59 protein-coding genes (2 of these 59 running past the window's edge) are annotated in these 54,893 nt (G+C 61.9%); 35 read left to right on the forward strand and 24 right to left on the reverse strand.

Annotated features, from left to right (window positions below; genetic code table 11):
* Positions 1 to 62, forward strand: the 3' end of a protein-coding gene (gene aroE, locus OIU19_RS06180; protein ID WP_264234184.1) for a shikimate dehydrogenase. It extends 763 nt beyond the left edge of the window; only the last 62 of its 825 coding nucleotides appear in the window; its start codon lies beyond the left edge, outside the window; the stop codon is at positions 60 to 62.
* A gap of 104 nt (positions 63 to 166) precedes the next feature.
* Here the strand turns inward: aroE and OIU19_RS06185 are convergent, their stop codons facing one another.
* The 3 genes from OIU19_RS06185 to betC all read right to left on the reverse strand — a co-directional run bounded on the left by OIU19_RS06185 (position 167) and on the right by betC (position 4,316).
* The gene (locus OIU19_RS06185) at positions 167 to 1,732 is read right to left on the reverse strand and encodes a SulP family inorganic anion transporter (protein WP_264234186.1); all 1,566 of its coding nucleotides are present in this window, start codon (positions 1,730 to 1,732) and stop codon (positions 167 to 169) included.
* A gap of 125 nt (positions 1,733 to 1,857) precedes the next feature.
* A complete protein-coding gene (choX, locus tag OIU19_RS06190) occupies positions 1,858 to 2,784 on the reverse strand; it encodes a choline ABC transporter substrate-binding protein (protein WP_264234189.1) in 927 nt (308 codons plus the stop codon).
* A 14-nt stretch (positions 2,785 to 2,798) separates the two neighbouring features.
* Positions 2,799 to 4,316 carry a choline-sulfatase gene (gene betC, locus OIU19_RS06195; RefSeq protein ID WP_264234190.1) on the reverse strand — a complete coding sequence of 506 codons (1,518 nt, stop codon included), beginning with the start codon at positions 4,314 to 4,316 and terminating at the stop codon, positions 2,799 to 2,801.
* 108 nt (positions 4,317 to 4,424) lie between these two features.
* Here betC and OIU19_RS06200 point away from each other — a divergent pair, with 108 nt between their 5' ends.
* Positions 4,425 to 5,324, forward strand: coding sequence for a LysR family transcriptional regulator (locus tag OIU19_RS06200; protein ID WP_264234192.1), 900 nt, complete (start codon positions 4,425 to 4,427; stop codon positions 5,322 to 5,324).
* A gap of 94 nt (positions 5,325 to 5,418) precedes the next feature.
* Here OIU19_RS06200 and OIU19_RS06205 read toward each other — a convergent pair whose 3' ends face one another.
* On the reverse strand, positions 5,419 to 6,024 hold the full coding sequence (locus tag OIU19_RS06205; protein WP_264234194.1) for an NAD(P)-dependent oxidoreductase: 606 nt from the start codon (positions 6,022 to 6,024) through the stop codon (positions 5,419 to 5,421).
* A 55-nt stretch (positions 6,025 to 6,079) separates the two neighbouring features.
* Here OIU19_RS06205 and OIU19_RS06210 point away from each other — a divergent pair, with 55 nt between their 5' ends.
* Positions 6,080 to 6,412, forward strand: a complete 333-nt coding sequence (locus tag OIU19_RS06210; RefSeq protein WP_264234196.1) for a DOPA 4,5-dioxygenase family protein — start codon at positions 6,080 to 6,082, stop codon at positions 6,410 to 6,412.
* 122 nt (positions 6,413 to 6,534) lie between these two features.
* Here OIU19_RS06210 and trpA read toward each other — a convergent pair whose 3' ends face one another.
* Together trpA and trpB are read right to left on the reverse strand one after the other, a co-directional pair.
* On the reverse strand, positions 6,535 to 7,344 hold the full coding sequence (trpA, locus tag OIU19_RS06215; RefSeq protein ID WP_264234198.1) for a tryptophan synthase subunit alpha: 810 nt from the start codon (positions 7,342 to 7,344) through the stop codon (positions 6,535 to 6,537).
* Positions 7,341 to 8,558, reverse strand: coding sequence for a tryptophan synthase subunit beta (gene trpB, locus OIU19_RS06220; protein ID WP_264234201.1), 1,218 nt, complete (start codon positions 8,556 to 8,558; stop codon positions 7,341 to 7,343). Before trpB ends, trpA begins: the two co-directional genes overlap by 4 nt.
* A gap of 110 nt (positions 8,559 to 8,668) precedes the next feature.
* On the opposite strand from trpB, the gene OIU19_RS06225 reads away from it, so the two are divergent.
* Positions 8,669 to 9,565 carry a LysR family transcriptional regulator gene (locus tag OIU19_RS06225; protein ID WP_264234202.1) on the forward strand — a complete coding sequence of 299 codons (897 nt, stop codon included), beginning with the start codon at positions 8,669 to 8,671 and terminating at the stop codon, positions 9,563 to 9,565.
* On the opposite strand, the gene OIU19_RS06230 is transcribed toward OIU19_RS06225, so the two are convergent.
* Positions 9,562 to 9,885, reverse strand: a complete 324-nt coding sequence (locus OIU19_RS06230) for a YqjD family protein (protein WP_186553163.1) — start codon at positions 9,883 to 9,885, stop codon at positions 9,562 to 9,564. The two genes, OIU19_RS06225 and OIU19_RS06230, sit on opposite strands and share 4 nt — an antisense overlap.
* Before the next feature lie 153 nt (positions 9,886 to 10,038).
* Between OIU19_RS06230 and OIU19_RS06235 the strand changes: the two genes are divergently transcribed.
* Entirely contained in the window at positions 10,039 to 10,254 is a 216-nt protein-coding gene (locus tag OIU19_RS06235) for a dodecin (protein WP_186553164.1), read from the forward strand.
* Between the two features lie 102 nt (positions 10,255 to 10,356).
* Positions 10,357 to 10,578 (forward strand): DUF1161 domain-containing protein, encoded by a 222-nt coding sequence (locus OIU19_RS06240; RefSeq protein WP_264234205.1) that lies wholly within the window; start codon positions 10,357 to 10,359, stop codon positions 10,576 to 10,578.
* A 40-nt stretch (positions 10,579 to 10,618) separates the two neighbouring features.
* Here the strand turns inward: OIU19_RS06240 and OIU19_RS06245 are convergent, their stop codons facing one another.
* Complete coding sequence (locus OIU19_RS06245; RefSeq protein WP_264234208.1) at positions 10,619 to 11,623, reverse strand: LLM class flavin-dependent oxidoreductase; 1,005 nt, start codon at positions 11,621 to 11,623, stop codon at positions 10,619 to 10,621.
* 153 nt (positions 11,624 to 11,776) lie between these two features.
* Between OIU19_RS06245 and OIU19_RS06250 the strand changes: the two genes are divergently transcribed.
* Together OIU19_RS06250 and OIU19_RS06255 are read left to right on the forward strand one after the other, a co-directional pair.
* Positions 11,777 to 12,202 carry an OsmC family protein gene (locus OIU19_RS06250; RefSeq protein ID WP_264234210.1) on the forward strand — a complete coding sequence of 142 codons (426 nt, stop codon included), beginning with the start codon at positions 11,777 to 11,779 and terminating at the stop codon, positions 12,200 to 12,202.
* A 73-nt stretch (positions 12,203 to 12,275) separates the two neighbouring features.
* Entirely contained in the window at positions 12,276 to 12,509 is a 234-nt protein-coding gene (locus OIU19_RS06255; RefSeq protein WP_264234212.1) for a DUF1161 domain-containing protein, read from the forward strand.
* A gap of 72 nt (positions 12,510 to 12,581) precedes the next feature.
* Here the strand turns inward: OIU19_RS06255 and OIU19_RS06260 are convergent, their stop codons facing one another.
* Positions 12,582 to 12,995: a hypothetical protein gene (locus tag OIU19_RS06260; RefSeq protein WP_186553169.1), complete on the reverse strand. Its 414-nt coding sequence runs from the start codon at positions 12,993 to 12,995 to the stop codon at positions 12,582 to 12,584.
* Between the two features lie 56 nt (positions 12,996 to 13,051).
* Positions 13,052 to 13,465, reverse strand: coding sequence for a hypothetical protein (locus OIU19_RS06265; protein WP_264234215.1), 414 nt, complete (start codon positions 13,463 to 13,465; stop codon positions 13,052 to 13,054).
* 67 nt (positions 13,466 to 13,532) lie between these two features.
* Between OIU19_RS06265 and OIU19_RS06270 the strand changes: the two genes are divergently transcribed.
* Positions 13,533 to 14,654 (forward strand): aminopeptidase, encoded by a 1,122-nt coding sequence (locus OIU19_RS06270; protein WP_264234217.1) that lies wholly within the window; start codon positions 13,533 to 13,535, stop codon positions 14,652 to 14,654.
* A 55-nt stretch (positions 14,655 to 14,709) separates the two neighbouring features.
* On the opposite strand, the gene OIU19_RS06275 is transcribed toward OIU19_RS06270, so the two are convergent.
* Both OIU19_RS06275 and OIU19_RS06280 read right to left on the reverse strand, forming a co-directional pair.
* Positions 14,710 to 15,360, reverse strand: coding sequence for an HAD family hydrolase (locus OIU19_RS06275; protein ID WP_264234219.1), 651 nt, complete (start codon positions 15,358 to 15,360; stop codon positions 14,710 to 14,712).
* Positions 15,361 to 15,492: 132 nt separating this feature from the next.
* Entirely contained in the window at positions 15,493 to 16,041 is a 549-nt protein-coding gene (locus OIU19_RS06280; RefSeq protein ID WP_264234222.1) for a gamma carbonic anhydrase family protein, read from the reverse strand.
* 102 nt (positions 16,042 to 16,143) lie between these two features.
* On the opposite strand from OIU19_RS06280, the gene prlC reads away from it, so the two are divergent.
* The 7 genes from prlC (at position 16,144) to OIU19_RS06315 (ending at position 24,596) form a co-directional block, all read left to right on the forward strand.
* Positions 16,144 to 18,195, forward strand: a complete 2,052-nt coding sequence (prlC, locus tag OIU19_RS06285; RefSeq protein ID WP_264234224.1) for an oligopeptidase A — start codon at positions 16,144 to 16,146, stop codon at positions 18,193 to 18,195.
* Entirely contained in the window at positions 18,192 to 18,473 is a 282-nt protein-coding gene (locus OIU19_RS06290) for a YheV family putative zinc ribbon protein (protein ID WP_372353288.1), read from the forward strand. Before prlC ends, OIU19_RS06290 begins: the two co-directional genes overlap by 4 nt.
* Before the next feature lie 114 nt (positions 18,474 to 18,587).
* A complete protein-coding gene (locus tag OIU19_RS06295; RefSeq protein WP_264234226.1) occupies positions 18,588 to 19,616 on the forward strand; it encodes a M3 family metallopeptidase in 1,029 nt (342 codons plus the stop codon).
* Positions 19,505 to 20,623, forward strand: coding sequence for a M3 family metallopeptidase (locus tag OIU19_RS06300; protein ID WP_264234228.1), 1,119 nt, complete (start codon positions 19,505 to 19,507; stop codon positions 20,621 to 20,623). The genes OIU19_RS06295 and OIU19_RS06300 overlap by 112 nt, the downstream gene beginning before the upstream one ends.
* A gap of 69 nt (positions 20,624 to 20,692) precedes the next feature.
* Positions 20,693 to 21,751: a PA0069 family radical SAM protein gene (locus tag OIU19_RS06305; protein ID WP_264234230.1), complete on the forward strand. Its 1,059-nt coding sequence runs from the start codon at positions 20,693 to 20,695 to the stop codon at positions 21,749 to 21,751.
* A 398-nt stretch (positions 21,752 to 22,149) separates the two neighbouring features.
* The gene (locus tag OIU19_RS06310) at positions 22,150 to 22,872 is read left to right on the forward strand and encodes a carbonic anhydrase (RefSeq protein ID WP_186553176.1); all 723 of its coding nucleotides are present in this window, start codon (positions 22,150 to 22,152) and stop codon (positions 22,870 to 22,872) included.
* A 191-nt stretch (positions 22,873 to 23,063) separates the two neighbouring features.
* Entirely contained in the window at positions 23,064 to 24,596 is a 1,533-nt protein-coding gene (locus OIU19_RS06315; RefSeq protein ID WP_264234232.1) for a SulP family inorganic anion transporter, read from the forward strand.
* A 103-nt stretch (positions 24,597 to 24,699) separates the two neighbouring features.
* On the opposite strand, the gene OIU19_RS06320 is transcribed toward OIU19_RS06315, so the two are convergent.
* Complete coding sequence (locus OIU19_RS06320; RefSeq protein ID WP_264234234.1) at positions 24,700 to 25,341, reverse strand: hypothetical protein; 642 nt, start codon at positions 25,339 to 25,341, stop codon at positions 24,700 to 24,702.
* A gap of 387 nt (positions 25,342 to 25,728) precedes the next feature.
* Between OIU19_RS06320 and coxB the strand changes: the two genes are divergently transcribed.
* Genes coxB through OIU19_RS06340 form a run of 4 tightly spaced genes read left to right on the forward strand, consistent with a single transcriptional unit; the run spans position 25,729 to position 29,970 of the window.
* Positions 25,729 to 26,856: a cytochrome c oxidase subunit II gene (gene coxB, locus OIU19_RS06325; RefSeq protein ID WP_264234236.1), complete on the forward strand. Its 1,128-nt coding sequence runs from the start codon at positions 25,729 to 25,731 to the stop codon at positions 26,854 to 26,856.
* 43 nt (positions 26,857 to 26,899) lie between these two features.
* Positions 26,900 to 28,489: a cytochrome c oxidase subunit I gene (gene ctaD, locus OIU19_RS06330; protein WP_186553180.1), complete on the forward strand. Its 1,590-nt coding sequence runs from the start codon at positions 26,900 to 26,902 to the stop codon at positions 28,487 to 28,489.
* A 10-nt stretch (positions 28,490 to 28,499) separates the two neighbouring features.
* Positions 28,500 to 29,066: a cytochrome c oxidase assembly protein gene (locus tag OIU19_RS06335; RefSeq protein WP_264234237.1), complete on the forward strand. Its 567-nt coding sequence runs from the start codon at positions 28,500 to 28,502 to the stop codon at positions 29,064 to 29,066.
* Positions 29,067 to 29,082: 16 nt separating this feature from the next.
* Complete coding sequence (locus OIU19_RS06340; RefSeq protein WP_186553182.1) at positions 29,083 to 29,970, forward strand: cytochrome c oxidase subunit 3; 888 nt, start codon at positions 29,083 to 29,085, stop codon at positions 29,968 to 29,970.
* Positions 29,971 to 30,072: 102 nt separating this feature from the next.
* On the opposite strand, the gene OIU19_RS06345 is transcribed toward OIU19_RS06340, so the two are convergent.
* A complete protein-coding gene (locus OIU19_RS06345; RefSeq protein WP_186553183.1) occupies positions 30,073 to 30,276 on the reverse strand; it encodes a twin transmembrane helix small protein in 204 nt (67 codons plus the stop codon).
* A gap of 62 nt (positions 30,277 to 30,338) precedes the next feature.
* On the opposite strand from OIU19_RS06345, the gene OIU19_RS06350 reads away from it, so the two are divergent.
* The 5 genes from OIU19_RS06350 to OIU19_RS06370 are packed head-to-tail and all read left to right on the forward strand — an operon-like array spanning position 30,339 to position 34,220.
* The gene (locus OIU19_RS06350) at positions 30,339 to 31,079 is read left to right on the forward strand and encodes an SURF1 family protein (protein WP_264234239.1); all 741 of its coding nucleotides are present in this window, start codon (positions 30,339 to 30,341) and stop codon (positions 31,077 to 31,079) included.
* Positions 31,045 to 31,629 carry a hypothetical protein gene (locus OIU19_RS06355; RefSeq protein WP_264234241.1) on the forward strand — a complete coding sequence of 195 codons (585 nt, stop codon included), beginning with the start codon at positions 31,045 to 31,047 and terminating at the stop codon, positions 31,627 to 31,629. The genes OIU19_RS06350 and OIU19_RS06355 overlap by 35 nt, the downstream gene beginning before the upstream one ends.
* A 10-nt stretch (positions 31,630 to 31,639) precedes the next feature.
* Complete coding sequence (locus tag OIU19_RS06360) at positions 31,640 to 32,707, forward strand: heme A synthase (RefSeq protein WP_264234243.1); 1,068 nt, start codon at positions 31,640 to 31,642, stop codon at positions 32,705 to 32,707.
* Entirely contained in the window at positions 32,692 to 33,591 is a 900-nt protein-coding gene (gene cyoE, locus OIU19_RS06365) for a heme o synthase (protein WP_264234245.1), read from the forward strand. Before OIU19_RS06360 ends, cyoE begins: the two co-directional genes overlap by 16 nt.
* Positions 33,588 to 34,220, forward strand: coding sequence for an SCO family protein (locus OIU19_RS06370; RefSeq protein ID WP_264234247.1), 633 nt, complete (start codon positions 33,588 to 33,590; stop codon positions 34,218 to 34,220). Before cyoE ends, OIU19_RS06370 begins: the two co-directional genes overlap by 4 nt.
* 102 nt (positions 34,221 to 34,322) lie before the next feature.
* Here OIU19_RS06370 and OIU19_RS06375 read toward each other — a convergent pair whose 3' ends face one another.
* From OIU19_RS06375 to OIU19_RS06385, 3 genes are all read right to left on the reverse strand, one after another.
* Positions 34,323 to 35,093 (reverse strand): MetQ/NlpA family ABC transporter substrate-binding protein, encoded by a 771-nt coding sequence (locus OIU19_RS06375; RefSeq protein WP_264234249.1) that lies wholly within the window; start codon positions 35,091 to 35,093, stop codon positions 34,323 to 34,325.
* 64 nt (positions 35,094 to 35,157) lie between these two features.
* Positions 35,158 to 35,829, reverse strand: coding sequence for a methionine ABC transporter permease (locus OIU19_RS06380; RefSeq protein WP_264234252.1), 672 nt, complete (start codon positions 35,827 to 35,829; stop codon positions 35,158 to 35,160).
* Positions 35,829 to 36,836: a methionine ABC transporter ATP-binding protein gene (locus OIU19_RS06385; RefSeq protein WP_186553191.1), complete on the reverse strand. Its 1,008-nt coding sequence runs from the start codon at positions 36,834 to 36,836 to the stop codon at positions 35,829 to 35,831. The genes OIU19_RS06380 and OIU19_RS06385 overlap by 1 nt, the downstream gene beginning before the upstream one ends.
* Positions 36,837 to 37,058: 222 nt before the next feature.
* Here OIU19_RS06385 and katE point away from each other — a divergent pair, with 222 nt between their 5' ends.
* Positions 37,059 to 39,203 carry a catalase HPII gene (gene katE, locus OIU19_RS06390; protein WP_264234254.1) on the forward strand — a complete coding sequence of 715 codons (2,145 nt, stop codon included), beginning with the start codon at positions 37,059 to 37,061 and terminating at the stop codon, positions 39,201 to 39,203.
* 33 nt (positions 39,204 to 39,236) lie between these two features.
* On the opposite strand, the gene OIU19_RS06395 is transcribed toward katE, so the two are convergent.
* The 4 genes from OIU19_RS06395 to zur all read right to left on the reverse strand — a co-directional run bounded on the left by OIU19_RS06395 (position 39,237) and on the right by zur (position 42,102).
* Positions 39,237 to 39,944 carry a PA5502 family lipoprotein gene (locus OIU19_RS06395; protein WP_186553193.1) on the reverse strand — a complete coding sequence of 236 codons (708 nt, stop codon included), beginning with the start codon at positions 39,942 to 39,944 and terminating at the stop codon, positions 39,237 to 39,239.
* A 127-nt stretch (positions 39,945 to 40,071) separates the two neighbouring features.
* A complete protein-coding gene (znuB, locus tag OIU19_RS06400) occupies positions 40,072 to 40,854 on the reverse strand; it encodes a zinc ABC transporter permease subunit ZnuB (protein ID WP_186553194.1) in 783 nt (260 codons plus the stop codon).
* On the reverse strand, positions 40,847 to 41,620 hold the full coding sequence (znuC, locus tag OIU19_RS06405; RefSeq protein ID WP_186553195.1) for a zinc ABC transporter ATP-binding protein ZnuC: 774 nt from the start codon (positions 41,618 to 41,620) through the stop codon (positions 40,847 to 40,849). The genes znuB and znuC overlap by 8 nt, the downstream gene beginning before the upstream one ends.
* Positions 41,617 to 42,102, reverse strand: a complete 486-nt coding sequence (zur, locus tag OIU19_RS06410) for a zinc uptake transcriptional repressor Zur (RefSeq protein WP_264234258.1) — start codon at positions 42,100 to 42,102, stop codon at positions 41,617 to 41,619. Before zur ends, znuC begins: the two co-directional genes overlap by 4 nt.
* 18 nt (positions 42,103 to 42,120) lie before the next feature.
* Between zur and OIU19_RS06415 the strand changes: the two genes are divergently transcribed.
* Positions 42,121 to 43,086 (forward strand): zinc ABC transporter substrate-binding protein, encoded by a 966-nt coding sequence (locus OIU19_RS06415; protein ID WP_264234261.1) that lies wholly within the window; start codon positions 42,121 to 42,123, stop codon positions 43,084 to 43,086.
* A 77-nt stretch (positions 43,087 to 43,163) separates the two neighbouring features.
* On the opposite strand, the gene OIU19_RS06420 is transcribed toward OIU19_RS06415, so the two are convergent.
* Both OIU19_RS06420 and OIU19_RS06425 read right to left on the reverse strand, forming a co-directional pair.
* The gene (locus OIU19_RS06420) at positions 43,164 to 44,114 is read right to left on the reverse strand and encodes a homoserine kinase (RefSeq protein WP_264234262.1); all 951 of its coding nucleotides are present in this window, start codon (positions 44,112 to 44,114) and stop codon (positions 43,164 to 43,166) included.
* A gap of 69 nt (positions 44,115 to 44,183) precedes the next feature.
* Positions 44,184 to 44,471, reverse strand: coding sequence for a DUF2782 domain-containing protein (locus tag OIU19_RS06425; protein ID WP_186553199.1), 288 nt, complete (start codon positions 44,469 to 44,471; stop codon positions 44,184 to 44,186).
* Positions 44,472 to 44,546: 75 nt separating this feature from the next.
* Between OIU19_RS06425 and polA the strand changes: the two genes are divergently transcribed.
* Positions 44,547 to 47,312 carry a DNA polymerase I gene (gene polA / locus OIU19_RS06430; RefSeq protein ID WP_264234263.1) on the forward strand — a complete coding sequence of 922 codons (2,766 nt, stop codon included), beginning with the start codon at positions 44,547 to 44,549 and terminating at the stop codon, positions 47,310 to 47,312.
* 336 nt (positions 47,313 to 47,648) lie between these two features.
* Here polA and yihA read toward each other — a convergent pair whose 3' ends face one another.
* A complete protein-coding gene (gene yihA / locus OIU19_RS06435) occupies positions 47,649 to 48,281 on the reverse strand; it encodes a ribosome biogenesis GTP-binding protein YihA/YsxC (RefSeq protein WP_186553201.1) in 633 nt (210 codons plus the stop codon).
* A gap of 211 nt (positions 48,282 to 48,492) precedes the next feature.
* Between yihA and OIU19_RS06440 the strand changes: the two genes are divergently transcribed.
* From OIU19_RS06440 to OIU19_RS06470, 7 genes are all read left to right on the forward strand, one after another.
* A complete protein-coding gene (locus OIU19_RS06440; protein WP_225915747.1) occupies positions 48,493 to 48,768 on the forward strand; it encodes a cytochrome c5 family protein in 276 nt (91 codons plus the stop codon).
* 31 nt (positions 48,769 to 48,799) lie between these two features.
* The gene (locus OIU19_RS06445; protein WP_186553203.1) at positions 48,800 to 49,417 is read left to right on the forward strand and encodes a cytochrome c; all 618 of its coding nucleotides are present in this window, start codon (positions 48,800 to 48,802) and stop codon (positions 49,415 to 49,417) included.
* A 261-nt stretch (positions 49,418 to 49,678) separates the two neighbouring features.
* Positions 49,679 to 50,314 (forward strand): thiol:disulfide interchange protein DsbA, encoded by a 636-nt coding sequence (gene dsbA, locus OIU19_RS06450; RefSeq protein ID WP_264234266.1) that lies wholly within the window; start codon positions 49,679 to 49,681, stop codon positions 50,312 to 50,314.
* An 11-nt stretch (positions 50,315 to 50,325) separates the two neighbouring features.
* Positions 50,326 to 51,180 carry an endonuclease/exonuclease/phosphatase family protein gene (locus tag OIU19_RS06455; protein ID WP_264234268.1) on the forward strand — a complete coding sequence of 285 codons (855 nt, stop codon included), beginning with the start codon at positions 50,326 to 50,328 and terminating at the stop codon, positions 51,178 to 51,180.
* Positions 51,181 to 51,208: 28 nt separating this feature from the next.
* Positions 51,209 to 53,242, forward strand: coding sequence for a GGDEF domain-containing protein (locus OIU19_RS06460; RefSeq protein ID WP_264234270.1), 2,034 nt, complete (start codon positions 51,209 to 51,211; stop codon positions 53,240 to 53,242).
* 97 nt (positions 53,243 to 53,339) lie between these two features.
* Positions 53,340 to 54,116, forward strand: coding sequence for an N-acetylmuramoyl-L-alanine amidase (locus tag OIU19_RS06465; RefSeq protein ID WP_264234272.1), 777 nt, complete (start codon positions 53,340 to 53,342; stop codon positions 54,114 to 54,116).
* Positions 54,117 to 54,191: 75 nt separating this feature from the next.
* Positions 54,192 to 54,893, forward strand: partial view of an EAL domain-containing protein gene (locus tag OIU19_RS06470; protein WP_264234274.1) — the 5' portion only. 918 nt of this gene lie beyond the right edge of the window; 702 of the gene's 1,620 nt are visible here — the first part of the coding sequence; its start codon is at positions 54,192 to 54,194; its stop codon lies beyond the right edge, outside the window.

Here is a 54,893-nt window from a genome sequence, read left to right on the forward strand (position 1 = left end):
GGGTTCGTCCCGAGACCGCGCCGGTGCTCGACGAGCTGCGTCGGCAGTTGGCGCGCGGCTGAATTTGAGATTGTGGGGCCACTTTGCGGCCCTTCGCGGGGCAAGCCCGCTCCCACCTGGGTTCACGTTGTCCCTGTGGGAGCGGGCAAGCCCCGCGATGTGGGTCTCACTGTTCAAAGCGGATCGGACACAACTCAGCCCCTTCCAGCTTCTGCAACTCTTCAATCACCTGCGGGCGCGCCCTTTGCAGGGTCAGGCTGCCGCCATTGCGGCCTAATCTCCGCGCCTCGCGGTGCAGCATGTCGACCCCTGAGTAATCGATGAAGTTGACCTGCCGCGCATCGATCACCACGTGCGGCCCCTGGCAGCGCTGCAAACGCACCTGCAGGTAATGCGCGGCACCAAAGAAGATCGATCCGCCCACCCGCAGCACATCCGCCTGCCCTTCTCGACTCTGCTGCACCCGTGGCCGCGAGGTGCGCTTGAGGTAGAAGAACAGCGACGCCAGCACCCCTGCATAGATCGCTGTCTGCAATTCAAGGAGCAGCGTGGCGGCAGCCGTCAGCGCCATCACCAGGAACTCGGCGCGGCTGACCCGGAACAATGCACGAATGCCGCGATGATCCACCAAGCCCCAGCAGATCAACAAAATGCTCCCGGCCATGGCCGGAATCGGCAAATGCGCGATCAGCCCGGCGCCGGTCACTGCGAACAGCGCCACCCACAGTGCCGAGAACACCCCGGCCAAGGGCGAGCGGGCGCCGGCCTCGTAGCTCAGGCCGGAACGGGTGAAAGACCCGGACGACAGGTAGCCGGAGAACAACGCCCCGACCATGTTCGACAGGCCTTGGGCGCGGATCTCTTGGTTGGCGTCGATCAGTTGTTCGGAGCGCGCCGACAGCGAGCGGGCGATGGACAGGCTGGTCACCAGGCCGAGCATGCCGATCGCCACGGCGCTGGGGAGCAGGCGCAGGATTAGTTCCAGGTCGAGCAGTGGCAGCGGGCTCAGCGGCGGCAGTTGGCCAATGAACGCCGGCACCCGTGGCACGTGGCCGAACATGCTCGGCATCAGCCAAGCAGCCAGGCTGACCACGATCAGACTTATCAACAGGCCGGGCCAGCGCGGGCGCAACAGCTTGATCACGATGCCGATCAACAATGTGGCCAGGCCCAGGCCCAGCGATGGCAGGTCGACGTCCCCGGCATGGGCAAGCAGATCCTGGAGGGTTTTTAGCGCTGTAGCCTGGCTGGGCAGGTCCATGCCCAGCAAGTTTGGCAGTTGGCCCAGGGCGATGACGATAGCCGCGCCGAGGGTGAAGCCGAGGACCACCGAATGCGAGACGAAGTTGACCAGCGCACCGAAGCGCAGCAGTCCGAGTAATAGCTGAAAGGCGCCGCCCAGGAAGGTCAGCAGCAGGATCAGGGTGACGTAGTCGGCGCTGCCGCTGACGGCCAGGGGGCTGATGCTGGTGTAGAGGACGATCGAGATTGCCGCGGTGGGGCCGCAGATCAGGTGCCAGGACGAGCCCCACAGGCAGGCGATCAGCACCGGCACGATGGCCGCATACAAGCCGTATTCGGCGGGCAGGCCGGCGATCAGGGCGTAGGCGATCGATTGCGGCAGGGCCAGGATCGCGCCGCTGAGGCCGACCAGCAGGTCCTGGCGCAGGCTACGGCGCGATTGCCGGGGGAGCCAGGCGAGGAACGGCAGCAGGTGGGTCAGGCGGGGCATGGCGATCTATCCAAGGTTTGCAGTGTTTGAGCGGGCGCTATCGCGGGGCAAGCCCGCTCCCACGAATTACCCCTAGGTAAAAGGATGTTGCGTGGGAGCGGGCTTGCCCCGCGATGAAAGCGCCACTATAGCTTGGCTTGGACCGCCGTCAGCGCATCACCACCCTCTTTTGCCGTCACCCCAGCCAACCAACCCTGCAGCCGCTCGGGATGCGCCTTCAGCCATTCCTTGGCCGCCACATCGAAGCTCACTTTGTTATCCACAACCTGCGCCATGATGCTGTTCTCCATGTCCAGATCGAAGCTCAGGTTCGCCAGCAGCTTCGCTGCATTGGGGCAGGCTTGTGGATAACCCTTGCGCACCAGCGTGTACACCTCGCCTTTACTGCCAAACCACTGCTCGCCGCCGGTGAGGTAATGCATCTTCAACTTCACATTCATCGGATGCGGGGTCCAGCCGAGGAAGGTGATGAACTGGTGCTTCTTCACGGCCCGCTCAACCTGGGTGAGCATTGCCTGTTCACTGGACTCGACCAGTTTCCATTTGCCCAGGTCGAACTGGTTTTTATCGATGATTTCTTTGAGCGACAGGTTAGCCGGCGCGCCAGAGCCGATCCCATACACCTTGTTGTCGAACTGTGCGGCATGTTTTTGCAGGTCGGCGAAGTCCTTGACCCCGGCATCCCACACGTAATCAGGTACCGCCAGGGTGAACTCGGTGCCTTGCAGGTTGCGGCTGAGTTTCTGCACATCGCCGTTGGCGATGAACTTGTCATGAAAGCCTTGGTGCGCGGGCATCCAGTTGCCGAGGAAGGCATCGACCTTGCCGTCCTTGAGGCCGCCATAGATGATTGGCACCGCCAGGCTGTCGATCTTCACCTGATAACCCAGGCTTTCCAGGAGCAAGCGGGCGACGGCGTTGGTCGAGGCGATATCGCTCCAGCCAGGGTCGGCCAGTTTGACCGTGCTGCACTGTGCGTCGCTGTCGGCGTTGGCGGTGACCGCGCCCAGGCTCAGGGCCAGGCTGATCATGGCGGTGGAGAATGTGTTCATGGCGGCCTCTTTACTCAATCGATAGGTGCGGGCTGTGGATAACGTGCCTTGCGCTCGAGGTCGTCGAGATCGATGTGATTGCGCATGTACTGTTGGCTGGCGTCGACCATCGGTTGATGGTCCCAGCTGTTCAGCTTGCCGATGGCCAACGCTTGCGCCACCAAGCGGCGGCGGCGCTGACTGGCCAGCACCTGCTGGCGCAGGCTGGGGATATCCCAGCGTTGGCGGGCCTGATCGACAAATGCCTGCAGCAGCGCCTGGTGTTGCGGGCTGCTGGTGAGGTTCTCCCGCTCGTGCGGGTCGCGGCTCAGGTCATAGAGTAAACAGGGGTCGTCTTCGCTGTACACGAACTTGTACGGGCCGCGGCGAATCATCATCAGTGGGCCGATCGTGCCTTCGGCCATGTACTCACCGATCACTTCGTCATGGCCGCCCTGCCCTTGCAGATGGCCCAGCAGCGAGCGGCCGTCCAGGTGCAGATCGGCCTGCACCTGGCCACCGGCCAGTTCGACCAGGGTCGGCAACAGGTCACAGGTAGACACCGCGGCGCTGACCCGTCCGGCAGCGAACCGCTTGGGTGCATGTACCAGCAGGGGGACGCGCGCCGACATCTCGAACCAGTGCATCTTGTACCAAAGGCCACGCTCGCCAAGCATGTCGCCATGATCGCCGGAGAACACGATCAGGGTGTCATCGCTCAGCCCGCATTCCTCCAGGGTTTGCAGCAGCTTGCCGATGTTGTCGTCGATGTAGCTGCAAGCACCGAAGTAGGCACGGCGGGCGTCGCGGATCTTATCCACAGGCAGCGGTTTGTCCCACAGGTCGTAGACCTTGAGCAGACGTTGCGAATGCGGGTCGTGCTCGTGCTGCGCCAGCACCTCGCCCGGCATCGGGATATCCACAGCCTGGTATAGATCCCAATAGTGCTGGGGAATGGTGTACGGATCGTGCGGGTGGGTCATCGACACGGTCAGGCAGAACGGCTTGTCGTCGCCTGCACGGACATGGTCATAGAGGTATTGGCGGGCCTTGAACACCACCTCTTCATCGAAATCCAACTGGTTGGTGCGCACGCACGGCCCGGCTTGCAGCACCGAAGACATGTTGTGGTACCAGCTGGGGCGCTGCTCGGGTGCGTCCCAGTTCACTGCCCAGCCGTAGTCGGCCGGGTAGATGTCGCTGGTCAGGCGTTCTTCGTAGCCATGCAACTGATCCGGCCCACAGAAGTGCATCTTGCCTGACAGCGCCGTGCGGTAGCCGAGGCGGCGCAGGTAGTGGGCGTAGGTAGGCACGTCGGCAGGGAAATCGGCTGCGTTGTCGTAGGCGCCAATACGACTGGGCAGCTGGCCGCTGACCAAGGTGAAGCGCGAGGGCGCACACAGTGGGCTGTTGCAGTAGGCGGCGTCGAATACCACCGCCTGCTCTGCCAGGCGGCTGAGGTTCGGCATCTTGATCGGCGAAGGAACGTAGATCGGCAGCATGGGCGCGGCCATCTGGTCGGCCATGATGAACAGGATATGGGGTCGTTTCATGCTGGCTTCCATCGTCGAGAGTTATGCGAGCGGCTTGCGATCGAGGATGCGACTGTGGATAACATGGGTAAAGCCCATGGCGGGCAATGACTGGGATTAGCTGAGCTTATGTTTGAGCACCTTGCCGAGTTGTCGCTGGATACCTTGCGGGTGTTCGAGGCCGCTGCCCGTTTGCGCAGCTTCACTGCGGCGGCGCTGGAGCTGGGGACAACCCAGCCGGCGGTGAGCCAGCAGGTCAAGCGCCTCGAGGCGCAGCTAGGCGCGCGGCTGTTCGACCGGATCTACCGGGGCATTACCCTGACTGAAGCGGGGCAGCTTCTGTTCGAGCAGGTGCATCAAGGTTTGCAGGCGATGGATGAAGGTGTGGCCCAGGCCAGCGGCCACAGCCAGCGTGAAGTGCTGCAGGTGGCGACGGACTTTGCCTTCGCTGCTTTTTGGCTGATGCCACGTTTGCAGCGTTTTCATGAAGCTTATCCACAGGTGGATGTGAGCCTGGTGACCGGCGAGCGCAGCCAGGGCATGTTGCGCCCGGATATCGATGTGGCTGTGTTGTTTGGAGATGGGCGCTTTCATCAGGGCGAAAGTCGCTGGCTGTTCAATGAAGAGGTTTTCCCGGTTTGCAGCCCACGGCTGATTCATGGCAAACCCTTGTCAGCCGTGGCTTTGCAACGATTGCCATTGCTGCATTTGCGCGGTGAGCAGGCCAGCCGCTGGTTTGATTGGGCGGGGGTATTTCGTGGCTTGGGTTTGTCCAGCCCACCGCCAGCTGGGCAGCTGCGCTTCGACAATTACACCTTGCTGATCCAGGCTGCGATTGCTGGGCAGGGGGTGGCGATTGGTTGGGCGCATCTGGTCGACGGGCTGGTGGAACAGGGCTTGCTGTGTCGGCCATTGCTGGGCAGTTTGCGCTCGGAGCGTGGCTATTACGTGGTGCTGCCACCGCGTAAGCGGCGTGGGGCGTTGATCGAGCGGTTTGTCGATTGGTTGGAAAGTGAGCGTCGCATTTGAGGTTTTTTGGGGCTGCTGCGCAGCCCTTCGCGGGCAAGCCCGCTCCCACAGGTTATTGACGCCGAACCGCCGCGAAGGGCTGCAGCCCCAGAAGCTATGACACGAAGTTCACATGCTCGCCCCGATGCAGATCCAGCTCCAGGCAATCGACCATCCCCGCCGCGACCCCGGCCAACCGCCGCAAAGGCGCAGCCAGCCCCGGTTCCAGCGTTCCATCGGCGCTGCGAAAATGCTCGATGCCCAGCCCTGGCGCGTCTTGCGGTGCATTGATCAACGTCCAATGCAGTCCACTGCGTTGCAGCACATCGACGATCTGATTGGCCTCGTCGACCTGCTGCCCCGGCGTATCCAGCACAGCAAAATCGCCCACCAGCAACAGCCGGCGTATAGTCGTGCGCTCAAGCCCAGCCACCAGTGCCTGGCTCATCTGCCGCTGCGCCAGCCAATCGCCGGGTGCCAGCGCCGAGAGCAAGACGATCACCGCGGACCCTCCAGCCACGCTTTGTTGCGCCTGGTCAGCATTGCCCAGCCCGCCTATCTTGAAGTGCAGGCCTGGGCGCGGCGCCTGGCGGTTGAGGTCGTCAACCACTGCGGTAATCTCGTGCTGGCGCGACAGCAACTCGACCGCCAGTGCACTGCCAAGGCTGCTCTGGATCCCGAACAGGACCAGTTTGAAGACTGGGGTTTCGGCATTTTTCACCTGATCGCTCCCTGTGCCGGTGGGGATGATCGTTGGACCGCATTCAGGAGTTATCGTGCAAAGGATCAAGGGCTATCACGCCCATATTTACTACGATGCGCAGACCATGGAGCAGGCCCGGGCGCTGTGCGAGGAGGCTGCGCGGCTGTTTGGGGTGAGCATGGGGCGTATGCACCAGAAGCCGGTCGGGCCGCATCCGGACTGGAGCTGCCAGCTGGCCTTCGAGCCGGAACTGGTGGGGGTGGTGCTGCCGTGGCTGGCGCTGTATCGCAAGGGTCTGGTGGTGTTTCTGCATCCACTGACGGGGGATGAGTTGGCCGATCATCGCGATCATGCGATCTGGATGGGAGCGGTCAGGCCGCTGGATCTGTCCATCTTCGAAGATTAATCGTGGCCTTTTCGCCGGCAAGCGCGCCGCCACAGCAATAGCGCTAATTGTCACAGCTGCGCATTCCCTGTAGGAGCGGGCTTGCCCGCGAACGAGGGCGAAGCCCTCGCAAGACAGGCGACTCAGTTACGCGCCGAGCGCACCCCTTCAGCCAGCGCCGAACACAGGCTCAACACATCGCTGACGGCCTGATCGGCATCTTTGGCCTGGGCAATCTTGTCGACCAGCGCCGACCCTACCACCACCCCTTCCGCCAGGCGGGCGATCGCAGCCGCTTGTTCTGGAGTACGGATACCAAAACCAACGCTGACCGGCAGATCGGTATGCCGACGCAGACGCGCGATTGCCTCGCTGACGTGCTCGGTAGTCGCGGAACCTGCGCCGGTCACACCCGCTACCGAGACGTAGTAGACGAACCCGGAGCTACGCTCGAGCACGCGCGGCAGGCGCGCATCGTCGGTGGTCGGCGTGGTCAGGCGGATGAAGTCGATGCCCGCCGCCTGGGCCGGGGTGGCCAGCTCGGCATCGTGCTCTGGCGGCAGGTCGACGATGATCAGGCCATCGACGCCGGCTTCTTTCGCTTGGGTGACGAATTGCTCCACGCCGAAACGGTGGATCGGATTGTAGTAGCCCATCAGCACGATCGGCGTGGTCTGGTTGCCGACGCGGAACTCACGGACCATCTGCAGGGTTTTCGCCAGGGTCTGACCGGCTTCCAGGGCACGCAGGGTGGCGAGCTGGATGGCCACGCCATCGGCCATGGGATCGGTGAACGGCATGCCCAGCTCGATCACGTCGGCGCCAGCGCCAGGCAGGCCCTTGAGGATCGCCAGCGAGGCGTCGTAGCCGGGGTCGCCAGCGGTGATGAAGGTGACCAGCGCCGAGCGGCCTTCGGCCTTCAGGTCGGCGAAGCGTTGTTCAAGACGGCTCATGCCTGTTTCTCCTGGGCGGCCATGTGGTTCATCACGGTTTGCATGTCTTTGTCGCCACGGCCGGACAAGCACACGACCATCAGGTGGTCCTTGGGCAGGGTCGGCGCGCGCTTGATCGCTTCGGCCAGGGCGTGGGAGCTCTCCAGGGCCGGGATGATGCCTTCCAGGCGGCAGGTGGCGTGGAAGGCATCGAGGGCTTCGTCGTCGGTGATGCTGACGTACTCGACCCGTTTCACTTCATGCAGGTAGGCGTGCTCCGGGCCGATGCCTGGGTAGTCCAGGCCTGCCGAGATCGAGTGGGCGTCGGTGATCTGGCCATCGGCGTCCTGCAGCAGGTAGGTACGGTTGCCGTGCAGCACGCCGGGTACGCCGCCGTTGAGGCTGGCGGCGTGTTTGTCGGTGTCGACGCCGTGGCCACCGGCTTCAACGCCGATGATCTGTACGCTGGCGTCATCGAGGAAGTCGTGGAACAGGCCCATGGCGTTGGAGCCGCCGCCTACGCAGGCAATCAGGCTGTCGGGCAGACGACCTTCTTTTTCTTGCAGCTGGGCACGGGTTTCCTTGCCGATGATCGACTGGAAGTCGCGGACCATCGCTGGGTACGGGTGCGGGCCGGCAACGGTGCCGATCAGGTAGAAGGTGTCGTCGACGTTGGTCACCCAGTCGCGAAGCGCTTCGTTCATGGCGTCCTTGAGGGTACCGGTGCCGGCGGTGACCGGAACGATTTCGGCGCCGAGCAGCTTCATGCGGAACACGTTGGCTTGCTGGCGCTCGATGTCGGTGGCGCCCATGTAGATCACGCACGGCAGGCCGAAGCGTGCGGCGACGGTGGCGGTGGCCACGCCGTGCATGCCAGCGCCGGTTTCAGCGATCAGGCGTTTCTTGCCCATGCGCTTGGCCAGCAGCACTTGGCCGATGCAGTTGTTCACCTTGTGCGCGCCGGTGTGGTTGAGCTCTTCACGCTTGAAGAAGATCTTCGCGCCGCCGCAGTGCTCGGTCAGGCGCTCGGCGAAGTACAGGGGATTGGGGCGGCCGATGTAGTCGCGCTGGAAGTAGGCCAGCTCTTCGAGAAACTTCGGGTCGGCCTTGGCCGCTTCGTACTCGCGGGCCAGGTCCAGCACCAGCGGCATCAGGGTTTCTGCCACGTAGCGGCCACCGAACGAGCCGAACAGGCCGTTGGCGTCGGGGCCGGCGCGGAATTGGGTCTGGGTCATGGGGCGCTCCAGGGCGTTATGAATGAGTGATGGGCTTTACTCTAACCACGACAGGCTCGCCTGAAAACCGATAAGATTGCTATAACTTGTCAGGAAATCTCACACGTACCATGCGCCAGGATCTGCCTCCTCTCAATGCCTTGCGGGCCTTTGAAGCCACCGCCCGGCTCAACAGCGTCAGTCAGGCCGCCGAAGTGCTGCACGTGACTCATGGTGCCGTGAGTCGGCAGATCAAGGTGCTCGAGGAGCATCTAGGGGTGGCGCTTTTCGTCAAGGACGGGCGTGGCGTCAAACTCACAGATGCCGGCGTGCGTCTGCGCGATGCCAGCGTTGATGCGTTTGACCGGCTGCGTGGGGTTTGCGCTGAATTGAGCCGGGATGTCAGTGAGGCGCCGTTCGTCCTGGGTTGCTCGGGCAGCCTGCTGGCGCGCTGGTTCATCCCTCGCTTGGGGCGGCTCAAGGCCGATTTGCCGGAGTTGCGTTTGCACTTGTCGGCGGGTGAAGGCGACCTCGACCCGCGCCGTCCCGGGCTGGATGCCTTGCTGGTGTATGCCGAGCCGCCGTGGCCGGCAGATATGCAGGTGCATGTACTGGCCGAGGAGCGTATTGGACCTGTGCTCAGCCCGCACTTCGCTGGCTCCGAGCGTTTACGTAATGCGCCCCCGCAGGCGTTGCTCGGCGAGGCCTTGCTGCATACCACCTCGCGTCCGCAGGCATGGCCGGCATGGGCGACGCAGCACGGTCTGGACGCTGGCGCGTTGCACTTCGGCCAGGCCTTCGAGCATTTGTATTACTTGTTGGAGGCGGCAGTTGCTGGCTTGGGCGTGGCCATCGCGCCGCAACCGCTGGTAGCGGACGACCTGCGCGCCGGGCGTTTGATCGCCCCGTGGGGCTTCTCGCCCACCCAGGCTGCCTTGGCGCTGTGGGTGCCGCGGCGCGCCGCAGATGGGCGCGCCGAGCAGTTGGCGCAATGGCTGCGCCGTGAGTTGGACCAGCAGGCGGTTTAGTTGCGCTTGGTCAACAGGTAGGCGGCCAGCAGGCCCAGGGCGCCGACGGCAACGCCAGCGGCGGTCCAAGGGTGTTCCTGGGCATAGTCACGGGTGGCGATACCGGTCTGGCGCGTGCGCGTCTTGACCTCGTCATAAGCGTCGCTGAGCACGCTGCGCGAGTGCTTGAGTGCATTTTCCGCATTGCCGCGGATCGCCTTGATGGTCTTGTGCGATTCCTCGGATGCGTCGTGCTTGAGGGTCTCCAGGGTCTTGAGCAGGCTCTCGATCTCGGCTTCCATGTTTTCCAATGAGGTTTTACGCAGGGCGTTGCGGGCCATGTTGACTCTCCTTCGCAGTGGATTGGCTGTTAGGGTTGCGACTGCGCGGGGTGGCGAAAGTGCGATCGAACTTTCACAGGTGGCGATGGCTCGCAGGTAAACCAGGCCTGCGCTGCTAGGCTCAATCCGATACTTCACTCAAGGAGAGCGCTCATGTCCGATCATCACACCTACAAGAAGATCGAACTGGTCGGGTCGTCGCCCACCAGCATCGAAGACGCGATCAACAATGCCATTGCCGAAGCGGGCAAGAGCATCAAGCATCTGGAATGGTTCGAGGTAGTGGATACCCGTGGGCACATTCGCGATGGCAAGGCCGCGCATTTTCAGGTGACCCTGAAAGTCGGTTTCCGCATCGCTAATAGCTGAAACAGTGCCGGGCTAGCGTGTCCCGGCGCGATGGGGTAATACAGATACAGGGCGCCCAGCCGGCGCCCTTTTCGACTTTGATCTGAACAAGGAAAGCGATCGATGAAGAATCTGCTATTAGCGATGGGTTTGCTGGCGGTGGCAGGTGGCGCGATGGCGGCGGGTAAGCCGTGCGAGGAGCTCAAGGCTGAGATTGCGGCGAAGCTGGATGCCAAAGGGGTTACTGGCTACACGCTGGAGATCGTCGACAAGGATGAGGCTGCCGGCAAAGAGGTTGGTACCTGCGAGGGTGGAACCAAGAAAATCGTCTACCGGCGTGGTTGAAACCCACACATTTTGGGGCTGCAAAGCAGCCCCAAGATCTTCATGAATTCTGCAGAGCTTGAGCCAGCAGCTCATAAGACCTGACTCGGTCGGCATGTTCATACAAATCACAGGTAAAGATCAGTTCATCCGCCCCGGTCTGCTCCAGCAGCACCTCGACCTGGGCCCGCACCTTCTGCGGGCTACCTATCATCGCCAGCCCCAGGAAGCTCATGACCGATTCGCGCTCATGCGGCAGCCACAACCCCTCCATGCTCTCGACCGGTGGCCGCTGCATCAGGCTCTGGCCACGCATCAGGGCAAGAATGCGCTGATACACCGAGGTGGCGAGGTATTGAGCGTGTTCGTCGGTCTCGGCCACCACCATCGGCACGCCGAGCATCACGTAGGGCTTGTCGAGCACCGTCGAGGGCTTGAAGTGATCGCGGTAAATCCGAATCGCTTGATGCATCAGGCGTGGTGCGAAATGTGAGGCGAACGCGTAGGGTAAACCACGCATCCCCGCCAATTGTGCGCTGAACAGGCTGGAGCCCAAGAGCCAGATCGGCACTTCGGTGTCATGCCCTGGCACGGCAATTACACGCTGGTCCGGCGTGCGTGGACCCAAATAGCGCACCAGCTCCTCGACGTCATCTGGGAAATCATCAGCGCTGCCTGAGCGCTCACGGCGCAGCGCGCGGGCTGTCATCTGGTCGGAACCGGGGGCGCGGCCCAGGCCCAGGTCGATGCGGCCCGGATACAGGCTGGCCAGGGTGCCGAACTGTTCAGCGATGACCAGCGGCGCATGGTTGGGCAGCATCACCCCGCCTGCGCCCAGACGAATGGTCGAAGTGCCGCCGGCCAAATAGCCGATCAGCACCGACGTCGCAGAGCTGGCGATACCGTCCATGTTGTGGTGTTCGGCCACCCAGAAGCGGTTGTAGCCGAAACGCTCGACGTTGCGCGCCAGGTCCAGCGAGTTGCGCAGCGACTGGGCGGGGCCGGAATCAGCGCGCACCGGCACCAGGTCGAGGGTGGATATCTTCAGGTCACGCAGGTGCGTCATTGGAGCCTCCGCAGAAGTGGTTGGCCAAGTGCCTTTTAGACTCTGTATGGGCAGATTCGACGGATTCAATGCAAGGCCTGCGATTGTTCTGAACTTGCCGTAGGCACAGTCCTCTCAACCTTAGGCACACGAACCCATGTCCAGGAGGCAGCAATGAAGAAGACAGCATCGGCGGTTTGGCAAGGTGGTCTCAAGGATGGCAATGGCCTGCTGTCTACCGAGAGCGGCGCCCTCAAGCAAAACCCGTATGGCTTCAATACCCGCTTCGAAGGGACTCCGGGCACTAATCCGGAAGAGCTGATTGGCGCGGCCCATGCTGGCTGCTTTTCGATGGCGCTGTCGATGATGCTCGGTGAGGCGGGGCTGACCCCGGAGCGGATCGATACCATCGCTGAGGTGACCTTGGACAAGCAGCCAGACGGCTTCGCCATCACGGCTGTGCACCTGATTCTCAAGGCTAAGGTGCCCGGCGCCAACGACGCGCAGTTCCAGCAAATCGCCAACAAGGCCAAGGCCGGTTGCCCGGTATCCAAGGTACTCAACGCGCAGATCAGCCTGGACGCCACCTTGGTGCCGTAGGCGGCGCAACGGCGGACGTTTGCTGTAGTCTAAAGGGCGTTGGCAGTTTGCCTGCCCTTTCAGGAGCCGTTCCATGATCCGCGTTGCAATCGCCGTGCTGGCTTCCCTGCTCGCAACGTCCGCAGTGGCGGCGGTCAAGCCATGTGAGGAACTCAAGGCTGAGATCGAAGCGAAGATTCAAGCGCGAGGGGTAGCCTCATACACGCTGGAGATCGTCCCTAATAGCGAGGTCAAGGATCAGAACATGGTCGTTGGCAGCTGTGATGCTGGAACCAAAAAGATCATTTATCAGAAGAATGATCAGTAGCGTCTAAGCCAAGGGCCGCTTGGCGGCCCTTGGTGAGTAGGCTTGTCGTTCCAGCGGACTGCCTGAAAAGCGCTAGGGAATACAGAAGATGTCGCTAGGCTCATCGACCAACACCTTGCGGCTGTTGTCGTACAGGTACACCTGCGGCTGCATGGCTGGCGCCCGGGCTTCCAGGCGATAACGCTGGCCAGCCTCGAAATTGTCGAAGCGCACGGTCAGGTAGCAGGTGCGTTCGGTGGGGTCGGTGGTAAACAGCCCGCTGGTCACTTCGTAGTCAAAGCGCACGACCAGCTCGTGTTTGCCAGGGGTGACCTGGAAGTAGCGCCCATCGTTGAGTCGCTTGCCATCCAGGCGATCGGCCATGATCACTCGACCGGGCGTGATGGTGTACAGGTCGATCCAGGCTTGCTTGGGGTCGGCGGGGGGCAAGGGGCTGGCGCAAGCCCCCAGTGCACTGAGGGCGATCAGCATCATGGGCTGGCGCATGGTGAAACTCCCACTTGCATGTTCACAAGGCACAAGCATAGCGCCAATCAGCACGTTCAGGTGCGTTGGCAGCCTGCCGGTTCGCCCTGCCCGACCAGTTTTTGCTGCTGGTCATACAGCTTGATCCACGGACGGAAGCCAATGCTGCCTGCTTGCAGGCGATAGCGCTGGCCAGCGTTGAAGTCCTTGAAGCTGACATTGAGCTGGCAATCGCGCCACAGCGGCTCGGCGACGGGGCCGATATTGCTTGGGGCGACGGGAAACTGGTAGCGCACGGTCAGCTCATGGTTGCCGGGGGCGACTTCGAAATAGCGGTTATCGGCCCAGTCGCGCTCATCCACCTGCACGGCGTGCAATGAGGTGTCATCGTGCGGGGCCAGGTCGATCCAGGCCTGGTTCGGGTCTGGGTCTGGCAGGGTGGAGCAACCTGACAACAGCAGCAATGTGCCGATGGCTAACTGTGAACGCATGGCGATACTCCCCCTTGGCGAGATAATCTTTGACTTGCACCGGCCTTGAGCGAGATAGACAGCTGCAATGTTTCGAATTTTTCTTTTCCAGCGCTCAGGCCCTGGGGCACTCGACCGCGTTTTAACCGCTTTTGTTCCCGTAGTTGCCGCGCTTCTGCTGAGCGGTTGCAGCAGTGTCAGTTATTACAGCCAGCTGGCCGAGGGCCAATGGCAGTTGCTGCGCGCGCGTCAACCGGTGGAGCGCTTGCTGGCAGATCCGGCGACCGATCCGACGCTGCGCCAGCGCCTGTTGCACGCCGAGCAGGCGCGGGTGTTTGCCAGTGAGCAGTTGAAACTGCCCGATAACCGCAGCTACCGGGTCTACGCCGACCTGGGCCGGCCCTATGTGGTGTGGAACGTGTTCGCCACGCCGGAGCTATCGCTGCAACCGGTCACTCATTGTTTCCCCATCGCCGGTTGCGTGGCTTATCGCGGCTACTACCGCCAAGGCGCCGCACGCGGCGCGGCGGCGCTGATGCGCCAGCAAGGCATGGATGTCTACGTGGGCGGGGTGGAGGCCTACTCGACGTTGGGCTGGTTCGACGACCCGTTGCTGTCGTCGATGGTCGGCTGGGGTGATGAGCGCCTGGCCTCGCTGATCTTCCATGAGCTGGCACACCAGCGCTTCTACGTGCAGGACGACACTGAATTCAACGAGTCATTCGCCACCTTTGTCGAGCAGCAGGGAACGCGGCAATGGCGCGCCAGCCGTGGGCTTCCAGCGATTGTAGAGGGCGCTGGGCGCCAGCGCGAGCAGTTCATCGGGCTGGTGCTCGCCAGCCGTGAGCGCTTGCAGGGGATTTATGCCGGGCCGTTGAACGATGCAGGCAAACGGGCGGCGAAGCAGGCTGAATTCGAGCGCCTGCGCCGCGAGTATCGGCAGTTGCGCGATGGCGCTTGGGCGGGGGATGGGCGTTATGACGCGTGGATGTATGCGCCGATGAACAATGCCAAGTTGCTGCCGTTTGGGCTGTATGACCAGTGGGTGCCAGCGTTTGCGGCGTTGTTTGCCGAGGTGGACGGGGATTGGGCGCGGTTTTATCAGCGGGTTGAGCAATTGGGGCGGCTGCCGGTGGATCAGCGCAAGGCAGTGCTGGCGGCGCTCATCGCGGGGCAAGCCGGCTCCCACGCCATAGCTCTCACGCCATAGATGCGTTCGAAGGCCTGCGTGGGAACGGGCTTGCCCGGCGATGAGGGCGGACGGCTCAGCCGTTGATGAAGGCCTGATGCAACTCAGCCAGCGTCTCAAAGTGGAACGCCGGTTGCTCAGCCACCAACTCCTCGCGACTGCCAAACCCATAGCCCACGGCCACCGCCTGCAAGCCATTGCTGCGCGCGCCGATCAGGTCATGTTTGCGATCGCCGATCATCAGAGTCTGCGCCGGGTCCAGACCTTCCTGCTCCAGCAGGTGGCCAATCAACTCGACCTTGTTGGTGCGGGTGCCATCCAGCTCACTGCCGTAGATCACCTTGAAGTGATGGGCGAAGTCGAAATGCCGGGCGATCTCGCGGGCGAATTGCCACGGCTTGGAGGTCGCGACATACAAGGTCCGGCCCTGGCCGTTGAGCGCTTGGAGCAACGCCGGCACGCCGTCGAACACAAGGTTTTCGTACAGACCGGTGACTTTGAAACGTTCCCGGTAGAAATTCACCGCCTCCCAGGCCTTGGCCTCATCGAAGCGATAGAACTGCATGAACGCCTGCAACAGCGGCGGGCCGATGAAGTGTTCCAGGCGGGTCAGGTCGGGTTCGTCGATGCCCAGCTTGGCGAGCGCGTACTGGATCGAGCGGGTGATGCCCAGGCGTGGGTCGGTCAGGGTGCCGTCGAGGTCGAAGAGGATGTTCTGCTGGTGCATGCGGTGCGGTCCACTGGGGTTGTCTTGAGGGCCTCATCGCGGGCCAAGCTCGCTCCCACGATAGCCCAGTAGGTTGCTAAAACTTGTAGGGCTGTGGAACTCTCGTGGGAGCGGGCTTGCCCCGCGATAGCGTCATTCGGGTTGGTCGTAGCCTTCGGCCAGATGCTGGTCCTTGAGCTTGACGTAATTGCTGGCACTGTACGGGAAAAACGCCCGCTCTTTGTCAGTCAGTGCCCGCGCCTGCTTCACCGGGCTACCCACATACAAGTAACCACTCTCTAGGCGCTTGCCGGGCGGCACCAGGCTGCCGGCACCGATGATCACCTCATCCTCGACCACCGCGCCATCCATGATGGTGCTGCCCATGCCAACCAGAATCCGGCTACCCAGGGTACAGCCATGCAGCATGACCTTGTGACCGATGGTCACTTCGTCACCTATGATCAGTGGAAAGCCATCGGGGTTGAACGGCCCGGCATGGGTGATGTGCAGCACGCTGCCATCCTGCACGCTGGTGCGCGCGCCAATGCGGATGCGGTGCATGTCACCGCGGATCACCGTCAGTGGCCAGACCGAGCTGTCTTCACCGATCTCCACATCCCCCAGCACCACCGCCGAACGGTCGATAAACGCGCGTGGTCCAACTTTCGGAGTGTGTTGCTGGAAGTTTCGAATGGCCATGATAGCGCCTCTCTTGATTGCCAATAGGCGGGCTGCCTGCTGCGGACGGCGTCGATTGTAATTAAGATGGTCCCGTGTTTCTCCTGCCAAGGTATCTAAACCGTGAGTGCGAACAACCCACTTCTGCAGTCCTACGATCTGCCGCCCTTCTCGGCGATCCGTGCCGAACATGTGCTGCCGGCGATCGAACAGATCCTGGCCGACAACCGCCAAGCCATCGCCAAGATCCTCGCCGAGCAAGGCAAAGCCCCGACCTGGGCGGGCCTGGTGCTGGCGATGGACGAACTCAACGACCGCCTCGGCGCTGCCTGGAGCCCGGTCAGCCACCTCAATGCGGTGTGCAACAGCCAAGAGCTGCGCGAGGCTTATGAGTCCTGCCTGCCTGCGTTGAGCGCCTATTCCACCGAGCTTGGCCAGAACCGCGCGCTGTTCGAGGCCTACCAGGCCCTGGCCAACAGCCCGCAAGCGGCAGGTTTCGACGTGGCGCAAAAAACCATTCTCGAACACGCTCTGCGCGACTTCCGCCTGTCGGGTATCGACCTGCCGGCAGACCAGCAGCAGCGCTATGCCCAAGTGCAGAGCAAGCTCAGCGAACTGGGCAGCCGTTTCTCCAACCAATTGCTCGATGCCACCCAGGCCTGGACCAAGCACGTTACCGATGAAACCGCCCTGGCCGGCCTGACGGAGTCGGCCAAGGCACAGATGGCCGCCGCTGCCCAGGCCAAGGGCATCGACGGCTGGCTGATTACCCTCGAATTCCCCAGCTACTACGCGGTAATGACCTACGCCAGCGACCGCGCCCTGCGCGAAGAGCTGTACGCCGCCTACTGCACTCGCGCCTCGGATCAAGGCCCGAACGCTGGCCAGTTCGACAACGGCCCGGTAATGGGCGAGATCCTCGACCTGCGCCAAGAGCTGGCCCAACTGCTGGGTTACGCCAATTACGCCGAATTGAGCCTGGCGACCAAGATGGCCGAATCCAGCGACCAGGTATTGAGCTTCCTGCGTGACCTGGCCAAGCGCAGCAAGCCATTTGCCGCCCAGGACCTGGCCCAGCTCAAGGCCTACGCTGCCGAGCAGGGCTGCCCGGAGCTGGCCAGCTGGGATGCTGGCTACTTTGGCGAGAAGCTGCGTGAGCAGCGCTACAGCGTCTCGCAGGAAACCCTGCGCGCCTACTTCCCGATCGACAAGGTGCTGTCTGGCCTGTTCACCATCGTCCAGCGCCTGTACGGCATCGAAATTGCCGAACTCAAGGGCTTCGATGCCTGGCACCCTGACGTGCGTCTGTTCGAGATCAAAGAAAACGGCCAGCACGTCGGCCGCTTCTTCTTCGACCTGTATGCCCGTGCCAACAAGCGCGGCGGCGCCTGGATGGACGGCGCCCGCGACCGTCGTCGTACCGAGGCGGGTACTCTGCAGAGCCCAGTGGCCAACCTGGTATGCAACTTCACCCCGGCCGCCCCTGGCAAGCCTGCGCTGCTGACCCACGATGAAGTCACCACCCTGTTCCACGAGTTCGGCCACGGCCTGCACCACCTGCTGACCCGCATCGAGCACGCGGGTGTGTCGGGTATCAATGGTGTGGCCTGGGACGCGGTCGAGCTACCGAGCCAGTTCATGGAAAACTGGTGCTGGGAGCCGGAAGGGCTGGCGCTGATTTCCGGCCACTACGAGAGCGGCGAGCCACTGCCTCAGGACCTGCTGGACAAAATGCTGGCGGCGAAGAACTTCCAGTCCGGCATGATGATGGTGCGCCAGCTGGAGTTCTCGCTGTTCGACTTCGAGCTGCACGCCAGCCATGGCGATGGCCGCAGCGTGCTGCAAGTGCTCGAAGGCGTACGAGACGAGGTGTCGGTCATGCGTCCGCCGGCCTACAACCGCTTCCCCAACAGCTTCGCGCACATCTTTGCTGGTGGTTATGCGGCGGGCTACTACAGCTACAAGTGGGCCGAAGTGCTGTCGGCCGATGCCTTCTCGCGCTTCGAGGAAGAAGGCGTGCTCAACGCCGAGACCGGCCGCGCCTTCCGTGAGGCGATCCTGGCCCGTGGCGGTTCGCGTGAGCCTATGGTGCTGTTCGTCGACTTCCGCGGCCGTGAGCCTTCCATCGATGCCTTGCTGCGCCATTGTGGCCTGAGCGAGGACGCGGCGGCATGAGTGAGGTGTCTGTGATCAAGACCAAGAAGCGCTTCATCGCCGGGGCTGTCTGCCCGGCGTGCAGCGAGCCGGACCGGTTGATGATGTGGAACGAGGATGGCGTACCGCACCGCGAGTGCGTCGCCTGTGGCTTTACCGACACCCTCAATGAGCAGGGTTTGTCGGTGCCCAAAGAACTGGGCACCCGGGTCAACCAGCAGGCGGACAAAGCCGAGCCGGTCAAGGTGCAGACTGTGCAGTTCTTCCCCAATCCAAAGCTGAAGAAGCCTGCGGAGTAACTTGACCCACCGCCCAGGCATCTGCCTGGGCGGTGCGGTGTTAGCTATTTAGCACCTGTATTGCCGGTGGGTAGCCCACATTCGGACCTTTCTCCCAAGGTCCGAGGATGCCCCATGCCTAACCCAAACCCCTTGCTGCGTGGCGATCGGTTGATCGCCTACGACCAGGTCACCCTGGAACACCTGAAGTCGGCTGTAGAGCATGCCCTGGCAAGTACCGATGAAACGCTGCTTGAGCAGATCATCGAACGCCAGCAACAGCTGCCGACCTGGGATGACCTGGTGCTGGCCGTGGATCAATTGGAGGCACGCCTGCAGGGCGCTGCGTATAGCGTCATGCCTCTGCACACTCGTGGCCCTGATTGGTCTGATTTGGTGATTGAGCTGTTGGGCAAAGTGGACAGTTGGTTCAAGCAAAAGGACAGAAACCTGCGTTTGTACCAGCTGTATCAGCGCTTGGCTGAGAGCGAAATTGGCCGTGGCCTCTCTGCGGACAAGCAGCTGACCCTGCAGAAGCGTTTGCGCGAATTTCGTCTGGCAGGCGTACTGTTGGATGAGTCGGCACGGCAACGATTGGGTGAGCTAGACACGACGATTGCTCGTCTACAGCGTGAATTTGGCGACAATCTGGATCGCTCGGTCAGCGATCGAAAAATACATGTCCAAGATCAGCAGCGTCTGCGCGGCCTGCCGGCGCGCAACCTTGCAGAACTGGCCGCTCATGCCCACGCCGCAGGCCTTCAAGGCTGGTTGGTGCCCTGTGAAGATCAGCCCTGCAAGGCGGTCCTCAAGTACGCCCAGGATCGCTTGCTACGCGAGCAGGTGTATCGGGCCTACCACACCCGCGGCGCGCACGATGACCCCGCGCTCGATAACGGCCCAGTGCTACAGGCGTTGGCCCAGGTCAGGCAGGAACGCGCTGAGTTGCTTGGCTTTACAGATGCCGTGGCGCTCAGCCTGGAGGAGAAAAACCTGGGGCCTGGAGTGAAGTACAAGGTTTTCTCCAGGACCTGCAAGCAAGGGTCACCCCCGTGGTACAGGGGCACTGGCGCACATTGCTGGAACAGGCCAAGGAGCAAGGCCTTGATCAGCTCAAACCTTGGGATGTCGCCTACCTGCAGCACTCGCTGCAAGACCGGCTAACGGCACTTGATGAAGAACAGGTACGCGCGTTTTTCCCCTATGACAAGGTTATCGCGGCGCTTGTAGAGCTGACTCGAGAGCTGTTCGGTATCGCCTTGGTACCGGTGACCTCGGTGCAGGCTTGGCATCCTGAGGTGCTGACTTTCGAGCTGGTTGAACATCACGCAACCATCGGCCACCTCTATGTGGATGGCGTTGCCCGGGAGGGCAAGGAGCCTGGAAGTGTCTATACCAGCTATGCCTTCAATCGCCGGGTCGATACCGAGGGTGTCTACCACGGGCCTGTGGCAATGATCTTCTGTGATGTACCCGAGGCCGTCGACGGCGCCCCGCCACTGCTGGACCACTTGGCATTGCGCAAACTGTTCCATGAATTCGGCCATGCCCTGCAGCATCTTTTGCTGCGAACCCACAATCATTTGCTGTCCGATACCCGCCGGTTGGGCAGGGTAGGTAATGAGGTGTGCAGCAAGTTGCTCGAGCGTTGGGTCTGGTCGGCAGAGTTTCTGGCCAGCATTTCAGCGGATTACCAGACCGGGGGGAGACTGACCGTTTCGACGCTGCAACCTGTGCTCAAGCGCTTGCAGCGTGATGCTGTTGGTGAAGTTGCCAGGGGGTTGGCGCTGTCCCTGTTGGACCTGGATCTGCATCGCAATGTGAAGGACGGTCGAGCCCTACAGGTGCGTGTAGAGGACAGTTACCGCCAGGTATTCGGCAGGCCACTGGCCGAATTCGAGCGGCCAGCCCAGGCGTTCGAGCATCTGGTGGGTGGCTACGATGGGAGCTATTTTGCCTATCTGTGGTCGGACGCCCACGCCGTCGATCTATTTACCTGCTTCGAGCAAGTGGGCTTGCGCGACAGGGCAACGGGGCATGCGTTGCGCGAGAAATTCATTGCTCATGGAATATCGCGAAGCCTGGCGATGAGCGTTGCAGACTTCCTGGGTCGCCCATTGAACCTTGATGCGTACTTGCGCTGGAATGGGTTGGAGGCCGCGCCAGAATAATGCCCAACGGTGCTGGAGCAAATGCATGTACTCGGATACTGTATATAAAAACAGTATCAGGGCACAGCCATGCACACTCCAGCACCGGTTCGAGGTCGTGGTACGACCCACAACCCCGACAACCGCTTTGCCGCTAACCGTTCGGTGGCCGAGGACGATGGCTGGTACCAGGAAGTCCCGCCTACCCAAGGCACAGAGGTGCGGATCGAGACGGCCAAGACCATCATCACCCGCAACACCTCGCCCGACCTGCCCTTCGACCGTTCGATCAACCCTTATCGCGGCTGCGAGCATGGCTGCATCTACTGTTATGCCCGCCCCAGCCACGCCTATTGGGACCTGTCGCCAGGCCTGGACTTTGAAACCAAGCTGATCGCCAAGACCAACGCTGCCGAAGTGCTCGAGCAACAACTGAGCAAGCCTGGCTACATCTGCGCGCCGATCAATCTGGGCTCCAATACCGATCCCTACCAGCCCATCGAGCGTGAACAGCAGCTCACCCGACGCCTGCTGCAAGTGCTGTTGCGCTATCGCCATCCGGTGACCATCGTCACCAAGGGCTCGCTGATTCTGCGCGATCTCGACGTGCTTGCCGAGCTGGCGAGCCAGCGCCTGGCGCGGGTGATGATCAGCCTGACTACGCTGGACGATGAGCTCAAGCGTGTACTCGAGCCTCGGGCGGCCGCGCCAAAGGCGCGTTTGCGGGCGATTAAGGTGTTGCGCGAGGCAGGTGTGCCCGTGGGCGTGCTGTGCTCGCCGATGATTCCGATGATCAACGACAGTGAGCTTGAGCATCTGCTGGAGGCGGCCAAGGAGGCTGGCGCGCAAAGCGCGGCCTACATGATGCTGCGTCTGCCATTGGAGGTGGCGCCGTTGTTCGAGCAGTGGCTTCAGGATCACTACCCGCAGCGGGCGGCGCATGTACTGAGCTTGATTCGCCAAAGCCGAGGCGGCGAGTTGTATGACAGCCGTTTTGGTTCGCGAATGCGGGGTGAAGGCGTGTTTGCCGAGTTGCTGGCGCAGCGGTTTGCCCGGGCAATGCGTCGGTTGCAGTTCGAAGGGCGGGAGGCACAGGTGTTGGACTGCTCGGCATTTTGTCCACCGGGTGGGCAGATGGCGTTGTTCTGAACCTTTGAGCCTTGATCATACTGGCCTCTTCGCGGGCAAGCCCGCTCCCACAGGGACAGCGCCGTTCTGATGATCAACGCTACCCCTGTGGGAGCGGGCTTGCCCGCGAAGAAGTCACCGCCGAAACAACAAGTACAACTAATACTTCACACTATTTTTACTAATGGGTCTTGGCGTTTGATGTTTTTTTGCTATTATCAAAGTCCCGCCTCATGAAGCTGGAACGCCCGTTCTAGAGCCTTCAAATTCAGTTTCAATTAAGTTTTCTCCCGTAGCGTATGAAATCAGTCCACACCGACTGTGATTAATGGCCCCTGCGCGTCATCTAATTCCACGCATAGCCATGATCTTTAACCGGTAAAATGGAACTTACCTACACACCGTCAAGAGGATGAATCATGCCCATCAAGGACCCATCCAAGGCCACTCCGGCTGATGCTCCCGCCGAGAGCGCCGATGCCGCCCTCAAGCATATCGTCGACGGCTTCCTGCGCTTCCACCATGACGTGTTTCCGGAGCAGCAGGAGCTGTTCAAGAAGCTCGCCACCGCGCAGAAGCCGCGCGCCATGTTCATCACTTGCGCCGATTCGCGCATCGTCCCTGAGCTGATCACCCAGAGCTCGCCTGGCGATCTGTTCGTGACTCGTAACGTCGGTAACGTTGTGCCGCCGTACGGCCAGATGAACGGCGGCGTGTCCACCGCCATCGAATACGCCGTATTGGCCTTGGGCGTGCACCACATCATCGTATGTGGCCACTCTGACTGCGGCGCCATGCGTGCGGTACTCAACCCCAATTCGTTGGAGAAGATGCCAACGGTCAAAGCCTGGCTGCGCCATGCTGAGGTCGCGCGCACGGTGGTCGAGGACAACTGCTCGTGTGGCAGTGAGCACGAGACCATGCAAGTGGTCACCAAAGAGAACGTCATCGCCCAGCTGCATCACTTGCGCACTCACCCCTCTGTGGCCTCGCGCCTGGCTGCCGGTCAGCTGTATATCCATGGTTGGATCTACGACATCGAGACCAGCAAGATCGAAGCCTATGATGCCGCCAGCGACCGCTTCCTGCCGCTGACCGCAGGCGAGCCGATCCCTAGCGCCACTCCGAGAGGCCGCTACTAAGCGACCCTGACACCTTAAGACCTTGATAGCCGGCTACACCCCTAGGGGTGTGGTGCGGCCTTCGGCTGCCTTGAATTTCCCTGACTGCCTTGCCGGCATAGCTGCTGGCGGCCCGCGCCTGGGCGCGAGTCAGGGGTCCCACGTGCCCACGGCCAGCGGAATGGCCGTGTGATAGAGAAAGGAGAAGTAGGGTGAACAAGACACAGATCAAAGCGGCCCTGCCGCGTGAGTTGCTGGCGTCGGTAGTGGTCTTTCTGGTGGCCCTGCCCTTGTGCATGGGCATCGCGATTGCCTCGGGCATGCCGCCGGCCAAGGGCCTGATCACCGGCATCATCGGTGGCATCGTGGTGGGCTTTATCGCAGGCTCGCCGCTACAAGTCAGCGGCCCTGCCGCAGGCTTGGCAGTACTGGTGTTCGAGCTGGTGCGCCAGCATGGCATGGCCATGCTCGGGCCGATCCTGCTGTTGGCCGGTCTGCTGCAACTGCTGGCCGGGCGTTTTCGCCTGGGTTGCTGGTTCCGGGTCACCGCGCCTGCGGTGGTGTACGGCATGCTCGCCGGTATTGGTGTGCTGATCGTGCTGTCTCAGGTGCATGTGATGTTCGACACCGCACCGCAGCCTTCCGGGCTGCAAAACCTGCTGGAATTCCCTGCGACGTTAATGGCGGCGATGCCGCTGGAAAACGCGGGCAGTGGCTGGCAGGCGGGCGCATTAGGGCTGGGCACCATCGCCATGATGTGGGCCTGGGAGCGCTGGCGCCCACAGCGTCTGCGTTTCGTTCCCGGTGCGCTGTTGGGCGTGGCGACGATGACGATGATCAGCATGTGGTTGGCGTTGCCAGTCAACCGCGTGGTGGTGCCGGCGGATTTGTCCGAGGCGATCGACTGGCTACGGCCTGATGACTTGCTGAAACTGGCCGATCCGACCTTGCTGGTAGCCGCTTTTGCCCTGGCCTTCATCGCCAGTGCTGAAACCCTGCTGTCGGCTGCAGCGGTAGACCGCATGCACAGTGGCCAACGTTCGGACTTCGACAAGGAACTGTCGGCCCAAGGTATCGGCAACATGCTCTGCGGCATCCTTGGCGCACTGCCGATGACCGGGGTGATCGTGCGCAGCTCGGCCAACGTCCAGGCCGGTGCACAGACCCGCGCCTCGGCGATCCTGCATGGCCTCTGGCTGCTGGCGTTCGTGGTGGTGCTGAGCAGCGTGCTGCAACAGATTCCGGTGGCGAGCCTGGCCGGTGTGTTGGTTTACACCGGGGTCAAACTGGTCGATTTCAAGGCCTTCCGCGGGCTTGGCCGTTATGGGCGGATGCCGATGTTCACCTACGCGGCGACCGCGTTGGCGATTATCTTCACTGACCTGCTGACCGGGGTGCTGTTGGGCTTTGCCCTGACCCTGTTGAAGCTGGCGTTCAAAGCTGCACGGCTGAAGATCAATCTGGTCGCGCTGGACAAGCCTGGGCATATGGAGCTGCGTTTGAGCGGCGCGGCCACCTTCCTCAAGGTGCCGGCGCTGACCCAGGTACTCGAAGCGGTACCGGCCGGGACGACCTTGCATGTGCCGTTGGGTAATCTCAGCTATATCGACCACTCGTGCCTGGAATTGCTCGAGGACTGGGGACGCAGTAATGCCGCCAAGGGATCGAGGTTGAAGATCGAGCAGCGGCGGTTGAAGCGCAGGATCGAGGGCAGGATTCGGACTACGGCTGGCGTGGGGGTTTAAAACCCGGAAAACGCCATCGCGGGGCAAGCCCGCTCCCACGCAGCCTGCGTAATGCCTGGCGTGGGAGCGGGCTTGCCCCGCGATGGCGTTAGATCAAGACACTTCAGGCCGGCTGTCCTAGCTCGACACCGAGTTGGCGCGACAGGCACGGCCAACGCTTCCACGCTTCGCCCGTCTCAGGGCTGCTCAGCGTGGCCCGATAGGCTTCCACCGATTCCAGGGCAAAGCTCTCATCATTCAACATCTCATCCACCGAATGATGCACCACCTCATCCAGCTGATTGGCAAACGTCTCGCCGATCAGTTGATGGGCAATCAGGTTGGCCACGGTGGTATCCACCGGAATCAACGGCTGCTGGAAGTGGCGGATGTACAGGTCATTGACCTCCTCTACCAAACGATGAGCCAAGTACGCCTCATCCAGCAGGCAATCCAGGCCAACATGCCCGGCCATCACACTCGGTGGCTGCAGGAAGTAGGCCTCGGCGATCTTCAACACCGGTTTGATCTGCGATTCGATTCCGGCCTCACGCGCCACCTCATGGGCAGCCTCCAGCAATTCCGGAACCTCATCGATGTAGGCGCCGACGAAGCGCGCCATGGTGCCCTGGGCATCCTGCTCGGGGAGTTGGATCGAAGGATGCAGGTGAGGCAGCTGCGCCTCGAGTCGTTGTTTCAGTTGGCCGGTCAGGCTCTCATGTTGATGGGCTTGTTTGATCTGCTCGCGTACAGCAGCGATGTTCATGACAACTCCAGGGACAAGGGATGACAAACGGAAGACATATTTTACGGAAGACTCTAAGTTAGCTCGGTATACGGAATGCCTAAGACGCATTTGTTATAAAACAGGCAAACGTGTGCGCGCTGCGATATATCACGGTGCCACTATTGTGCCAGAGCCCAGCATTCATGCGGCTTTCAAGTGTTTTTGTCGATTCGTGACGATCATTTCATAGGCTGCATTGCGCGCCATTGGTCGCTGTCTATACTCGGGTTGAACGTGATTCGTTGATGAGGCCCGCCTGCAGTTTGCAGAGGAGCTCGGTCGTCGAAGTAGGCTGTCTTGACTGCCGCCCCCCCTTGCCCAAGGTCTACGCCTCCGGGACTACAAGAACGATAAGGGGAACCCGCAATGATGCGACATCCACATGTCTGGATGGGCCTTCTGTTGTGGTCGGTTTTCGGTCAGGCGCACGGCGCATGGACCGTCAACATGGCACCGGGGGCTACGGAAGTCTCCCACGCTGTGTTCGACCTACACATGACCATCTTCTGGATCTGCGTGGTCATCGGTATCGTGGTATTCGGCGCGATGTTCTGGTCGATGGTCATCCACCGCCGCTCCACCGGCCAGCAGCCGGCGCATTTCCACGAGCACACCTGGGTAGAAATTCTCTGGACCGTGGTCCCCTTCCTGATTCTGGTCGTGATGGCCATCCCGGCCACCAAGACCCTGATCGACATCTATGACGCCAGCGAGTCGGACATCGACATCCAGGTCACCGGCTACCAGTGGAAATGGCACTACAAGTACCTCGGTCAGGACGTCGAGTTCTTCAGCAACCTGGCCACCCCCGCCGAGCAAATCCAGAACAAGGCCCCCAAGGACGAGCATTACCTGCTCGAAGTCGATCAGCCGCTGGTACTGCCGGTGGGCGCCAAGGTGCGCTTCCTGGTCACTGCCGCCGATGTCATCCACTCCTGGTGGGTGCCGGCTTTCGCGGTCAAGCGTGACGCCATCCCTGGTTTTGTCAACGAGGCCTGGACCCGGATCGAGAAGCCCGGCATCTATCGCGGCCAGTGCACCGAGTTGTGCGGCAAAGACCACGGGTTCATGCCGGTGGTGGTCGAGGTCAAGTCCAAGGCCGACTACGACACCTGGCTTGGCGAGCGCAAGGCTGAAGCGGCCAAGCTCAAGGAGCTGACCAGCAAGGAATGGACCCTTGAAGAGCTGGTCGAGCGTGGCGACAAGGTCTACCACACCACTTGCGTGGCCTGTCACCAGGCTGAGGGCCAGGGCTTGCCGCCGATGTTCCCGGCGCTCAAGGGCTCGAAGATCGCCACCGGGCCGAAGGATGCGCACCTGGGGATTGTCTTCCACGGCAAGCCGGGCACCGCCATGGCGGCCTTCGGCAAGCAGCTTTCGGAAGTCGATATCGCCGCCGTGGTGACCTACGAGCGCAACGCCTGGGGCAACAACAAGGGCGACATGGTCACGCCGAAGGATGTACTGGCGCTCAAGCAGGCAGAAGGCCAATGAACCGCTATCCCCGCCGCAGCCAGTGGATTGCAGGAGACAGGACATGAGTGCAGTGATCGACGACCACGCCCACGGCCATGAGCACGCCCACGGTCCGGCCAAGGGCCTGATGCGCTGGGTGCTGACCACCAACCACAAGGACATCGGCACGATGTACCTGTGGTTCAGCTTCATCATGTTCCTGCTTGGCGGCTCGTTCGCCATGGTGATCCGCGCCGAGCTGTTCCAGCCGGGCTTGCAGATCGTGGAGCCAGCGTTCTTCAACCAGATGACCACCATGCATGGCCTGATCATGGTGTTCGGTGCGGTGATGCCGGCCTTCGTCGGCTTGGCCAACTGGATGATCCCGCTGATGATCGGCGCGCCCGACATGGCCCTGCCGCGGATGAACAACTTCAGCTTCTGGCTGTTGCCGGCGGCCTTCCTGCTGCTGGTCTCGACCCTGTTCAGCCCTGGCGGCGGGCCGAACTTCGGCTGGACGTTCTACGCGCCGTTGTCCACCACTTACGCGCCAGCCAGCGTGACCTTCTTCATCTTCGCCATTCACCTGATGGGGGTCAGTTCGATCATGGGCGCGATCAACGTGATCGCCACCATCCTCAACCTGCGCGCGCCCGGCATGACCTTGATGAAAATGCCGCTGTTCGTCTGGACCTGGCTGATCACCGCGTTCCTGCTGATCGCGGTGATGCCGGTGCTGGCGGGTGTGGTGACCATGATGCTGATGGACATCCACTTCGGCACCAGCTTCTTCAGCGCTGCCGGCGGCGGTGATCCGGTGTTGTTCCAGCATGTGTTCTGGTTCTTTGGCCATCCCGAGGTGTACATCATGATCCTGCCGGCATTCGGCGCGGTCAGCTCGATCATCCCAGCGTTCTCGCGCAAGCCGCTGTTCGGTTACACCTCGATGGTCTACGCCACTGGGGCGATCGCCTTCCTGTCGTTCATCGTCTGGGCCCACCATATGTTCGTGGTCGGCATCCCGGTGGTCGGTGAGTTGTTCTTCATGTACGCCACCATGCTCATCGCCGTGCCCACCGGGGTGAAGGTGTTCAACTGGGTCAGCACCATGTGGGAGGGCGCACTGACCTTCGAGACACCGATGCTGTTTGCCATCGCCTTCGTCATTCTGTTTACCATTGGTGGTTTCTCCGGGCTGATGCTGGCGATTGCCCCGGCGGACTTCCAGTACCACGACACCTACTTCGTGGTCGCGCATTTCCACTACGTGCTGGTGCCGGGGGCGATCTTTGGCATCTTCGCCTCGGCCTACTACTGGCTGCCGAAATGGACCGGCCACATGTACGACGAAACCCTCGGCAAGCTGCATTTCTGGCTGTCGTTCGTCGGTATGAACCTGGCCTTCTTCCCCATGCACTTCGTCGGTCTGGCCGGCATGCCGCGGCGGATTCCCGACTACAACCTGCAATTTGCCGACTTCAACATGGTCTCGTCGGTTGGCGCATTCATGTTTGGCGCCACGCAGATCTTCTTCCTGTTCATCGTCATCAAGTGCATTCGTGGCGGCGCCCCGGCACCGGCCAAGCCATGGGACGGTGCCGAGGGGCTGGAGTGGTCGGTGCCATCGCCGGCGCCGTACCACACCTTCCAGACCCCACCGCAAGTGAAGTAGGAGCGCCTCGATGAACAGCCTGCCGCTCAAGCGCCTGGTGCGACGCCTGCTGCTGCTGACGGTGGTGATGTTCGCCTTCGGCTTTGCCCTGGTGCCGATCTATGACGTGATGTGCAAGGCGTTCGGCATCAATGGCAAGACTGGCGGGCAGTACGCGGGCAGCCAGGTCAGCGACCCCTCGCGCACGGTGCGCGTGCAGTTCATGTCGACCAACGCCAGCGACATGGTCTGGGATTTCTACTCCACCGCGGACCAGATCGAGGTCAACCCGGGGGCGGTGAACCAGATGGTCTTCGTTGCCCACAACCCGACCGACAAACCCATGAGCGCCCAGGCCATCCCCAGCATCACCCCGGCCGAGGCGGCAGCGTATTTCCACAAGACCGAGTGCTTCTGCTTTACCCAGCAGGTGCTGCAGCCCGGTGAACGCATCGAGATGCCGGTGCGCTTCATTGTTGACCGCGACCTGCCGGGCAACGTGAAGCACCTGACACTGGCCTACACCTTGTTCGACATCACCGCTCGCCACCCGCCGGTTGCGCATGTCGCCGCCGAGGACGTCCAGCGCGCCCGCTGAGGGAAGGAGAACAGCAATGGCAAGTCATGATCACTACTACGTCCCGGCGCAGAGCAAATGGCCGATCATCGCCACGGTCGGCATGTTCATCACCGTGTTCGGCCTGGGAACCTGGTTCAATGATATGAAGGCTGGCCACCCGGATTCCCTCGGGCCGCTGATCTTCTTCGTTGGTGCCTTGTGCCTGGCTTACATGCTGTTCGGTTGGTTTGGCGCGGTGATCAAGGAGAGCAAGGCGGGGTTGTACAGCCCGCAGATGGACCGTTCGTTCCGTTGGGGCATGAGCTGGTTCATCTTCAGCGAGGTGATGTTTTTCCTGGCCTTCTTTGGCGCGCTGTTCTACGTGCGGGTGCTGGCCGGGCCATGGTTGGGCGGCGAGGGGGACAAGGGCGTGGCGCACATGCTCTGGCCGAGCTTCGAGTTTGCCTGGCCGCTGCTGCATACGCCGGACCCGAAACTATTCCCGCCGCCCAAGGACATCATCGACCCCTGGCACCTGCCATTGATCAACACCATCTTGCTGGTCAGCTCCAGCGTGACCATCACTATTGCCCACCATGCGTTGCGCAAGGATCACCGTGGCCCGCTGAAACTGTGGCTGGGGCTGACCATTGTCTTGGGGCTGTCGTTTTTGGCGTTGCAGGCCTATGAGTACTACGAGGCCTACACCCATCTGGGCCTGACCCTGGGGTCGGGGATCTACGGGGCGACGTTCTTCATGCTTACCGGTTTCCACGGCGCGCATGTGACCTTGGGTACCTTGATCTTGATCGTGATGTTCTGTCGGGTGTTGCGTGGGCATTTCAATGCCGACAAGCACTTTGGTTTTGAGGCGGCCAGTTGGTATTGGCACTTCGTCGATGTGGTTTGGGTGGGGCTGTTTATCTTCGTGTACGTCCTGTAGCAGATGACGGCGCCGTGGCAGCGGGCTTGCCCCGCGATTGCGCAGGTGAATTGAGCATGGCATCGCGGGGCAAGCCTGCTCCCAGGATTGTGCAATCGCTATCTAAAAGGGCGCGTGAGACACCAGCTGGCCGCTCATCAAGCCCCAGGTGACCAGCGCAAGCGTCAGGGCCGCCAGGGTGACCCGCACCGTCAGCGCCTTGAGCAAGCGGGTCGAGTTCTCATCGTCCTTGACCAGAAATACCAGGCCACTGAACAGGCTGGCGATGGTGGCCAACAGCAATAGGACAATCGCGGCCTTGAGCATGGCGGCACTCCGGGGGATGCAGTGATGACTTTGAGTATAGCGCTCGACCTGACGAGGCCCCGGTGAAGCCGTTTCGCCCAGGCCTGGTACCCACCTTGGTAGTGCTAGCGCTGCTGCCGGGCTTGATCGCGCTCGGCTGCTGGCAATTGCGCCGGGCCGATGAAAAACGCGTGCTGCTCGATACCTATGCCGAACGCCGCGTCGAGGCGCCACAGGCCATAGCGCAAATCGAGCAATTGCCCGATCCAGCGTTCTACCGGGTACACCTGCATGGCCGTTTCGACAGCGAGCACAGCCTGCTGCTGGATAACCGCCTGCGCGATGGCCGCGCGGGCGTCGAGTTGCTGCAACCGTTCCACGATCAGGCCAGCGGCCTGTGGTTGCTGGTCAATCGAGGCTGGTTGCCGTGGCCTGATCGGCGCGTGCCAGTGGTCTTCGACACCCCTGCACAAGCGCTGACCCTGCAAGCCTCGGTCTACGTGACGCCGGGCAGTGCCTTCCAATTACACGCCGACCCAGTCGGCGAGCAATGGCCGCAGCTGTTGACCGCCATCGACGCCGGCCAACTGTGGCAGCAGCTAGGCCGCGACGGCTTTGCCCATGAACTGCGCCTGGAGCCTGGCCCTGCCAGCTATCGGCTGGACTGGCCGATAGTCGCCATGGGCCCGGAAAAGCACTTGGGCTATGCCGTGCAGTGGTTCGCCCTGTCGGCGGCGCTGGTATTGCTCTACCTGTACTTCGGCTGGCACCACAAAAAGGAGAACGACCATGAGCACCGCCACGAGTCCACTGGACGTGCCTGAAGGCCGCAAACCTAGAGCCCGCGGGCGTTTGCAGCTGCTGCTGATTCTTTTGGTGGCGGTCGGCCCGATGATCCTGGCCACCAGCATGTACAAGTTCAAGTTCTGGGTGCCTGAGGGGCGCAGCTATCACGGCGCAATGATCGGCAACGGCCAGACCCGGGCCGATATCGGTATCGATGCGCAGGGTGAGCGCTGGCAGCTGTTGGTCAGCGCACCTGCCGCCTGTGCCGAGGACTGCCAGCAGCTGGTGTACCTGGCCCGGCAGATTCAGGTAGGCCTGGGTCGCGACGCCAGCCGTGCCAGCCATGCGTTGGCCAGTGCCCAGCCGTTGGCCGCTGATTACCAAGCGTTGCTCGGCCGCGAGTACCCGCAACTACAGCGTTATCCCCTCGACCTGCAGCGCTACGGCCACAAGGTCAGCGAGCCTGGCCCGCAGCTGTGGCTCGTCGATCCGCACGGCAACCTGGTGCTGCGCTACGACGCCAAGGTCAAGGGCAAGCACGTGCTGGACGATCTGCGTCACCTGCTCAAGCTGTCCAACATCGGATAGGAGCCAAACCATGGCCAGACCCGGATACCGCCTCGCCGTGTTCGCCACCCTGCTGGCACTTGTGGTCGTTCTGCTCGGTGCCTATACCCGCCTCACCCATGCAGGCCTGGGTTGCCCCGACTGGCCGGGCTGCTACGGTTTTATCAGCGTGCCCAAGTCCGACGCTCAGCTGGCCCACGCCGAGCTGCATTTCCCGGAACACCCGGTGGAAGCGGCCAAAGGCTGGGCGGAGATGGTCCACCGCTACTTTGCCGGGGCCCTGGCACTGGTGATTGCCCTGCTCGCTTTCCAAGCCGTGCGCCGTCACGCGCGTGACGGTCAGCCCTATCGCTTGCCGCTGTTGTTGCTAGGGGTGGTGCTGGCGCAAGCGGCGTTCGGAATGTGGACGGTAACCCTGAAACTCTGGCCGCAGGTGGTCACCGCGCACTTGCTTGGCGGCTTTACCACCTTGAGCCTGCTGTTCCTGTTATCCCTGCGTCTATCTCGGGCATTTGCGCCCTTGCCAAAACTGCCGCTGAGCGTGCGCCGGGTAGCGGCGTTGGCGCTGTTGGTGGTGATCGGCCAGATCGCGTTGGGCGGCTGGGTCAGCGCCAACTACGCCGCGGTCGCCTGCATCGATCTGCCGACCTGCCATGGCCAATGGTGGCCGGCGGCGGACTTCAGCAACGGCTTCCATCTGACCCAGCACGTCGGCCCAAACTACCTTGGCGGGCAGCTGGACAGTGACGCCCGCACCGCCATTCATATCAGCCACCGGCTTGGCGCCCTACTGGTGACGGCGGTGTTGCTGCTGCTCAGCTGGAAGCTCTATCGCAACGGCCTGGCCGGCCTGGCGCGCTTGGTGTTGCTGGCCTTGGCGGTACAGATCGGCCTGGGTATCAGCAATGTGCTGCTGCACCTGCCGCTGGCGGTGGCCGTGGCACACAACGCTGGCGGCGCCGCGTTGCTGTTGACGATGATGCTGGTGAACTACCGCATTCGGGTCGTCGACAAGGTTCGCCTGGGCCATGGCTGGCGATTCACCCGCGTGGCGGGTGCGCATGTACCGATGAGGAATGACACGTGGCGACGGTTCTGAGTGAACGCCGGCAGCAGGCCGGCTGGCGCGATTACCTGGAGCTGACCAAGCCCAAGGTGGTGGTGCTGATGCTGATCACCTCGCTGGCGGGGATGTTCCTCGCCACCCGCGCGGGCGTGCCGTGGGCCGTGCTGGTGTTCGGCAACCTGGGGATTGGCTTGTGTGCGGGCGCTGCGGCAGTGGTCAATCATGTGGTCGATCGGCGTATCGATGCCTTGATGGCGCGTACCCATAAGCGGCCATTGGCTGAGGGGCGAATCGCGCCGGTGCTGGCGCTGAGCTTTGCCCTGGTCTTGGCGCTGCTGGGCATGGCCCTGCTACTGACCTTTACCAATCCCCTGACTGCCTGGCTAACGCTGGCCTCGCTGCTCGGCTACGCCGTGGTCTACACCGGCTTTCTCAAGCGCGCCACGCCGCAGAACATCGTCATCGGTGGGTTGGCCGGAGCTGCCCCGCCGTTACTCGGCTGGGTCGCGGTGACTGGGCATATCAGTGCTGAACCCTTGTTGCTGGTACTGATCATCTTCGCCTGGACCCCTCCGCATTTCTGGGCCCTGGCCATTCACCGCCGCGAGGAGTACGCCAAGGCCGAAATCCCCATGCTGCCGGTGACCCACGGCGAGCGTTACACCAAGCTACATATCCTGCTGTATACCTGGGTGCTGCTGGCGGTCAGTCTGCTGCCGTACGCCATTCACATGAGCGGGCCGCTCTACCTGGGCTGTGCGCTGCTGCTGGGCCTGCGCTTTGTCCAGTGGGCTTGGGTGTTGTACCGTGGCAGCCGGCCGCACGCGGCGATCAAGACCTTCAAGTACTCTATCGGGTACCTGTTCGCCCTGTTCATCGCGCTGCTCGTTGATCACTACTTGTTGCTGAATCTATGACCCGAACCCAGAAAACTGTCTTCATCCTCGTCGCCGTGGTCGCGTTGATCCTCGGCCTGACCGTCAACAAGGTGCTCAATGGTCGCGGCGAGGCCAACCCCACCGAACTGATCGATGCCGGCATCATCCTGCTGCCGCAGAGCCGCACCGTGCCGGATGTGACCATGCATGATCAGAACGGCCAGCCGGTGGCGCTCAATGAGCTCAAGGGCAAGTGGTCGTTGCTGTTCTTTGGCTACACCTACTGCCCGGACATCTGCCCGACTACCCTGGCCCAGCTGCGCCAGGTCAAGAGCGAGCTGCCCAAGCAAGCGCTGGAGCGTTTTCAGGTGGTATTGGTCAGCGTCGATCCGAACCGCGATACGGCCAATCAACTCAAGCAGTACCTCGGCTACTTCGACAAGGATTTCGTAGGCTTGGCGGGGTCGATCGAGGATACCCAGAAACTGGCCAATGCCTTGAGCATTCCGTTCATCCCGGCCGATACCAGCAAGCCTGGGTATACCGTTGATCACAGCGGCAACCTGGCGATTGTCGGGCCGGATGGGCGTCAGCGCGGGTTCATTCGGGCGCCGTTCAATAACCAGAAGCTGGTGGCGCAGTTGCCTGGGCTGGTTAAGCGCGACTGAATCGTCCTGAAAGCATCGCGGGGCAAGCCCGCTCCCACGCTATGCCCTCTCAGAGCAATGGCGTGGGAGCGGGCTTGCCCCGCGATTAGCGTTCCAGGCGGCTTAGAACGCCGGAATCACCGCACCTTTGTACTTCTCGGTAATGAAGGCTTTCACCTCAGGCGAATGCAGGGCTGCGGCCAGCTTCTTCATGTCGTCCGATTCCTTGTTATCCGGACGCGCCACCAGGATGTTCACGTAAGGCGAGTCGCTGCCTTCGATCACCAGGGCATCCTTCTCAGGATTGAGCTTGGCTTCCAGCGCATAGTTGGTGTTGATCAGCGCCAGGTCGACCTGGGTCAGCACACGCGGGATGGTCGCAGCTTCCAGTTCACGGAATTTCAGCTCCTTGCTGTTGCCGGTGATGTCTTTCACGGTGGACAGGATATTGGTCTTGTCCTTGAGGCTGATCACCCCAGCCTTGTCCAGCAGCAACAGGGCGCGGCCGCCGTTGGTGGCGTCGTTAGGAATGACCACGGTAGCGCCGGAGGGCAGCTCGTCGAGCTTCTTCAGCTTGCTCGAGTAAGCGCCCAGCGGCTCCAGGTGCACGCCGGTCACGCTGACCAGGTTGGTGCCCTTGGCCTTGTTGAACTCATCCAGGTACGGCTGGTGCTGGAAGAAGTTGGCGTCCAGGCGCTTCTCGGCGACCTGCACGTTTGGCTGGATGTAGTCGGTGAATACCTTGACCTTCAGGTCGACGCCTTCTTTGGCCAGTTGCGGCTTCACGAACTCGAGGATCTCGGCGTGCGGCACCGGGGTGGCGGCAACGGTCAGGGTGTCGGCATTGGCCGAGAAGGCCGCAGCGGCGGCGACGACAGCAAGCAGTTTTTTCATCATTCACTCCTTGTGAGGGCCGCGACGGCCCCCGAACGGGTCGGCTGGGCCGACCCCATTGGGGTTACTTACGGGAAAAGTGCACGACCAGTTTGTCGCCGACGCTTTGCAGAACTTGAACCAGGATCAGCAGCAGCACCACGGTCACGATCATGACGTCAGTCTGGAACCGCTGGTAGCCAAAGCGGATCGCCAGGTCACCCAGCCCGCCGGCACCGACCACGCCGGCCATCGCGGTGTACGACACCAGGGTAATGGCCGTCACGGTGATCGCGGCGAAGATACCCGGACGGGCCTCTGGCAGCAGTGCGTTGGTGATGATCTGGCGGGTGGTGGCGCCCATCGACTGGGTCGCTTCGATGATGCCGCGGTCCACTTCACGCAGGGCGGTTTCCACCAGGCGAGCGAAGAACGGCGTGGCCCCGACTACCAGTGGCGGGATAGCCCCGGCGACGCCCAGCGAGGTGCCGGTGATCAGCACGGTGATCGGGATCATCACGATCAGCAGGATGATGAACGGCAGCGAGCGCAGGATGTTGACCACCAGCGACAGCAGCGCGTACACGCCCTTCTGCTCGAACATCTGCCGCGGTCCGCACAGGAACAGCAGCACGCCCAGCGGCAGGCCCAGCAGCACGGTGAAGAACAGCGAGCCGAACAGCATGATCATGGTGTCGAGGGTGGCCAGCCAGATTTCGGCCCAGTCGACGTTGGCGAAGAAATTCAGGGCGTCCATCAACGCAGTACCTCCATATGTACATCAGCTGCCTTGAAGCGGTCGAACGCCGCTTCCATGTCGCCGCCAGTCACGGCCAGGGTCAGCTGCCCATAGGGGACATCCTTGATGCGGTCGATACGCCCGGCCAGGATGCTGTAGTCGACGCCGGTTTCGCGTGCCACAGTGCCCAGCAGCGGCGCGTAGGTGGCTTCACCCTGGAAGGTCAGACGCACGATGCGCCCAGGCACGTGGGCGAAGTCGTCGCGCTGCTCGCCTTCGTCGACTTGCTCGTCTTCCTGGACGAAGCGCTTGGTGGTTGGGTGCTGCGGGTGCAGGAACACCTCGGCCACCGGCCCTTGCTCGACGATCTGGCCGGCATCCATCACCGCCACGCGGTCGCAGACCCGGCGGATCACGTCCATTTCATGGGTGATCAGGACGATGGTCAGCTTCAGTTCCCGGTTGATCTCCGCCAGCAGCTGCAGCACCGAGGCGGTGGTTTGCGGGTCGAGGGCGCTGGTGGCCTCGTCGCACAGCAGAATTTTCGGCCGGGTCGACAGGGCGCGGGCAATACCGACGCGCTGCTTCTGCCCGCCAGACAGCTGGGCGGGGTACTTTTTGGCGTGGTCCTGCAGGCCTACGCGGGCGAGCAATTCAGTCACGCGCTTGTCGATCTCGGCACGCGACAGCTCGCCGGCGAGCAGCAGCGGCAAGGCGACGTTGTCGGCAACGGTCTTGGAGGCCAGCAGGTTGAAGTGCTGGAAGATCATCCCGACCTGCTGGCGGAAGCCGCGCAACTGGTTGGCGTCGAACGCGGTGACGTCTTCGCCATCGACGATGATCTTGCCGCCGCTTGGTGCTTCAAGGCGGTTGATCAGGCGCAGCAAGGTGCTCTTGCCGGCGCCGGAGTGGCCGATCAGGCCGAACACTTGGCCATTTTCAATGGTCAGGCTGGTCGGATTGAGGGCGGGGATGTCCCTACCGGCGACGCGGTAGGTCTTGTGCACATGTTGAAACTCGATCACGTAGCGAACCTTGTGGGGCGCATGGAAGTTGGGTCAGCGGTTAGCCGGGCGCGCATTTTAGCCTTTTCCCATAGCTGTTCTTAGCATTTATTTCGTAACCGACCAATCGCGCGGATATAACGCGACAGCCGGTAAACCTGATTGAACGCCTGTCGCCCCCCTCCAGTCACTACTAGAACAAGCCCGTAAGGGCAGCCTGAAGACTGATGAGGAGAGCCGAAGATGCCCAGCAAGAACCCCGACGCCCCCCGTGAAAGCCAGCTCGCCGGCACCCAGACCCCCGACCGCGCCAACACCAATGCCAAGTTGCAGAGCCTGGAAAACTTCCGTGGCGATGCTACCGGCGAGGCGTTACGCACCAATCAGGGGGTGAAGATAGCCGACAACCAGAACTCTCTCAAAGCCGGCGCGCGTGGGCCTTCGCTGCTCGAAGACTTCATCATGCGCGAGAAGATCACCCACTTCGACCATGAGCGCATTCCCGAGCGTATCGTCCACGCCCGTGGCACCGGTGCGCATGGTTACTTTCAGAGCTATGGCGACCATGCCGAGCTGACCAAGGCTGGGTTCCTGCGCGATCCAGAGAAAATCACCCCTGTATTCGTGCGCTTCTCCACGGTGCAGGGGCCGCGTGGCTCTGGCGACACGGTGCGCGACGTACGCGGTTTTGCCGTGAAGTTCTACACCGATGAGGGCAATTTCGACCTGGTTGGCAACAACATGCCAGTGTTCTTTATCCAGGATGCGATCAAGTTTCCCGACTTTGTCCATGCGGTGAAGCCCGAACCGCACAACGAGATCCCCACTGGAGGCTCGGCCCACGACACCTTCTGGGACTTCGTCTCGCTGGTGCCGGAGTCGGCGCACATGGTCATCTGGGCCATGTCTGACCGCGCCATTCCGCGCAGCCTGCGAATGATGGAAGGCTTTGGCGTGCATACCTTCCGCCTGATCAACGCCGAGGGCGTGGCAAGCTTCGTCAAATTCCACTGGAAGCCGCGTCAGGGTGTGCACTCGGTATTGTGGGACGAAGCGCAAAAACTGGCAGGCAAAGACACCGACTACCATCGCCGTGACCTGTGGGAAGCGATCGAAACGGGTGACTATCCAGAGTGGGAGCTAGGCGTACAAATCGTGCCGGAGGCGGATGAGCACAAATTCGACTTCGACCTGCTCGACCCGACCAAGATCATCCCCGAAGAGCTGGTGCCGGTGACCCCGCTGGGCAAGATGGTGCTCAACCGCAACCCGGATAATTTCTTTGCCGAGGTCGAGCAGATCGCCTTCTGCCCCGGACACATCGTGCCGGGTATCGACTTTACCAACGACCCGTTGCTGCAGGGCCGGCTGTTCTCCTACACCGATACCCAGATCAGCCGCCTGGGTGGGCCGAACTTCCATGAAATCCCGATCAACCGCCCGGTTGCGCCCAATCACAACGGTCAGCGCGATGCCATGCACCGCATGACCATCGACAAGGGGCGCGCCTCCTACGAGCCCAATAGCATCGACGGCGGCTGGCCTAAGGAAACCCCACCTGCCCCGCAAGATGGCGGCTTCGAGAGCTATCAGGAGCGTATCGACGCCAACAAGATCCGCCAACGCAGTGACTCGTTCAGCGATCACTTCTCGCAGGCGCGGTTGTTCTTCCAGAGCATGAGCGCGCATGAGCAACAGCACATCATCAAGGCGTACAGCTTTGAATTGGGCAAAGTTGAGCGCGAGCATATTCGAGCGCGCGAGGTGAACGAGATTCTCGCCAACATCGATCTGAAGTTGGCTGCGGCAGTGGCGGCCAACCTGGGTTTGCCGGCGCCGAAGAAGGGCACGGTGCAGGTCAAGGGGTCGAAATTGGCCAAATCGCCGGCGTTGAGCCAGATGAATCACCCGGGCAGCGTGGGGATCAAGGGGCGCAAGATCGCCCTGCTGGTGGCCGATGGGGTCGATGGCGCGGATGTCGACAGGTTGGTCAAAGCGCTGGAAGCGCAAAGTGCCCGGCCGTTGCTGTTGGGGCCGAGTTCGGCGCCAGTGAAGACTGCCGATGGCAAGGCGCTGGCGGTGGATGCGTCGATGGAGGGAATGCCGTCGGTGCTGGTCGATGGGGTTTTGCTACCGGCGGGCAAGGCTTCGCTGCAAGCGCTGGGTGAAAGTGGCCTGGCCAAGCATTACCTGCTTGAGGCCTATAAGCACCTGAAGGCGATAGGTGTGGCTAAGGACGCCAAGGCATTGCTGGACAAGCTGGGGCTCAAGGAAGACAAGGGGTTGCTGGTGGGAGATGATCAGAAAGCAGTCGATGCCTTCGTCAAGGCAGTGGAAGGGCATCGAGTCTGGGAGCGCGAGGCGGCCGCTGAATCTGTTCCGGCGTGAGAATTTTGGGGCCGCAAAGCGGCCCCAAAACCCTCAACCCTGATGCGGTACTAAAACTACCTGCGCCGGCAGCGAGCGCTGAATTTCATGCTTCTGCTTCAGCTCAAAGCCACTGTCGAGCTTGCGCACGCGCTTTTCCAGCAAGGTTTTCAACCAAGGCGCATCGTCAGTGCGCGGCACCTGGAAGACTACGTCGCACTGATAATTCACCACATCCGCGGCAATATCATCGAGCTGGCGACGCATGGCGCGGCTGTCGGTGGTCTTCAGTGCCACCACGGTGCTTGGCGCAGAGGGGTCGATCACTCGTGCCTTGGGCTTGGCCTCAGCGGCCTTCAGCGCTGCTTCCGCGCGCTCGAGTTCAGCCTTGCGCGCCTGGGCTACGGCATCACCGCCAGTGATTGCAGGTGCCCGCGGCATCAGTGCCCGCGCCCGCGCCAGGGCGGTGGCGGCAGCATTGACATCGCCCTTTTGCAGCACGATCTGGCTACGGCGCAGATAGGCTTCGGCCAATTGCCGCTGATACTGCTCAACACGGGCATCGTCAGGCGACTGCGCCTGCAAGGCGGTCAACTGATCTTCGGCTGTGGCCAGCTCGTTGCTGGCAATGCTCTGCTCCAGTTGCCCCCAGGCATCAGGCTGGGCAGGCGCGGTCGATTGTTCGACCGGGGCGCTGGAACACGCGGCCAGGAACAACGAAAACACGGCAACAAGCAGATAACGGGAGGCGAACGGCTTCATTCCTGCGACTCTCTATTTGCGCAAAAAGCGAGCAAGTCTACACCCAGGTGCGCACGCTCGAAAACAAGTCTTACAGACCCTTTACCCGCGAAAAGGTTGCAGGATGCGCCTGCGCGCACCCAGATTTTCAGCGCTTCGGCACCGCCAGGCTCAGCAAGAATAGCACCGCCGCGCAGACCACGATCGATGGGCCGGCTGGGGTGTCCTTGAACCAGGACATCGCCAGGCCGCCGCATACCGCCGTGATCCCCAGCAGGCTGGCGCCCAGCGCCATCTGCTCGGGCGAGCGGGCGTGACGCTGCGCCGCAGCCGCTGGAATGATCAGCAACGAGGTGATCAGCAGCACGCCTACGATCTTCATCGCCACGGCAATCACGACCGCGATCAACAGCATCAGCGCCATGCGCAGGGCCGCCACCGGCAGGCCTTCGACCATTGCCAACTCCTCGTGCACGGTGATCGCCAAGAGTGGCCGCCACAGTGCGCCGAGCAGCAGCAGGACCAGCGCACTGCCGCCGAGGATCCAGCCCAGGTCAGTCGGGCTGATCGCCAGCAGGTCGCCGAACAGATAGGCCATCAGGTCGATGCGCACATCGTGCATGAAGCTCAGCACCACCAGGCCCAGCGACAAGGTGCTGGGTGCGAGAATGCCGAGCAAGGTGTCGGAGGCCAGCGGCTGACGTTGTTGCAGAGTCACCAGCAGGATCGCCAGCAGCAGGCAGCCAACCGTCACCGCCAACGCTGGGCTCACGTCCAGCACGAAACCCAGTGCTACCCCGAGTAAAGCGGCGTGGGACAGGGTATCGCCGAAATAGGCCATCCGCCGCCAGACCACGAAAGACCCCAGGGGGCCGGCCACCACAGCCAAGGACAGTCCCGCGAGCAGGGCGTAGAGAAGAAAATCAGCCATGCTTGCAGTGCTCTCCGTGAACATGGGTGCCGGGGGCGACCACCGAGCCATGCAGGTCGTGGCTGTGATCGTGATGGTGGTGGTAGATCGCCAGGCTAGGTGCGTTCTGGCCGAACAGCTCGACGAAGGCTGGGTCGCCGCTGACCTGCTCCGGATGGCCCGAGCAGCACACATGGCGGTTCAGGCAGACCACCTGGTCGGTGGTGCTCATCACCAGGTGCAGGTCGTGCGACACCATCAGCACGCCGCAGCCGTGGCGGTCGCGCAGGCGGGTGATCAGGTTGTACAGCTCGGTCTGGCCGACCACGTCGACGCCCTGCACCGGCTCGTCGAGCACCAGCAGTTGCGGTTCGCGCAGCAGCGCCCGAGCCAGCAGCACACGCTGCATCTCACCACCGGAGATGTTCTGGATCGGGTTGTCGATGACCTGTTCGGCGCCCACTTCCTGCAATGCTGAAACGGCTGCCGCGCGGTCTACGCCGGGCACCAGGCGCAAGAAGCGCAGTACCGACAGCGGCAGCGTCGGGTCGACCTGGATCTTCTGCGGCATGTAGCCGATGCGCAGCTTGGGCTTGCGCCAGACCTTGCCCCGATGGGGCTTGAGCAGGCCGAGCACGGCGCGCACCAGGGTGGTCTTGCCGGCGCCATTGGGGCCGATCAGGGTAACGATCTGGCCAGGCGCCACCGCCAGGTCAATGTTATCCAGAACGGCTTCGCCTGCGAACGTGACCCCGACCTGTTCGAGGCGGATCAGTGCATCGCTCATGCAGCGCCTCGGCAGTTGCCGCACAGGCCCACGACTTCCACGGTCTGGGTTTCGACGCTGAAACCGACCGCCTTGGCGCTGGCGACGATCGCGCCGCTGATGCTGTCTTGCTCAAGCTCGATGGCCACGTGGCATTCGCGGCAGATCAAGAACTGACCCTGGTGCGCGTGCTCAGGATGGCTGCAGCCGATAAAGGCGTTGAGCGAGGCGATGCGGTGCACCAGGCCGTTTTCCAGGAGAAAGTCCAGCGCCCGGTACACGGTTGGCGGCGCCGCGCGGCGGCCGTCCTGCTCACTGAGTACGGCGAGGATGTCGTAGGCGCCCAGCGGCTTGTGGCTCTGCCAAACCAGCTCCAGCACCCGGCGGCGCAAGGCGGTCAGGCGCAGGCCTTGGCGGATGCAGATGGCATCAGCTTCGGCCAGGGCGCTGTGCACGCAATGGGAATGGTCGTGGGGACGGTGAGCCAGCGGCGTGATGGACATGAGCGGCGACGGTTCTGAATGGAGACGTTATTATGTTACCTGTTTCTGACAAGTCGAGTATTCACCGTGCCCCGTTTCCTTGTCCTTTTTGTCGCTTTTATCGCCTGTTCTGCCCAGGCTGACGTCCGCTTACTGACCAGCATCAAGCCCTTGCAGCAGATTGCCGCGGCGGTGCAGGACGGCGTCGGCAGCCCTGACGTGCTGCTGCCGCCTGGCGCCTCGCCGCACCACTATGCCTTGCGCCCTTCCGACGTACGGCGCGTGGGCGAGGCGGACCTGTTGTACTGGATCGGCCCGGACATGGAAAACTTCCTGCCGCGCGTCCTCAACGCCCGCAGCAAGCCAAGCGTTGCCGTGCAGTCGCTGGCCGGCATGCAACTGCGCCACTTTGGCGAGGGCAGCCATTCACACGATGAAGGTGGGCACGACGACCATGACGATCACGACCATGACCACCGTCCAGGCAGCCTGGATGCCCATTTGTGGTTGTCGTCGGTCAATGCGCGGGTGATTGCCGCGAAGATGGCTGCAGACCTGGCCAAGGTCGATCCAGCCAATGCGGCGCGTTACCAGGGCAACCTCAAAGCCTTCGTCGAGCGGTTGGACGCGTTGGACCAGCGTATCAAGGCGCGCGTGGCTGGAGTTGCCAACAAGCCGTACTTCGTGTTCCACGAGGCCTTCGACTACTTCGAGGCCAACTATGGCCTCAAGCACACTGGGGTGTTTAGCGTTGCCTCGGAAGTGCAGCCAGGGGCGCAGCACGTTGCAGCGATGCGCAAGCGCCTGCAGGAAGTGGGCAAGACGTGTGTGTTCAGCGAGCCGCCGCTGCGCCCGCGGTTGGCTGAGACGCTGACTGCCGGGTTACCGGTGCGCCTGGCCGAGCTGGATGCTCTGGGGGGCACCGACCCAGTGGATGGCAAGGGCTATGAGCGCTTGCTGGAGAAGCTGGGCAGCGATCTGACGGGGTGCCTGGAGCAATTGTGATCCAGTGCTGACGCTATCGCTGGGTAAGCCTGCTCCCATGCATGGAAGCGGGCTTGCCCCGCGATAGGCCACTGGCTTTACAGCGCGAACGGCAATTTCAACGCCACCTGCTGACGCTGCGCCAGTCGCACCTCGAACTCGCTCGGGTCGTGGATCATCACATCCATCCCGGCAAACGACTCGGCTGCGATCAGGCGCGACAGCCAGAAGCGCACGCAGGCCACCCGCAGCATCACCGGCCACAACTCGGCTTCCGCCGCAGTGAACGGCCGCAGCCCGGCGTAGGCCCCCAGCAGCGCCTGCGCCCGTGGCAGGTCGATGCCTGACTTATCATCCAGGCACCAGTCATTCACGGTAATGGCGATGTCATACAGCATCGGCCCCGAGCAGGCGTTGTAGAAGTCGATCAGCCCCGTCAGGTGAGTGCCTTCGAACATCACGTTGTCGCGGAACAGGTCAGCGTGCAGATTGGCCCGTGGTAGCGCGAGGATCTGCGCCTTGTGCGCGGCGATCTCATCCAGTGCAGGCTGCAACAGGCGCTGTTGTGCCTCGCTCAGGTGCGAAATCAACTCGGCGCCAGACTCCAGCATCCAGTCCAGACCTCGGTCGGTCTTGCGCTCCAGGGTGTTGTCGCGCGTAGCCAGGTGAATGTGCGCTAGCAATTCGCCAACTTGAGCACAGTGCTGATTGTTCGGCACTTTGATGTGCTTGCCCGACAGTCGTGGCTGCAACAGTGCCGGCTTGCCGTTGAGCTCGCGCAGGCCATTGCCCTCGCGATCACGCACGGCGTAAGGCACTGGCATGTCGGCCTGGTGCAGCACATCGAGCAGGTCGATGAAGAACGGCATGTCCTCGGCAGGGCCGCGTTCGATCAGCGTCAGCACGAACTCACCCTGTTCGAGGCTGACGAAGAAGTTGCTGTTCTCGGTACCGGCGGCAATGCCCTGGAAGTCGAGCAGACGGCCCAGCTCATACGGCGCCAGAAAGGTTTCCAGCTCGGGCCGGGACACAGGGGTGAAAACTGACATGATGAAAAGTTGCCCATGCGGGCACTTCCGCCGGGAAGTGCCAGGTTGATGTGAACGGTACGCGTCAGATTACCACTCGAAGATCTTCCACGACGGAATCAGCATGTCCGGCTGGTCGGATCGAATGAAATTGCCGTCGGAGCCGTCGGCGCGTACCAGGAAATAAGGTTTGCCGTTTTTCGGCGTGATTTTGATCGCATACAGGAAGCCGTTTTGACGGTACTCCTGAATGGTTCGATCGCCTTCCGTGCGAATGGTCACATCGGGATCTGCCGATGGGGCGTCGTCCGCCGCCTGGGTGACGATAGGCGTGGTTGCCAGAAGGCCGAGCAGTAACAGGCGATTGAGTGTCCGCATGATAACCTTGTCCCTTTGTCGTCAATGACTCCGGCTATTCTAGCGCCGGACCCGCCGAAAAGGTTGATTCTCCTCATGAGCCAAGCGCCTCTCGTCCTGGTGGACGGTTCTTCATACCTCTACCGCGCCTTTCACGCGCTGCCGCCGCTGACCACGTCCAAAGGTCTGCCGACTGGCGCGGTCAAGGGCGTGCTGAACATGCTCAAGAGCCTGCGCAAGCAATACCCTGACAGCTTGTTCGCGGTGGTCTTCGACGCCAAGGGCGGGACCTTCCGCGACGCCATGTTCGCCGAGTACAAGGCCAACCGCCCAAGCATGCCGGATGACCTGCGCGTGCAGGTCGAGCCCCTGCACGCCAGCGTCAAGGCGCTGGGCTATCCGCTGCTGTGCGTAGAAGGCGTCGAGGCCGATGACGTGATCGGCACCCTGGCCCGCAGCAGTGCGGCCGCCGGCCGTCCGGTGATCATTTCGACCGGCGACAAGGACATGGCCCAATTGGTGGACGGGCACATTACCCTGGTCAACACCATGACCGGTAGCGTGCTGGATATTGCTGGCGTGCACGAGAAATTCGGCGTCGGCCCGGAACATATCATCGACTTCCTGGCGCTGATGGGCGACAAGGTCGACAACATTCCTGGCGTTCCAGGCGTTGGCGAGAAGACCGCCGTGGGCCTGCTGACCGGGATCGGCGGCGGCCTGCGCGAGGTCTACGACAACCTCGACAAGGTCCCTGCCTTGCCAATTCGCGGCGCCAAGGGCCTGCCGGCCAAGCTTGAGGAGCATCGCGACGCGGCGTTCCTGTCGTATGAACTGGCGACCATCAAGGTCGACGTGCCGCTGGATATCGAAGTCGATGCGCTGGTGTGTGGCGAACCGGACCGCGAAGCCTTGCTGGCGCTGTACACCGAGATGGAGTTCAAAAGCTGGATCGCCGAAGTCCAGCGCGATGCGGTCAAGGTTGGCGAAGTGATTACGCCAGTTGAAGAACCGCAGGCCAAGGTCGAGCCGCAATACGAAACCATCCTCGATCAGGCGCGTTTCGACCTGTGGTTGGAGAAACTGCGCCAGGCATCGCTGTTTGCCTTCGACACGGAAACCACCAGCCTCGATGCCCAGCAGGCCAAGTTGGTCGGCCTGTCGTTCGCGGTGGAACCGCACGTGGCCGCGTATGTGCCGCTGGCCCATGACTACGAAGGCGCCCCGGTCCAACTGGATCGCGACGCTGTACTGCTGGCGCTCAAGCCGCTGCTGGAAGACCCGACCAAGGGCAAGATCGGCCAGAACGCCAAGTACGACATCAATATCCTGGCCAACTGCGCGATTGGTGGCGACCAGGCGCACGGCATCGACATGCGCGGTGTGGCTTACGACACCATGCTCGAATCCTACGTGCTCAACTCCACCGCTACCCGGCACGACATGGATAGCCTGGCGCAGAAGTATCTGGACCATACCACCATTGCCTTCGAAGACATCGCCGGCAAAGGCGCCAAGCAGCTGACCTTCAACCAGATTCATCTGGACAAGGCCGGGCCGTACGCCGCCGAAGATGCCGACATCACCTTGCGCCTGCACCAGGCGTTGCAGGCACGCCTGGCCAAGACGCCTAGCGTGCAGCCGGTATTGATGGACATCGAAATGCCGCTGGTGCCGGTCTTGGCCAAGATCGAGCGCCAAGGCGCGCTGGTCGATGCCAACTTGCTGGCGATCCAGAGTGGCGAGCTGGGCGTGAAGATGGCTGAGCTGGAGCGCGAAGCCTTTGCCTTGGCCGGTGAAGAGTTCAACCTGGGCTCACCCAAGCAGCTTGGCGTGATTCTGTATGACAAGCTGGGCATGCCGGTGCTGAGCAAGACCACCAAGGGCCAGGCTTCGACCGCCGAAGCCGTGCTGGCCGAGCTGGCTGAGCAGGATTACCCGCTGCCCAAGGTACTGATGCAGTACCGCAGTCTGAGCAAGCTGAAGAACACTTACACCGATAAGCTGCCGCACCAGATCAACCCGCGCACTGGGCGCATCCACACCTCCTATCAGCAGGCGGTGGCGGCCACGGGGCGTTTGTCGTCGAACGACCCAAACTTGCAGAACATCCCGATTCGGACTGCCGAAGGCCGGCGTATTCGCCAGGCGTTCGTGGCCAGCCCCGGCTACAAGCTGTTGGCTGCCGACTATTCGCAGATCGAGCTGCGCATCATGGCCCACCTGGCCAAGGACGAAGGCCTGTTGCATGCCTTCCGCAATGACCTCGACGTGCACCGGGCGACAGCTGCGGAAGTGTTCGGCGTGGATCTGGCGGCTGTTACCACCGACCAGCGTCGCAGCGCCAAGGCGATCAACTTCGGCTTGATCTATGGCATGAGCGCCTTCGGCCTGGCCAAGCAGATTGGCGTCGATCGCAAACAATCGCAGGACTACATCGACCGTTACTTCGCCCGCTACCCCGGAGTGCTGGCCTACATGGAGCGCACTCGCGCCCAGGCCGCCGAACAGGGCTTCGTCGAAACCCTGTTCGGCCGTCGCCTGTACCTGCCGGACATCAACGCGAAAAACCCGGCGCTGCGCAAAGGTGCCGAGCGCACGGCGATCAACGCGCCGATGCAGGGCACGGCGGCAGACATCATCAAGCGCGCCATGGTCGCGGTGGATGGCTGGTTGAGTGGTAGCGGCCTGGATGCTCGAGTGATCCTGCAGGTGCACGATGAATTGGTGCTGGAAGTGCGCGAAGACCTGGTCGAGCAGGTGAAGGAGCAAATTCGCCCGTACATGAGCAATGCCGCGCAGCTCGACGTGCCGTTGCTGGTCGAAGTAGGTGTTGGCTCGAATTGGGACGAAGCTCACTAAACGGCGTAGGAAAGATGTGTAGGATCTGCGCGGTAGTGTCGCGGATCCGACGCTGGCCTTATGCCATTAGAACGGGAGTTTCATGAAACTATCGCAAATAGTTTCCAGAGCTTCGGAACTAAACCGGTGAAGCGGAACTCAGAGTAACTGAATGGCTGGTGAAGCCTTTCGATGCTCCTATGTTGTGTTAAGTGTTGGCAGATACCTGGACCCCGCCCTAGCGGTCCAGACTTGAACCCCAGACTTCCCCCTCCCCATATGAAGTCCGGGGTTTTTTTTGCCTGCGATTCAGGATTTCACAGCGTGGGGGCCGCTTCGCAGCCCCAAAAATCTAAATCACTCCGCCGGCTTGTCTTCCAGCTCCATCCACCCTGCCAATACAGCATAGGCCTCTTCCAGCCCCTGGCGCTTGGGTGCCGAGAACAACTGGATGGTCGCCGCGTCGCCCCAGCCCTTGCGAATCTCGGCTTGCACCTTGAGCAGCGTGTTCTTCGCCGCACCAAAGGTCAGCTTGTCGGCCTTGGTCAGCAGAATGTGCATGGGCATGCCGCTGGCCTTGGCCCAGTCGAGCATCATCTTGTCGAAGTCGGTCATTGGATGGCGCACGTCCATCATCAGGATGATCCCTTTCAGACACTCACGTCCGCCCAGGTAGGCTTCGAGGTGACGCTGCCAGTGCTGCTTGAGCGGAATCGGGACTTTTGCATAACCGTAGCCCGGCAAGTCGACCAATCGCCGTTCATCGTCCAGACTGAAGAAATTCAACAGCTGGGTGCGCCCTGGGGTTTTCGAGGTACGCGCCAGGCTGGCATGGGTCAGGGTGTTGAGGGCGCTGGATTTACCGGCGTTGGAGCGGCCGGCGAAAGCCACCTCGTAACCCTGGTCTTCCGGGCATTGTTCGACCTTGGCAGCGCTAAGGGCGAATGTGGCTTTCTGGCAGAGGCCGAGGATGGGGTTCTTGACTTGCATGGGATATCCGATGTGGGTGTTGCCTAATCCAGGCAGTGTCGTTTCCGTTTGGAGGACGGAAGTATATAATGCCCCAGTTTTTGTGTGTGCATTCTCCCAGCGAAGGAGGGCGCACATGGGGTGTCGAACATTAGCTCGCGCAATAGAACGCAGCGCGGCCCCCAACCCTGAAAGGTCGTTGCGCAAGGCGAAATGGCTATTGGCTGTCGGTATGTTCCTACCGTTTTTCAGCGCACAGGCTACACAGGATCCCGAGGCGTTGTACAACCGCAGCTGCGCTGCCTGTCACGCCGGACAACTGCCTCAGGCACCCAAGAAGGGTGACTCGGCAGCTTGGGAGCCAAGGCTGGCGCAGGGTATGGAGGTACTGGTAGCGAATGTTACTCGGGGTTTCAAGGCTATGCCGCCGCGTGGATTGTGCATGGACTGCAGTGCCGAGGACTACCGTTTGGTCATCCTCTGGATGACCGGTAGTCCCGATACATAACATTTCACCCTTAGCCGTGTTGGATTAGCTGATGAACAAACTATTCGTGAGTCTGCTGTTGACCATGGGGGTTGCAGGTGCGGCCAATGCTGCGGACCCTATCAAAGGCGATGCTGCCGCCGGTCAGGCGAAAACTGCCGTCTGTGGTGCCTGCCACAACCCTGACGGCAACAGCCTGGCGCCGAACTTCCCCAAACTCGCCGGCCAAGGCCAGCGATACCTTGAGAAGCAACTGCACGACATCAAGTCTGGCAAGCGTACGGTGCTGGAGATGACCGGCATGCTCGAGCCCTTCAACGAGCAGGATCTGGCCGACATCGCCGCCTACTTTGCCAGCCAGAAAGGCAGTGTCGGCGCTGCCGATCCGAAGCTGGTCGAACGCGGTCGTGCGCTGTTCAATGGCGGCGATCTGGAAAAAGGCATGCCCGCCTGCACTGGCTGCCACTCGCCGAACGGCGCCGGCATCGCCTTGGCCGGCTTCCCCCACCTGAGCGGCCAGCATGCCCAGTACGTGACCAAGCAGCTCACAGATTTCCGTGAGGGCAACCGCACCAACGATGGCGACGCGATGACCATGCGGTCTATCGCCGGCAAGCTGAGCAACAAGGACATCGACGCCCTGGCCAGCTATATCCAAGGGTTGCACTGAGGCAATGCCCTTAGGGCTGCTTTGCAGTCCGTCGCGCAGCGCGGACCCTGTGGGAGCGGGTTCACCCGCGAAGGGCCGCAACGCGGCCCCGGCAACCTAAGTGTTTAACACTCAGTTAATGGTCGATGGCTAAAGATGAAAGGGCGGCCCACACCGCCCTTTTTTTTGTCTGTAGCCGTTACACTACAGAACTCAAGCCCTTCCCGACCTGTCACAGCACCGGTCGCGTCGAGGCGACCAATGACTGCTCAGGAGTAAAGCATGCGTAAACTGATTCTCAGCGCTGCGCTGGTCGCCGCCAGCGTATTCGGTATGACCGCCGTCCAGGCCGCCGAGCCTGCAACAGCGGGCAAGGAATATATCGAGCTGAGCAACCCTGTTCCGGTTTCCCAGCCAGGCAAGATCGAAGTCGTCGAGCTGTTCTGGTACGGCTGCCCGCACTGCTATCACTTCGAACCGACCGTCAATCCGTGGGCTGAAAAACTGCCAGCGGACGTCAACTTCAAGCGCGTTCCAGCCATGTTCGGCGGCCCTTGGGACGCCCACGGCCAGATGTTCCTGACCCTTGAAGCCATGGGCGTCGAGCACAAGGTGCACGCCGCTGTCTTCGACGCGATCCAGAACCAGCGCAAGCAACTGGTCAAGCCTGAGGACATGGCCGAGTTCCTCGCCACCCAGGGCGTGGACAAGGACAAGTTCCTCGCCACCTTCAACTCCTTCGCGATCAAGGGCCAAGTGAACCAGGCCAAGGAACTGGCGAAGAAGTACGAAATCACCGGCGTACCGAGCATGGTGGTCAACGGTAAATACCGCTTCGATTTGGGTACTGCCGGCGGTCCGGAAGGCGTGCTGAACGTCGCCGACCAACTGATCGCCAAGGAGCGCGCCGCTAAGTAAGCGGCGAACTCATGGCTCGCTTGCGCTCCACCCGGGGGGTTGGCCTGCACCAGCCGCAGGTCAACGAGCATCACCTGCAGGCCCCTGGCCTGCCTGAGGATGGTCGACTGCGGCTGCTCAGTTTCAATATCCAGGTGGGCATCAGCACCGAACGCTACCGGCACTACCTGACCCGCAGCTGGCAGCATTTGCTGCCGCATAACGGGCGTGCTGGCAACTTGCAGAAGATCGGTGCGCTGCTCAGTGACTTCGACTTGGTCGCCCTTCAGGAAGCCGATGGCGGCAGCCTGCGCTCGGGCTACGTCAACCAGGTCGAGCACCTGGCCCAATTGGGGGCGTTCCCCTACTGGTATCAGCAGCTCAATCGCAACCTCGGACGTTTCGCCCAGCACAGCAACGGCGTACTCAGCCGCCTCAAGCCCCAGCACCTGGAAGACCATCCCCTGCCCGGCCCTGCCGGTCGAGGTGCGATCCTGGTGCAGTTCGGCGAGGGCAAGGACGCGCTGAGCGTGGTGATGATGCACCTGGCTCTCGGAGCCAAGACCCGCGCCCTGCAATTGAGCTACATCCGCGAGCTGATTGGCGGCTACCGTCATCAGGTGCTGATGGGGGACATGAACACCCATGCCAACGACTTGCTCGAACACTCGCCGCTGCGCGATCTAGGCCTGATTGCACCGCAAGTCGAGGCCACCTTCCCAAGTTGGCGCCCGCAGCGCTGCCTGGACCACATCCTGCTCAGTCCAAGCCTGACCTTGGAGCGGGTCGAGGTGCTGGCGCAGCCGATTTCCGATCACCTTCCCGTTGCCGTCGAGATTCGATTGCCTGACGCATTGACTGTGGATACGCTGCCGGTCTTGAGCTAATTGCCATCACCCCGCAGTGGACCCAGGCATGACCGAAGACGCCGAGCGCTGGAAAGAAAAATACTTAAAAAGCATCGAGCAGCAGGAAAAACTCGAGCGCCGGTGGGATGCCCGTCTCGACTTGCTGCGTCGTGGCCTGGTGCGCAGTACCTTGGCCGCCGAGGGCAGCGACAAGGCGGTGGACCAGTGCATGAAGGAAATGCGCGAGGTCATCCGTAGCGACAACATGGACGCGGGGCTTGCCAACCTGATTCCGCGTCTGGAAAAAGCGGTGCTCGACTCCGAGCAGCGTCGCGAAACCCGCATGAACCAGGTTAGCGATGCGCTGACCGCGCTAGTCACTCAGCTCCAGGCCCTGCCGCTGTCCGGTGATGTCGCTCGGCCACTGAAAAAACTGGCGAAGAAACTCGATGGTGGTGTCAGCCAATCGCGCGAGTTGCCGCCCCTGCTTGCTGAGCTCAGTGGTTTGCAGGGCCGAGCCCTGACCCTGCTGCAGAGCCCGGAAGAAGAGGCTCGCCCAGGCTTTTTGCAGCGGCTTTTCGGTAAAGCTGAACAAGAGTCTCGGCCGGAACACGCAGAATCGCCCCAGCCTGCACCGGTTCCAACGCCAGCCTTGGCAGAGCCTGCTGTCGAGAGCGAGTCTGCTCTGCAGCCCGTCAAAGGCGAAGTGCTTCAGCCCTCGGTACCTGCAATCATGGCCGCTGCGCCAGAGCCTGTGGATCCGATTGCAGCCAAACCAGTGATCACTGAGGAGCACGCAGAGGCGCCCACGGCAGAAGTGGTGCAGGCGTTGCTGCTGGAGCCGTCGCAGCCGGCGCTGGTTGAGGGGCCTGATGCCGAGCCTGCTCCCGTCATTGCCAGCCAGGAGCCAAATGAGCCAGAGCAAGCGGTACTGGCTCAAGCAGAGCCTGACGAACTCAGCGCGATAGAGCCACAGCCAGAGGCGGCGCCGGAGCAAGTCGAACTGCTGGACGGTGAGGATGGCCCTTATGCCCTGCCTAACGCTGTCGAGCCACCCTACAGCCAAGTCGCTGCGCATATCGAGCAAACCTTGATTGGCCTGCTCGATGACCTGAGCCTGCCGGAGCGGCACAAGGCCCAGGCGCTGGAAATGCGTGAGCGCGTGGCGCGTGGGCTGAACTGGTACGAACTGATTCCGGTGCTGGATGATCTGGCGGTACTCATGCTGGCCATCACCGACAGCGGCCAGCATGAATTCGAGGCCTACTTGCAACAGCTCAACGAGCGCCTCGAGACCTTCCAGAGCCACTTGCACGAAGCCAGTGCCGGCCATGCCGACAACAGTACTGCGGCGCGTGCGCTGGACAGCCAGTTGCGCGAACAGGTCGATGGTCTGCAAAGCAGCGTCCAGGGTGCCGCTGATCTCGATAGCCTCAAGCACATTCTGGACAATCGCCTCGAAGGCTTGCTGGTGACCATCGACGATCACCAGCACGAGCGTGACCGCCGCGAGCAGGAACTGGCCGGACGCCTGCATGGCTTGGCCGAGCGGGTGGCGAACATGGAACAGGAAGCCCTGGGGTATCGCGAGCACCTTGAGGAGCAACGCCAGAAAGCCCTGATCGATCCCCTAACCGGGCTGCCCAACCGCGCCGCGTGGTCAGAACAGGTCGAGCGCGAAGTGCAGGATTGGCAGGAAAACGGCGGCCACTTGCTGATGGCGATCCTCGACCTTGACCACTTCAAACGCATCAATGACGGCTATGGCCACCTGGCCGGCGACAAGGTGTTGAAGATCGTCGCCGACCAGTTACGCAAGCGCCTGCGTGGCCGCGACTTCATCGCACGCTTTGGCGGTGAAGAGTTTGTCCTGCTATTGCCGCAAACTTCACCGGCTGCAGGCGCGCAGGTGGCTGAAACCCTGCGCGCTGCCATCGAAGCATGCCCCTTCCATTTCAAGGGTGAGCGGGTGGTGATTACCGCCTCCATCGGGGTCAGCGCTTTCCGCACCGGTGAGCGTAGCGATCAGGTGCTCAAGCGCGCCGACGAAGCCTTGTATAGAGCCAAGGATCTGGGACGCAATCGGGTCGAGCAGGCTTAAGTAACAATTTGCTGATGGTCTTTCCTACAAGCGATTAGGGGGGAGCACGTTATACTGTAGCAACGATGTCGACTCTCTTATGACGTGCTCCCCTTTAATGAAAACACTCTTCACAGCTTTGCTTCTCTTGGCCCTGACGGGTTGTAGCAGCGGCCTGCGCATTGACCGCAGCCATGTCTCGGCGAACCAGGACGAGCGCATCCAGTTCGTCGTCCTGCATTACACCAATGCCTCACTCGAACGCTCGTTGGCCTTATTGACCCACGGCGAGGTCAGCAGCCACTACCTGATCGGCGATGGTCCGGCCACGGTTTATCAGTTGGTCGACGAGAGCAAACGTGCCTGGCATGCCGGCGATAGCCAATGGGACGGCCGCACCTGGCTCAATTCAAGCTCCATCGGCATCGAGATCGTCAACCCGGGGTTCACCGACACACCCAATGGTCGGGTCTGGCACCCCTACAGCGAAGCGCAGATCCAGGCGCTCATCGCGTTGCTCCAGGATATCGTCAAGCGCAACCACATCCAGCCGCGCTACATCATCGGGCACAGCGACATCGCGCCCTTGCGCAAGCTCGATCCGGGGCCGCTGTTCCCATGGAAACGCCTGGCAGATGCAGGCTTGGGCATTTGGCCTGAAGCCAACGCAGTCGCGCGGCAGCGAGCGTACTTCGAGGTCAATCCACCATCGATTACCTGGTATCAGCAACAGTTGCTGCGCTTTGGCTACTCCATCGAACAGACCGGCGAACTGGATGTAGCGACTCGGCATGTGCTGGCGGCCTTCCAGATGCGCTTCCGCCCGCAGCGGTTCGATGGCCTGCCGGATGCGCAAACCGCGGCGATGTTGCAGGTGCTCAACCAAAAGCGTTGAACCCTGCGCGCCCAACGGCCGTGCCGACTGACCATTCCGTTGCTATACCTCTTGGTAATCAACTGGATATATCCGATGTCAGCCTTCCTCGTTGGGTTGCGCCAAATTCTCCACCGCCCCTGGCTGCTGGCAGCGCTAGCTGCCCTGGCTAGCGCCGTGCTGTTGCTGGCAGGCAGCGTGGGTGTGGCGCTGCAACAAATGAAGGAAAGCGAGAGCGCGCAGATGAACGCCCAGGGCGAGCGCTTTCTGGAGCGTCTGGAGCAAGTCTTCGGTCAGTTACGCCAAGGGGTCGACCAATTGCACTCCCTGCCTTTGCGTGGGTGCGACTCGACAACCTTGGCGGCATTGCAGCAAGTAGGCCTGAGTTCGCGGTTCATTTACGAAGCGGCCTATGTGCAGGGCAATGTCGCCTGCTCCAGCCGTGGTGGGGTAAGTAACATCGAGCCTTTTCGCCCCCCGGATATTCGCGGTCCGACTTACAGCTACTGGCTCAATACCACTGCCGAGCCCGACGAGAACCTCGCTGCGCTCATGCTCGGGCGCGGTAATTTTTTGGTTTCTACTTCCCGTGGTCACCTCACCGATGTGGTTGACCTACCGCCCGGCGGGAGCCTGCTGGTGGTATTGGATCACGGGCGTCGCGCCATTCCGGTGCTGGGGCCGGCGCAACCCTGGCCGCCAGTCGCCGATTGGCCGCCACCCTCGGACAAGGCTTTATCTGAGCTCAGTGACCGGCTGATCTACCGCATGCCGACCAAGTCCCCTGATTACCAGTTA

The organism is Pseudomonas sp. BT-42-2 (assembly GCF_025847435.2).
GTDB lineage: Bacteria > Pseudomonadota > Gammaproteobacteria > Pseudomonadales > Pseudomonadaceae > Aquipseudomonas > Aquipseudomonas urmiensis.

Coding starts and splice junctions, on each gene's coding strand:
- OIU19_RS06185 (WP_264234186.1), bottom strand. CDS start 1,732: ATGCCCCGCCTGACCCACCTGCTGCCGTTCCTCGCCTGGCTCCCCCGG.
- choX (WP_264234189.1), bottom strand. CDS start 2,784: ATGAACACATTCTCCACCGCCATGATCAGCCTGGCCCTGAGCCTGGGC.
- betC (WP_264234190.1), bottom strand. CDS start 4,316: ATGAAACGACCCCATATCCTGTTCATCATGGCCGACCAGATGGCCGCG.
- OIU19_RS06200 (WP_264234192.1), top strand. CDS start 4,425: ATGTTTGAGCACCTTGCCGAGTTGTCGCTGGATACCTTGCGGGTGTTC.
- trpA (WP_264234198.1), bottom strand. CDS start 7,344: ATGAGCCGTCTTGAACAACGCTTCGCCGACCTGAAGGCCGAAGGCCGC.
- trpB (WP_264234201.1), bottom strand. CDS start 8,558: ATGACCCAGACCCAATTCCGCGCCGGCCCCGACGCCAACGGCCTGTTC.
- OIU19_RS06225 (WP_264234202.1), top strand. CDS start 8,669: ATGCGCCAGGATCTGCCTCCTCTCAATGCCTTGCGGGCCTTTGAAGCC.
- OIU19_RS06230 (WP_186553163.1), bottom strand. CDS start 9,885: ATGGCCCGCAACGCCCTGCGTAAAACCTCATTGGAAAACATGGAAGCC.
- OIU19_RS06235 (WP_186553164.1), top strand. CDS start 10,039: ATGTCCGATCATCACACCTACAAGAAGATCGAACTGGTCGGGTCGTCG.
- OIU19_RS06240 (WP_264234205.1), top strand. CDS start 10,357: ATGAAGAATCTGCTATTAGCGATGGGTTTGCTGGCGGTGGCAGGTGGC.
- OIU19_RS06245 (WP_264234208.1), bottom strand. CDS start 11,623: ATGACGCACCTGCGTGACCTGAAGATATCCACCCTCGACCTGGTGCCG.
- OIU19_RS06250 (WP_264234210.1), top strand. CDS start 11,777: ATGAAGAAGACAGCATCGGCGGTTTGGCAAGGTGGTCTCAAGGATGGC.
- OIU19_RS06255 (WP_264234212.1), top strand. CDS start 12,276: ATGATCCGCGTTGCAATCGCCGTGCTGGCTTCCCTGCTCGCAACGTCC.
- OIU19_RS06260 (WP_186553169.1), bottom strand. CDS start 12,995: ATGCGCCAGCCCATGATGCTGATCGCCCTCAGTGCACTGGGGGCTTGC.
- OIU19_RS06265 (WP_264234215.1), bottom strand. CDS start 13,465: ATGCGTTCACAGTTAGCCATCGGCACATTGCTGCTGTTGTCAGGTTGC.
- OIU19_RS06270 (WP_264234217.1), top strand. CDS start 13,533: ATGTTTCGAATTTTTCTTTTCCAGCGCTCAGGCCCTGGGGCACTCGAC.
- OIU19_RS06275 (WP_264234219.1), bottom strand. CDS start 15,360: ATGCACCAGCAGAACATCCTCTTCGACCTCGACGGCACCCTGACCGAC.
- OIU19_RS06280 (WP_264234222.1), bottom strand. CDS start 16,041: ATGGCCATTCGAAACTTCCAGCAACACACTCCGAAAGTTGGACCACGC.
- OIU19_RS06290 (WP_372353288.1), top strand. CDS start 18,192: ATGAGTGAGGTGTCTGTGATCAAGACCAAGAAGCGCTTCATCGCCGGG.
- OIU19_RS06295 (WP_264234226.1), top strand. CDS start 18,588: ATGCCTAACCCAAACCCCTTGCTGCGTGGCGATCGGTTGATCGCCTAC.
- OIU19_RS06305 (WP_264234230.1), top strand. CDS start 20,693: ATGCACACTCCAGCACCGGTTCGAGGTCGTGGTACGACCCACAACCCC.
- OIU19_RS06310 (WP_186553176.1), top strand. CDS start 22,150: ATGCCCATCAAGGACCCATCCAAGGCCACTCCGGCTGATGCTCCCGCC.
- OIU19_RS06320 (WP_264234234.1), bottom strand. CDS start 25,341: ATGAACATCGCTGCTGTACGCGAGCAGATCAAACAAGCCCATCAACAT.
- coxB (WP_264234236.1), top strand. CDS start 25,729: ATGATGCGACATCCACATGTCTGGATGGGCCTTCTGTTGTGGTCGGTT.
- ctaD (WP_186553180.1), top strand. CDS start 26,900: ATGAGTGCAGTGATCGACGACCACGCCCACGGCCATGAGCACGCCCAC.
- OIU19_RS06335 (WP_264234237.1), top strand. CDS start 28,500: ATGAACAGCCTGCCGCTCAAGCGCCTGGTGCGACGCCTGCTGCTGCTG.
- OIU19_RS06340 (WP_186553182.1), top strand. CDS start 29,083: ATGGCAAGTCATGATCACTACTACGTCCCGGCGCAGAGCAAATGGCCG.
- OIU19_RS06345 (WP_186553183.1), bottom strand. CDS start 30,276: ATGCTCAAGGCCGCGATTGTCCTATTGCTGTTGGCCACCATCGCCAGC.
- OIU19_RS06355 (WP_264234241.1), top strand. CDS start 31,045: ATGAGCACCGCCACGAGTCCACTGGACGTGCCTGAAGGCCGCAAACCT.
- OIU19_RS06360 (WP_264234243.1), top strand. CDS start 31,640: ATGGCCAGACCCGGATACCGCCTCGCCGTGTTCGCCACCCTGCTGGCA.
- OIU19_RS06370 (WP_264234247.1), top strand. CDS start 33,588: ATGACCCGAACCCAGAAAACTGTCTTCATCCTCGTCGCCGTGGTCGCG.
- OIU19_RS06375 (WP_264234249.1), bottom strand. CDS start 35,093: ATGAAAAAACTGCTTGCTGTCGTCGCCGCCGCTGCGGCCTTCTCGGCC.
- OIU19_RS06380 (WP_264234252.1), bottom strand. CDS start 35,829: ATGGACGCCCTGAATTTCTTCGCCAACGTCGACTGGGCCGAAATCTGG.
- katE (WP_264234254.1), top strand. CDS start 37,059: ATGCCCAGCAAGAACCCCGACGCCCCCCGTGAAAGCCAGCTCGCCGGC.
- OIU19_RS06395 (WP_186553193.1), bottom strand. CDS start 39,944: ATGAAGCCGTTCGCCTCCCGTTATCTGCTTGTTGCCGTGTTTTCGTTG.
- znuB (WP_186553194.1), bottom strand. CDS start 40,854: ATGGCTGATTTTCTTCTCTACGCCCTGCTCGCGGGACTGTCCTTGGCT.
- znuC (WP_186553195.1), bottom strand. CDS start 41,620: ATGAGCGATGCACTGATCCGCCTCGAACAGGTCGGGGTCACGTTCGCA.
- zur (WP_264234258.1), bottom strand. CDS start 42,102: ATGTCCATCACGCCGCTGGCTCACCGTCCCCACGACCATTCCCATTGC.
- OIU19_RS06415 (WP_264234261.1), top strand. CDS start 42,121: ATGGAGACGTTATTATGTTACCTGTTTCTGACAAGTCGAGTATTCACC.
- OIU19_RS06420 (WP_264234262.1), bottom strand. CDS start 44,114: ATGTCAGTTTTCACCCCTGTGTCCCGGCCCGAGCTGGAAACCTTTCTG.
- OIU19_RS06425 (WP_186553199.1), bottom strand. CDS start 44,471: ATGCGGACACTCAATCGCCTGTTACTGCTCGGCCTTCTGGCAACCACG.
- polA (WP_264234263.1), top strand. CDS start 44,547: ATGAGCCAAGCGCCTCTCGTCCTGGTGGACGGTTCTTCATACCTCTAC.
- yihA (WP_186553201.1), bottom strand. CDS start 48,281: ATGCAAGTCAAGAACCCCATCCTCGGCCTCTGCCAGAAAGCCACATTC.
- OIU19_RS06440 (WP_225915747.1), top strand. CDS start 48,493: ATGTTCCTACCGTTTTTCAGCGCACAGGCTACACAGGATCCCGAGGCG.
- OIU19_RS06445 (WP_186553203.1), top strand. CDS start 48,800: ATGAACAAACTATTCGTGAGTCTGCTGTTGACCATGGGGGTTGCAGGT.
- dsbA (WP_264234266.1), top strand. CDS start 49,679: ATGCGTAAACTGATTCTCAGCGCTGCGCTGGTCGCCGCCAGCGTATTC.
- OIU19_RS06455 (WP_264234268.1), top strand. CDS start 50,326: ATGGCTCGCTTGCGCTCCACCCGGGGGGTTGGCCTGCACCAGCCGCAG.
- OIU19_RS06460 (WP_264234270.1), top strand. CDS start 51,209: ATGACCGAAGACGCCGAGCGCTGGAAAGAAAAATACTTAAAAAGCATC.
- OIU19_RS06465 (WP_264234272.1), top strand. CDS start 53,340: ATGAAAACACTCTTCACAGCTTTGCTTCTCTTGGCCCTGACGGGTTGT.